Annotated in this window: 44 protein-coding genes (1 of these 44 running past the window's edge); 41 read left to right on the top strand and 3 right to left on the bottom strand. The window is 55.7% G+C overall.

The features are described from left to right. Positions 1-95 precede the first annotated feature (95 nt). Positions 96-416, top strand: a complete 321-nt coding sequence (locus MHI24_RS31145; RefSeq protein ID WP_340023426.1) for an iron-sulfur cluster biosynthesis family protein — start codon at positions 96-98, stop codon at positions 414-416. Positions 417-478: 62 nt separating this feature from the next. On the opposite strand, the gene MHI24_RS31150 is transcribed toward MHI24_RS31145, so the two are convergent. Beyond that, on the bottom strand, positions 479-1,237 hold the full coding sequence (locus MHI24_RS31150; protein ID WP_340023427.1) for an SDR family oxidoreductase: 759 nt from the start codon (positions 1,235-1,237) through the stop codon (positions 479-481). A 135-nt stretch (positions 1,238-1,372) separates the two neighbouring features. Here MHI24_RS31150 and MHI24_RS31155 point away from each other — a divergent pair, with 135 nt between their 5' ends. The 3 genes from MHI24_RS31155 (at position 1,373) to MHI24_RS31165 (ending at position 4,566) form a co-directional block, all read left to right on the top strand. Beyond that, positions 1,373-2,758, top strand: a complete 1,386-nt coding sequence (locus MHI24_RS31155; protein ID WP_340023428.1) for an FGGY family carbohydrate kinase — start codon at positions 1,373-1,375, stop codon at positions 2,756-2,758. Between the two features lie 122 nt (positions 2,759-2,880). Beyond that, entirely contained in the window at positions 2,881-3,516 is a 636-nt protein-coding gene (locus tag MHI24_RS31160; protein WP_340023429.1) for a type 1 glutamine amidotransferase family protein, read from the top strand. A gap of 132 nt (positions 3,517-3,648) precedes the next feature. After that, entirely contained in the window at positions 3,649-4,566 is a 918-nt protein-coding gene (locus MHI24_RS31165) for a class I SAM-dependent methyltransferase (protein ID WP_340023430.1), read from the top strand. On the opposite strand, the gene MHI24_RS31170 is transcribed toward MHI24_RS31165, so the two are convergent. After that, the gene (locus MHI24_RS31170) at positions 4,556-5,155 is read right to left on the bottom strand and encodes an AAA family ATPase (RefSeq protein WP_340023431.1); all 600 of its coding nucleotides are present in this window, start codon (positions 5,153-5,155) and stop codon (positions 4,556-4,558) included. The two genes, MHI24_RS31165 and MHI24_RS31170, sit on opposite strands and share 11 nt — an antisense overlap. Positions 5,156-5,297: 142 nt before the next feature. On the opposite strand from MHI24_RS31170, the gene MHI24_RS31175 reads away from it, so the two are divergent. From MHI24_RS31175 to MHI24_RS31325, 31 genes are all read left to right on the top strand, one after another. After that, a complete protein-coding gene (locus tag MHI24_RS31175; protein ID WP_340023432.1) occupies positions 5,298-5,780 on the top strand; it encodes a GNAT family N-acetyltransferase in 483 nt (160 codons plus the stop codon). 171 nt (positions 5,781-5,951) lie between these two features. Further along, positions 5,952-7,865: a hypothetical protein gene (locus MHI24_RS31180; protein WP_340023433.1), complete on the top strand. Its 1,914-nt coding sequence runs from the start codon at positions 5,952-5,954 to the stop codon at positions 7,863-7,865. Further along, on the top strand, positions 7,862-9,940 hold the full coding sequence (locus tag MHI24_RS31185; protein ID WP_340023434.1) for a hypothetical protein: 2,079 nt from the start codon (positions 7,862-7,864) through the stop codon (positions 9,938-9,940). The genes MHI24_RS31180 and MHI24_RS31185 overlap by 4 nt, the downstream gene beginning before the upstream one ends. An 8-nt stretch (positions 9,941-9,948) precedes the next feature. Further along, complete coding sequence (locus MHI24_RS31190; protein WP_340023435.1) at positions 9,949-10,467, top strand: hypothetical protein; 519 nt, start codon at positions 9,949-9,951, stop codon at positions 10,465-10,467. A gap of 360 nt (positions 10,468-10,827) precedes the next feature. Then, complete coding sequence (locus tag MHI24_RS31195; RefSeq protein ID WP_340023436.1) at positions 10,828-14,700, top strand: discoidin domain-containing protein; 3,873 nt, start codon at positions 10,828-10,830, stop codon at positions 14,698-14,700. 155 nt (positions 14,701-14,855) lie between these two features. Continuing rightward, positions 14,856-15,704, top strand: a complete 849-nt coding sequence (locus MHI24_RS31200; RefSeq protein WP_340023437.1) for a chromosome condensation regulator — start codon at positions 14,856-14,858, stop codon at positions 15,702-15,704. Between the two features lie 116 nt (positions 15,705-15,820). Next, positions 15,821-18,481: a sensor histidine kinase KdpD gene (locus MHI24_RS31205; protein ID WP_340023438.1), complete on the top strand. Its 2,661-nt coding sequence runs from the start codon at positions 15,821-15,823 to the stop codon at positions 18,479-18,481. Continuing rightward, complete coding sequence (locus tag MHI24_RS31210; RefSeq protein ID WP_340023439.1) at positions 18,474-19,190, top strand: response regulator transcription factor; 717 nt, start codon at positions 18,474-18,476, stop codon at positions 19,188-19,190. Before MHI24_RS31205 ends, MHI24_RS31210 begins: the two co-directional genes overlap by 8 nt. 201 nt (positions 19,191-19,391) lie before the next feature. Further along, entirely contained in the window at positions 19,392-19,724 is a 333-nt protein-coding gene (locus MHI24_RS31215; protein WP_340023440.1) for a hypothetical protein, read from the top strand. Positions 19,725-20,065: 341 nt separating this feature from the next. Next, positions 20,066-21,742, top strand: coding sequence for a potassium-transporting ATPase subunit KdpA (gene kdpA, locus MHI24_RS31220; protein WP_340023441.1), 1,677 nt, complete (start codon positions 20,066-20,068; stop codon positions 21,740-21,742). Positions 21,743-21,760: 18 nt separating this feature from the next. Next, positions 21,761-23,794, top strand: coding sequence for a potassium-transporting ATPase subunit KdpB (kdpB, locus tag MHI24_RS31225; RefSeq protein ID WP_340023442.1), 2,034 nt, complete (start codon positions 21,761-21,763; stop codon positions 23,792-23,794). Between the two features lie 42 nt (positions 23,795-23,836). Then, on the top strand, positions 23,837-24,457 hold the full coding sequence (gene kdpC, locus MHI24_RS31230; protein ID WP_340023443.1) for a potassium-transporting ATPase subunit KdpC: 621 nt from the start codon (positions 23,837-23,839) through the stop codon (positions 24,455-24,457). Between the two features lie 24 nt (positions 24,458-24,481). Then, positions 24,482-26,803, top strand: coding sequence for a histidine kinase (locus MHI24_RS31235; protein ID WP_340023444.1), 2,322 nt, complete (start codon positions 24,482-24,484; stop codon positions 26,801-26,803). 172 nt (positions 26,804-26,975) lie between these two features. Next, positions 26,976-27,461, top strand: a complete 486-nt coding sequence (locus tag MHI24_RS31240; protein ID WP_340023445.1) for a nitroreductase family protein — start codon at positions 26,976-26,978, stop codon at positions 27,459-27,461. Positions 27,462-27,500: 39 nt separating this feature from the next. Beyond that, entirely contained in the window at positions 27,501-29,246 is a 1,746-nt protein-coding gene (locus MHI24_RS31245) for an ABC transporter ATP-binding protein (RefSeq protein WP_340023446.1), read from the top strand. After that, the gene (locus MHI24_RS31250; protein ID WP_340023447.1) at positions 29,230-31,068 is read left to right on the top strand and encodes an ABC transporter ATP-binding protein; all 1,839 of its coding nucleotides are present in this window, start codon (positions 29,230-29,232) and stop codon (positions 31,066-31,068) included. Before MHI24_RS31245 ends, MHI24_RS31250 begins: the two co-directional genes overlap by 17 nt. 825 nt (positions 31,069-31,893) lie before the next feature. Next, positions 31,894-32,574, top strand: a complete 681-nt coding sequence (locus MHI24_RS31255) for a response regulator transcription factor (protein WP_340023448.1) — start codon at positions 31,894-31,896, stop codon at positions 32,572-32,574. Next, positions 32,571-34,325, top strand: coding sequence for a HAMP domain-containing sensor histidine kinase (locus MHI24_RS31260; protein WP_340023449.1), 1,755 nt, complete (start codon positions 32,571-32,573; stop codon positions 34,323-34,325). Before MHI24_RS31255 ends, MHI24_RS31260 begins: the two co-directional genes overlap by 4 nt. Positions 34,326-34,365: 40 nt before the next feature. Further along, positions 34,366-34,890, top strand: a complete 525-nt coding sequence (gene pssA / locus MHI24_RS31265) for a CDP-diacylglycerol--serine O-phosphatidyltransferase (RefSeq protein WP_340023450.1) — start codon at positions 34,366-34,368, stop codon at positions 34,888-34,890. Positions 34,891-34,896: 6 nt separating this feature from the next. Then, positions 34,897-35,391, top strand: coding sequence for a DedA family protein (locus tag MHI24_RS31270; RefSeq protein ID WP_340023451.1), 495 nt, complete (start codon positions 34,897-34,899; stop codon positions 35,389-35,391). A gap of 141 nt (positions 35,392-35,532) precedes the next feature. Continuing rightward, on the top strand, positions 35,533-38,646 hold the full coding sequence (locus tag MHI24_RS31275; protein WP_340023452.1) for a GNAT family N-acetyltransferase: 3,114 nt from the start codon (positions 35,533-35,535) through the stop codon (positions 38,644-38,646). 21 nt (positions 38,647-38,667) lie between these two features. Then, positions 38,668-39,540, top strand: a complete 873-nt coding sequence (locus MHI24_RS31280) for an amidohydrolase family protein (RefSeq protein WP_340023453.1) — start codon at positions 38,668-38,670, stop codon at positions 39,538-39,540. A gap of 90 nt (positions 39,541-39,630) precedes the next feature. Continuing rightward, on the top strand, positions 39,631-40,386 hold the full coding sequence (locus MHI24_RS31285; RefSeq protein ID WP_340023454.1) for an alpha/beta hydrolase: 756 nt from the start codon (positions 39,631-39,633) through the stop codon (positions 40,384-40,386). A 33-nt stretch (positions 40,387-40,419) separates the two neighbouring features. Next, complete coding sequence (locus tag MHI24_RS31290) at positions 40,420-41,547, top strand: FAD-binding oxidoreductase (RefSeq protein WP_340023455.1); 1,128 nt, start codon at positions 40,420-40,422, stop codon at positions 41,545-41,547. A gap of 141 nt (positions 41,548-41,688) precedes the next feature. Continuing rightward, the gene (locus tag MHI24_RS31295; RefSeq protein WP_340023456.1) at positions 41,689-43,308 is read left to right on the top strand and encodes an ABC transporter substrate-binding protein; all 1,620 of its coding nucleotides are present in this window, start codon (positions 41,689-41,691) and stop codon (positions 43,306-43,308) included. Next, complete coding sequence (locus MHI24_RS31300; protein WP_340023457.1) at positions 43,305-44,294, top strand: ABC transporter permease; 990 nt, start codon at positions 43,305-43,307, stop codon at positions 44,292-44,294. Before MHI24_RS31295 ends, MHI24_RS31300 begins: the two co-directional genes overlap by 4 nt. After that, entirely contained in the window at positions 44,291-45,160 is an 870-nt protein-coding gene (locus MHI24_RS31305) for an ABC transporter permease (RefSeq protein WP_340023458.1), read from the top strand. The genes MHI24_RS31300 and MHI24_RS31305 overlap by 4 nt, the downstream gene beginning before the upstream one ends. After that, positions 45,157-45,915, top strand: coding sequence for an ABC transporter ATP-binding protein (locus MHI24_RS31310; RefSeq protein ID WP_340023459.1), 759 nt, complete (start codon positions 45,157-45,159; stop codon positions 45,913-45,915). The genes MHI24_RS31305 and MHI24_RS31310 overlap by 4 nt, the downstream gene beginning before the upstream one ends. Continuing rightward, a complete protein-coding gene (locus tag MHI24_RS31315) occupies positions 45,912-46,682 on the top strand; it encodes an ATP-binding cassette domain-containing protein (RefSeq protein ID WP_340023460.1) in 771 nt (256 codons plus the stop codon). The genes MHI24_RS31310 and MHI24_RS31315 overlap by 4 nt, the downstream gene beginning before the upstream one ends. Before the next feature lie 20 nt (positions 46,683-46,702). Then, a complete protein-coding gene (locus MHI24_RS31320) occupies positions 46,703-47,767 on the top strand; it encodes an aminotransferase class V-fold PLP-dependent enzyme (RefSeq protein WP_340023461.1) in 1,065 nt (354 codons plus the stop codon). Next, complete coding sequence (locus MHI24_RS31325) at positions 47,764-48,954, top strand: amidohydrolase family protein (RefSeq protein WP_340023462.1); 1,191 nt, start codon at positions 47,764-47,766, stop codon at positions 48,952-48,954. The genes MHI24_RS31320 and MHI24_RS31325 overlap by 4 nt, the downstream gene beginning before the upstream one ends. Positions 48,955-49,525: 571 nt before the next feature. Here the strand turns inward: MHI24_RS31325 and MHI24_RS31330 are convergent. After that, positions 49,526-50,458, bottom strand: a complete 933-nt coding sequence (locus MHI24_RS31330; protein ID WP_340023463.1) for a hypothetical protein — start codon at positions 50,456-50,458, stop codon at positions 49,526-49,528. A gap of 163 nt (positions 50,459-50,621) precedes the next feature. On the opposite strand from MHI24_RS31330, the gene MHI24_RS31335 reads away from it, so the two are divergent. The 6 genes from MHI24_RS31335 to MHI24_RS31360 form a co-directional block, all read left to right on the top strand. Further along, positions 50,622-51,473, top strand: a complete 852-nt coding sequence (locus tag MHI24_RS31335; RefSeq protein ID WP_340023464.1) for an HAD family hydrolase — start codon at positions 50,622-50,624, stop codon at positions 51,471-51,473. 301 nt (positions 51,474-51,774) lie between these two features. Beyond that, positions 51,775-53,256, top strand: coding sequence for an ABC-F type ribosomal protection protein (gene abc-f, locus MHI24_RS31340; protein WP_340023465.1), 1,482 nt, complete (start codon positions 51,775-51,777; stop codon positions 53,254-53,256). Positions 53,257-53,501: 245 nt separating this feature from the next. After that, complete coding sequence (locus tag MHI24_RS31345; RefSeq protein WP_340023466.1) at positions 53,502-54,395, top strand: ABC transporter permease subunit; 894 nt, start codon at positions 53,502-53,504, stop codon at positions 54,393-54,395. Between the two features lie 6 nt (positions 54,396-54,401). Then, positions 54,402-55,298: a carbohydrate ABC transporter permease gene (locus MHI24_RS31350; protein WP_340023467.1), complete on the top strand. Its 897-nt coding sequence runs from the start codon at positions 54,402-54,404 to the stop codon at positions 55,296-55,298. Between the two features lie 64 nt (positions 55,299-55,362). After that, positions 55,363-57,060, top strand: coding sequence for a hypothetical protein (locus MHI24_RS31355; protein WP_340023468.1), 1,698 nt, complete (start codon positions 55,363-55,365; stop codon positions 57,058-57,060). Between the two features lie 166 nt (positions 57,061-57,226). Then, positions 57,227-57,671, top strand: partial view of a sensor histidine kinase gene (locus tag MHI24_RS31360; protein ID WP_340023469.1) — the 5' end (the start) only. Its footprint extends 1,343 nt past the window's final position; only the first 445 of its 1,788 coding nucleotides appear in the window; the start codon lies at positions 57,227-57,229; the stop codon falls past the right edge of the window.

Here is a 57,671-nt window from a genome sequence, read left to right on the forward strand (position 1 = left end):
ACTGCTGTCACACGGGTCTGTGCAGATTAGGGACTATACTTGTCGCCTACAGTTACAGCATACCGGACAGGTTGTCCTGATGGGAGAGATTACAGATGCAGATTGAGCTTAATGCAATGACCCGGGAGCGGCTGGAGCAGAGTCTGGCCGGCAGACCGGGGCAATTCAAAATGTTCTATGATACGGAGGACTGCGGGTGCAACGGCGTACTGGTGATCCGGATCGTCAGTGAGCCTTCCCCGACCGATATTGTGTTCCAGACGGAGCCGTTTACCTTCCTGTGTGACCGCCAGCAGGAAATGCAGTTCGATGAGGTCATGCGCCTTGAAGCGGAGGCAGGTTATCCGGCTTACAAGCTGACCAGCGACTCTACCTTGTTCGGCAGCAACATCCGGGTACAGGACGCCCGGAGCTGAATGTATAAAGGCCATCTGCCCGCTTAATGACGGGGGATGGCCTTTGTTTCTTATCAGGAAAATTAATAAGCCGTCCATCCGCCGTCTGCCGTAATGACTGCTCCATTCACAAAGCTGGCTTCCTCGGAAGCGAGTAACAGGGCAAGCTGTGCGATCTCTTCCGGCTGGCCCATCCGCGGATTAAGCGCCATGCCCGGCTGTGTGCGTTCCATGCCAAATGGATTGATATGGGTCATGGTTGAGCCGATATTGGTCTCCACGCCGCCGGGTGCAATCGCGTTGCAGCGGATGCCCTTGGCAGCATACATGAACCCTGTATTCTTGGTGAATCCGATAACCGCATGCTTGGAGGCGGTATAAGCCGCACCTGCCCGGGCGCCGAACAGACCGCCTACCGATGCCACGTTAATAATTACACCCTTTTGCTTTTCCAGGAAAATAGGCAGTACCCTGCGAGTAGCACGCATCACGGAGGTTGTATTGACGGCGAGAACCCGCTCCCAGCTCTCATCCTCAATATCGCCCGCAGGTTCAAAATTATCCATGATCCCCGCATTATTCACCAGGATATCTACAGTGCCGTAGGTGTCGACTGTACTGTCGATCATATGCCGGATGTCAGACTCTTCGGCAACATTTGCTTGCGCCACGATGGCTTCTCCGCCGCTTGATCGGATATCTCCTGCAACCTTTTCCGCCGCCTCCAGATGAATATCCGCCACGACTACTTTGGCCCCTTCCTTCGCAAAAAGCACAGCAATCGCCTTCCCCATCCCGGACGCCGCTCCGGTAACTACGGCAACTTTGTTATGCAGTCTCATATGTATCCTCCGTTTATAGTTGTAAATGCTCTGGTTAGTGTCTTAGATTTCATAGGGTTTTATGCGTCCGGTTGACGCTGTCCTAGGGGGAGGCTTAACATAGGGGCTAATATGAACACGAAGAGGATGGAGTCTATGATAACAGTTGGACTGGATATAGGAACGACCTCGGTCTCCGGGCTGCTCTACGATCTGGAGAAGCGCACGATTCTGCATAGACTGACGGAAGCACAAGCCAGCCAGCCCTATAGCTTGAATCAGGAATGGGAGCGGCTGCAGGACCCGGACCAGATACTGGAGCAGGTTGAACGAATTCTTGGACGGCTGCTGGCGCTTCAGCCGGAAGCGGCGGGTATTGGCCTAACGGGTCAGATGCACGGGATTGTATATGTGGACCGGGACGGCAGAGCCGCTAGCCCGCTCTATACCTGGCAGGATGGACGGGCGGGACAGCCGTGTGAAGAGACGGGCAGTCTCACCTATGCGCAGCGGCTCAGTGCCCTTACCGGCTATGCTATTGCTCCCGGCTACGGGCTTGCTGCTCATTATTACAACCTGTGCCGGCAGCTTGTCCCTGAGCGTGCAGTCTGTTTCTGCACCATTGCTGACTACATAGCGATGAGGCTGGCGAATACAGGCATACCGCTGATTGATGCCACACAGGCTGCAGGGATCGGGGGCTTCAGTCTGGATAGAGGTGAATTCGACCGGACGGCGATCTCTCAGGCCGGGATCGATGCCTCATTATTGCCGCAGGTTGTCCCCTCCGGGATGGCCATCGGGGTAACCTCACAAGGTATACCTGTGTATACCTCGCTCGGCGATAACCAGGCCAGCTTCCTGGGTAGTGTGCCGGTGCCTGGTGAATCCCTGCTGCTCAACATCGGCACTGGGAGCCAGCTCTCGGCCTGGATGCCTGCCTGCGCCATACCTTCTTCATCTATGGAGGTACGCCCCTACCCCGGCGGCGGGGTGCTGATGGTCGGGGCGGCCTTGAGCGGCGGGAAGTCATATGCGCTGCTGGAGCAGTTTTTCCGGCAGATCATCACTGCCTATACGGGGGAAGCACCAGCCGATGTATACGCCCTGATGTCCGGGCTGCTGGAAGAAGCAGCGTTCATTAATGATTCGGCAGGGCTGCGGGTGAACACACAGTTTCTGGGAACCAGGGCAGACCCGGATAAGCGCGGCAGCATAGAGGGAATATCCCTGGATAACTTTACTCCCGGCGGGCTGGCCCATGCTTGTCTTCAGGGGATGATTGACGAATTGTACGGCTTCCTGAAGGTGCTGGAACAGCAGGGAGCGCAGGCATTCAGCCGCCTGATCGGCTCCGGCAATGCGCTGCGGAATAATCCGGTATTGTGCGCCAAGGCTGAAGCGTCGTTTGGGTTGCCGCTTACGCTTGGCAGGCATACTGAAGAAGCAGCAGTCGGGGCGGCGCTCTGTGCCGCTGTGGGCAGCGGGGCGATTCCGGGCTTCGCTGAGGCTGGGGCGTATCTCGGGGCGGAGCATTCATGAATTAGCTGCATTGCGGCTGTAGTATTCATCTCCTAACCGTAATTATTTAATCTTCACTGACACTGATTGTCAGGGAAGTCTGGTTATAATAGCGGTATCTTAGGAGATAGGGGAGATTATAAATGAGTACGAGACAAGCTTACCTGTATGTGTTCAACACAATGTCAGACTGGGAATACGGATATTTGGTGGCTGAGCTGAACACGGGAAGGTACTTCCGGAAAGACACAGCACCAATGAAAGTAACTACAGTAGCGGTTAACAAAGAAACGGTCACAACCATGGGCGGACTGACTATACAGCCGGATATTACCCTTGAGGAGTGCAGGCTGGAGCGCGGCGATCTGTTGATTTTGCCTGGAGGAACAACCTGGAGAGAGGCGGAGAATCAGCCAGTCCTTGAAAAGATTGATGGGGCGCTTCAAGTTGGCGTTACGGTGGCTGCCATCTGCGGTGCGGTTGAGGCGCTTGCCGATAAGGGTTGTCTGGATTCAGTGCCGCACACCAGCAACAATCTGGATTATCTGAAAATGGTCTGCCCCAATTACAAAGGGGAGGCTTACCATGCAGCGGAATCTGCGATAGCTGGCGGGCATCTGGTTACGGCATCAGGTACGGCACCGCTGGAGTTTGCAAGGGAAGTGCTGAAGGCGCTGGAGGTCTGCACACCGGATACCCTGGAGGCCTGGTATGGTCTGAACAAGATGCAGGAAGCCGGCTACTTTTTCCAGCTGATGAGCTCAGTCGATAGAGGGTAAGCGGGGTCAGATGAGAAATTAATCATTGACAAAAAAATATTTTTATGCTATAATTTACATATCAATATTTTGTGTATATAATAAGGTTCTCCTGGCCAGGGGGAATCTTATTTTTTTATGGGGGAATTCGATTTGAAGCAGAATCAGTCCAGTGTAACGTCTTTAGTGTCCGCATTTGGCCGTGCCTATCACAGCCGGTATGACAGCCCTAAGATTTTTGATGATCATATTGCGCAGAAGCTGATTACACCAGAGGAGTTCGCGGATATCAGCAGGAATATGGTTCAGGGCATTGCTTTCTTCAATCCTGAAATTGCAGAACGGCACAAGGATGATCCTGACGCGATATTGCGATGGATTACCCAGGTTCAGCTCTCCCCAACCCCGCTGGCCCGCGCCGCTTACTGTGAAGACATCGTGCAGCATGAGCTGAAGCTGGGGCTGAGGCAGCTGGTCATTCTGGGGGCGGGGATGGATACTTTCGCTTACCGTCATCCTCAACTCCGGGACCAGCTTGAAATCTTTGAGGTGGACGCTCCGGCTACCCAGGCGTTCAAGCAGCAGCGGCTCCGCGATGTACAGCTTGAGATTCCGGGGAATCTCCATTTCGTTCCGATGGATTTCACCAGCGGATTAGATTATCCCGGCCTGCTTGCGCAGGGGTTCGCTCCAGATGCCAAGACGCTGTTCAGCCTGCTGGGAGTATCCTATTACCTCACCAAGGAAGAGAACTCCCGCCTGATCACAGGATTATTCGCAGATCTTCCCGCCGGAAGCTCCATTGTGCTGGATTATGCAGATGAGCGGCTATGGGAGGAGCAGGGCTTGTCCGGCCGGGTCGGCAAAATGGTCCAGCTGGCCGCCGCCGGCGGTGAGCCGATGCAATCCTGCTTCACGTATGCGGAGATGGAACAGCTCATGGCCGGGGCCGGACTGCTGATCTATGAGCACCTGTCCCCAGAAGCCATACAGGAGCGGTTTTTCGGTAACCGTTCGGATGACCTGGCTGCTTTTGAGACGATTCATTATATTCATGCAGTCAAGCGGTAGTCTCTTCACCATATATAAAAGCTTCCACCGCTGCGATCGCAACGCTCCTGTCGGGATGGGAATTGTCGATCTGCGCTACCTGTGCGGGCGGGAGCGGCCAAGCGATGGTGCGGCTGCCGAGGGAAGCGCTGAACTGCTCCCAATGGGCGAATTTCCACGCATCCAGCGGTGAATGCCTGCCCTCAATCCGCTGACGGTACACGGCGGGGTCTGCAAGACTCACCATGACGACCTTGACTTCAACCTCCTCCAGCGTGCGCCCGATACGCGCCAGCTCGCGGCCGATCCACTCCGGATCGGCCGCTTCTTTAGTGAAGGGACCCACCACGTATATATCACTGGACAGACCGATATTATCGAGTGCTGCGTCCATGGTGATCCGGTAGCCGAGATCGCGGCATAATCTTTTATACTCAGCGGAATCTCTGTCATCGGGGTCGAGTCCATGCATGGTCATGATCGCGGTCGCTGCAGGGCGCAGCAGAATATCCATATCGAACACCGCTGCCGGACGCCGGGCCGCAACAGCCTTAGCTAAAGTGGTCTTGCCCGCCCCTCCGGGTCCAAGAAAAAACACAAGTCGGTTCACCTGATTCACTCCTTACGGGTTGTGTAAGTTTCAGTATAGCAGGCGGAAGGTCCAGCGGGAAAGGGACGGCCGTTGCGGTGACAGAGTTCAGCAGTAAATGATAGAATAGGTTAATTGAAGGAGAAGGAAGGAAGATAACCTAATGATCCAGATCCGTCCCATTGAGCGCAGGGATAACGCCGCGATTGAGCGAATTGTCCGGGAGTGCCTGATTGAATTCGGCGGCAACCGGGAGGGGTTGGCCTGGGCCGACGCTAGTTTGCATGACTTATATACCTATTATAATAGCGCGGAGAACCGGGCGTACTGGATTGTGGAAGCGGACGGGCAGGTGCTGGGCGGGTGCGGGATCGCGGCTTTTGATGATGCGCAGAAGATCTGTGAATTGCAGAAAATGTACCTGTCCTCCTCCATCCGCGGCCAAGGCGCAGCGGCACAGCTGTTAGAGCGGGCGCTGGCCTTCGCGAAGCAGCATTACCGCAAGTGTTATCTGGAGACGCTGCTGACGATGGAGGCCGCAGGGCGCTTCTATACCAAGCACAGATTCAGCCGGATGGACGGCCCGTTGGCCGGTTCAGAGCATTATGCGTGTGATGCCTGGTATATTCGGGATTTACATAACTGATTTTCTGCGGATGACTAATAGGATGATGTTTTATATCGAACAGGTTGATTATGGTTGCATACCACCATGATTAACCTGTTTTTTTCGGGCTGCCAGAGGAACCCGGCTGTAAAAATCGCTATGGATTTTACTTTATCTATAGGATCGATTTTGTACAGAGGGGGACTCCATTTGCAGACCCAAGCAACTGTGAATAAGGAACAGGACAAAAACTCCGGCAGCCGTAAGCCTTACAGCAGTCCGCCGGTGTTCGTTCGTCCGGCCGCTGTGAAGCCGCCGGACCCGGTAGAGATTATCCGGCGCATCCGCCAGAATCCGGCTTCCTTAAGCCGTGAAGACCAGCTGGCGCTCCAGCGCACACTGGGCAACCGGGCTGTTGTTCAACTGTTAGCCAGTCTGAAGGAGGAGGGCAAGAAGAAAGAGCAGGCGGATGCCGGGACCCAAGCGGCCGTACCAGGCCAGGAAGGGCCGGTTGATGCTAAGACTGAAGCCAAAGCGGATTCACCGGAGCCGGTGCAGGCCGAAGACCAGCAAGCCGGCGTTCCGGCTAAGACGCAGCATAAGGAGGAGCCAGAGGTCCCGGCAGAGCCTGCCTCTGCGGCTGTTACACCGGCTAAGTCTTCGGCGGATGAAGGCACCTCTTCCGGTCCGGGAGCCGCCGTTAAGAAGACCGTGGCAATTGTCCAGCCGAAGGCGGCAGCGAAGCCTGCTGTTGCCCGGCAAGCAGCGGACGGGCCAGCAGCAGCCCAAAAAGCTGAAGAGACTACAGAGGCCGCTCCAACTGAAGAAGAAGCGAAGGACGAAGCCAGAGGAGAGCAGGCTGCTGAAGCTACACCTGCCAGGGAGGCCAGGAAGTCAGAGGCGTCCGGGAAGGGCGACGCTGCGGGGCAAGGGAAGGCGGCTGCAGAGGGCAAGGGAGCCGGTACGCCGAAGAAGGCGGCCAAGGAGCCCTCGCTGGGAGCAGCGCTTGGCGCCTTGGCCGGCGGCGGGAAGGAGAAGCCGGCGAAGGGCAAGACGGTGAAGATCAGCGGTGAAGACCCGGGGCAGATTCTGGATCAGCTGACCCGGGTGCAGCCCACGGAGCTGGGCGACGCCTATGCCCAGGCGGTGAATGTCTCGGCCGGAGCGTTCGCGAAGCAGAACCAGAAGGCTAAGCAAGGGCTGCCTGCGGTTCCCGTTCCCACCGGGCTGAAGGGAAAGGTACTGCAAGCCCGAAGGAAGCCGGCAGGTTTGAAACACACGGTGAAGGAAGGCTTCAAGAGTGAGCGCACCGGCGGGGCAGTGAATCCGGGTCACCTGGATACAATGACCATCCGCTCTTCCGGTTCGGGTGACAATCCCGAGGCAATCATGAGCGAGATCCGTTCCGCCGCCGCCCAGCCGCCGGGCATCAGCATGACCGGCGAGGCCGATCCGGCGCAGATGGATGGCATGGGCCAGGAGGCCTCCCGGGAGGTGGGCGCAGCCAAGCAGGCGGAGCTGGGCCAGATCCAGCAGCCTTGGGGCGAGAATGACATCTATCCCGAACCGGATGGCACCGTGGTGAAAGCTGCGGCGGGGTTGAAGGGCGGGCAAGCGCCCGGAGCCAAGAAGCTGCCGGCTCTGGCGCTTCCGGCGGAGATGAACGCCGGGCTGAACCGCAGCCTGGCCCCGGAGATGAAGAAGCAGCTGGGCGCCAAGCAGGCGGAATACAAGAAGGAGCAGGCGAAATTTGACAGCAGCGTGCTGAGCTCCAAAGCGGACAGCCAGGCGCAGATCCGGCAGGCGGAGACGGAGGCCAGGAATAAACAGCTCAGCCAGCAGGCGGGGGCCAAAGCAGAGGTCACCCAGCTGCGGGGCGAATGGAAGAAGGAGCTGGACGCCGCCGAAGCGGATTATTCGCAGCAGGCTGGAGCCGCCGCCCAGCAGAAGAAGAAGGAGATCAACACTGTCCGCACCGACAAAGAACGGGAAGCGCAGAAGAAGCAATCCGAAGCGGAACGGGAGGCGACCCAAGCCTACAGCAAAGCCAAGAAGGAAGCGGACAGCAAGCATGAGGAGGAAAAGGCCAAGGAAGAGAAGAAGGGGGCTTCCTCGGCTGGGTGAAGGATAAGCTCGAAGCCGTAGTGAATCTGGTCAAGAAAGCGGTCAATTTCATCTTTGAGGGGCTGCGGAAAGCGGTCAAATTCATTTTTGAGAAAGCGAAGCAGGCGGTGCTGGGCATTATTGAACTGGGCCGCCGGCTGATCACCACCCTGATCAAGGGCTTAGGCGCACTGCTGAAGAAGCTGGTGTCCGTGGTCTTTGCCAAATTCCCCGGCATTGCCGCCAAAATCTGCAGCAAAATCGACAGTGTGGTCAACAAGGCTGTCCAGGCCGTGAACCAGCTGGCGCAGAAGCTGAAGACCAAAGTCACACAGGTCATGGATTTCCTGGCCGCCAAGGTGGATCAGGCGCTGGCCGCGGTGCAGAACTTCTACTCCAAGCTGATCTCCACCCTGGGCAGTCTGTTGATTGCCACGTTCCTGGATGTGATGTCCCGGATCGGCGCGCTCGGCCAGGCGGCGAAGCGTTCCTTCAGCCATCTGGAAGGCAAGATGTGGGAGTATCTGCTGGGCGTAGATATTTCGAAGCCGATGGACGGCGAAGCTGCGGAAGGCGGGGAAGTAGAGCAGGCGGAGGGAGCTGGTGCTGGTGCAGCAGCGAACGAGAAGCTGAGCGCCGAGGACATTGAGATGGAGTCGGTGGAGCAGGGCGAAATGGACCCGGCGCTGGTGCAGGAAGCCAATCTTAAGGATGGGGAAACGAAGGAGATGCCCGGCAGCCGTGACCCGGCCACGATGGACAGCATAATGGCCGAATTCGACACTGGGGCAGCAAAGCAGAGCCTTGGCGGCAAAATAGCAGACGGCGCCAAGCTGCGCGCGAACAATGCGAAAATGCTGTTTGACCAAATTAAATCATATGTAATAAAATGGATGAAGGCCCATGGTTTACAGATTATTGCAGGCATTGCGGGAGTATTGGTTGTGGCTGGCGTTGCTTTTGTCGCCACGGGCGGGGCCGTTACGGTTCTCATTCCCCCGATCCTTAATATCATTACGGTTGTTATGCAGGCCCAGGCGATTGTGTCTGTCGCACAGAGCCTGGCGCAAGCCGCCGGCTACATCGGCACCTACCTGAGCCAGGGCTGGCAGAAGATGATTGAGCCTGCCGCGATAGCGCTCGCCGCTGCACTGGCGATGGGACTGGTTGAGCTGGCGATGGCAGTTGGCTTCAAGGCCATCGGGTCCGGCGTGAAGAAAGCCGGACAAGCCGCCAAGAAGGGCGTCGGCGCCGCAGCCAGCGGGGTCAAGAACGCTGTAGGTGCAGGAGCCAAAGGCATCAAGAGTCTGCTGAAATCCGGAGCCAAGCTGGCCTCCAAGAGCGGGAGCATGATCATACGTAACGGTAAAATCGTAATTAAGAGCCTGCAAAAGGGGCTCATGAAGGGAACCAAAAACCTCCGGGACCTGCTGGACCGGATTCTGCAGAAGTTCAAGTTCAAGAAGTTCAAGCTGGAGCGCAAGGGCAAGCATATCCGTCTGTATGGCGAGGTTAATCCTTGGGTGCTGCTGGTCGACGGAACCATGAGGGACATTGATGACCAGAACTTCGATAAGGAGTTTAAGAAATTACAGCAAGACGGAATGAAGCCGATCAAGCTTAGTGATGCAGAATATAGCAAACTCAGTAAGCTAGAGAAGGCTAAACTAGAAGAAATCTCCATGAAGGCTGATGGGGATAAAGGCAGGATTGATTTTGATAACATTAAGGGGACGGGGGATGGTGGCCCGAAACCAAATGGGGCTAAGCCGATTTTCAGCCCGAATTTCGATAAAAAATTAAAAAAGCATGCTCAAGATATCTATGAAACTTCAAGAGATTTAGGTGTCCCAGTTACAAAAGGGGACAAAGAAGGGATGAAAAGGTTTGTTTCCTCAATTGTAAATGACTCAAAAAATCGTGCTAATTCTGAACCTTTTCAATGGAATACAATTGAGGCTGTAGATGCTTTTGTTAAGGGGGATGCAGTTGTTTTAGTTAATAGACAAACAAACGAAATATTGACTTTCTTAAATAAAAAGGGAGATCGTTTATCAAGTAAGCTAAAATCAGATTTAGATTTGATTGGAGAGTGACTACGACTATGAATAACTATATATTGTCTTTTACAAAAAAGTTTGATCATTTTTTCGTGCAAAAAGAAATATCAAATATTATTTATTTACATGATAAGGATGATAATGAGAAGTTAGACCATGTCCTTTTCTTTGAGAAAGACGATGGTAATGTTATAGGTTTGTATATAAGAGGCATGAATCCGTTAATTTCAGTGAATAGAGTTTACGATTTGGATGATTTTAATTTATTCGCAAGTTATGAAGGAGTGATTGAATCTAAGGAAAATATTAAATTCAGAATAGAGTATATAAGTTTGTTTTTTAGCTCTGAATATAACGAACTATTAGGTTTTTATTTATCGAATATCGATGCGTCCAGTTCTCTACTTGTATTACTTTTACAAGATGAGATTAATGTGAAAAAGAATTGTAGTAAGTCAGATGCTAGTAAGCTACTTAAAAAGTATTCGAATGAAGGTTATATAACTTACGAAAAAAAGAGTGGGAATGATTGGAAAGGAATAAAAAAGGAATGTCAACATTAAACTAAATAATTTTTTTGATCTATTAGTCTTCATATTATGAACCAATAAGTTTCCTTCGTTTCAGGTGAATCACAAAATCACCTTATGGCTGAAGGACAGAATAAAAAACCTTGATCGGCTCCGGCCGTTCAAGGTTTTTTGCATTGATCCGTCTAGCGTCTGAACCATTAGAACAGAATCATTGAATCGCCTATATTTTCCGTAGAATCAGCTATTAAAGATTACTCTGCATTAAAACTATAATGAGTGTGTATTGCAGCGAAGCCGAAAGGAGGCTAAAGATAATTTGAAACCGCTATCATATTGTGTTTCGGTAAAATACTTTGTTTCCGCTTAACCCTAACTCTGAGGAGGAATAGAATGCGTAACAAGTATACTGTATGGTCGCTAGTAGTCACGCTGATCATCTCAACGCTGTTTATGGCCGCAGGACCGCTGACCCGCTCGTCGGCTGCGGGTGGGCCGAATCTGACGCTGAACAAAACCATCACATCCAGCGGGCAATCGCAGAATTATACGCCGGATAACGTGAAGGACAGTAACCAGAGCACCTATTGGGAGAGTGCTAACAGTGCTTTTCCCCAGTGGATTCAGGTGGATCTGGGATCGCTTACCAGCATTGACCAGCTTGTGCTGAAGCTGCCGGCCAGCTGGGAGACACGGACGCAGACGCTGGCGGTGCAGGGCAGCACGAACGGCTCCAATTATACCGATATCGTCGGCTCTGCTGCGTATGAATTTAATCCTGGAGTGGCGGGCAACAGTGTTACCATTGACTTCGCCGCTGCCAATACGCGTTATGTCCGTCTCCTGTTCAGCGCGAACACGGGATGGCCGGCAGGGCAGTTGTCCGAGCTTGAGATTTACGGCTCCAGCAGTCCAACCGCTACACCTGCTGCTAGCCCTCTTCCAGCCGGAACCTATGAAGCAGAGGCCGCTGCCCTCTCCGGCGGAGCCAGAGTGAACACCGATCATACGGGATTCTCGGGCACAGGCTTTGTCGACAACTACCTGGCCCAAGGTCCGGCAACAACCTTCACGGTCAATGTTACGGCAGCCGGATCGCGCAATGTGACGCTGCGGTATGCCAATGCGACTGGCAGCAGCATGACGGTCAGCATCTATGTGAACGGGGTCAAGCTGCGGCAGACGAGCTTACCTAATCTGGCGAACTGGGATACCTGGGGCACGAAGGCTGAAGTACTCCCGCTGAATGCCGGCAGCAATACGATTGCCTATAAATATGATGCAGGAGATACGGGGAACGTCAATCTGGATCTGATCACGGTAGCCGACACTGTGACTGCTACGCCAACCCCTGTACCTACAGCATCTCCTACAGCTGCACCTACCGCCACACCTGTGCAGACAGCCACACCGGCACCTACGGCTACACCTGTTCCAACAGCAACTGCATCCCCAGGGACGAACATTGCTATCGGCAAAGCGATCAGCGCTTCCTCCACCACCCAGAATTACGCCGCAAGCAATGCTAACGACAATAACACGGGAACCTATTGGGAAGGAAACGGCAATCCCAGTACCTTAACGCTTGATCTTGGTGCCAATCATAATATTACGTCCATTGTGCTGAAGCTCAACCCGGCTGCAGAATGGGCTACCCGCACCCAGAATATTCAGGTTCTGGGCCAGAATCAGAACAGTTCGGCCTTCAGCAATCTGGTATCCGCCCAGACCTACACCTTCAATCCGGCTTCCGGCAATACAGTCACGATTCCGGTTACGGCTACGGTTCAGCGGCTCCAGCTGAATATTGCCTCCAACTCCGGCGCACCTGCCGGACAAATTGCCGAATTCCAGGTCTATGGCACACCGGCGCCGAACCCGGACCTGACGATTACAGGCCTAAGCTGGACGCCAGCGTCTCCGTTGGAGAGCAGTGCGGTAACCCTGAACGCAGTGGTGAAAAATATCGGGAATGCCGCAGCCCCAGCCACCACCGTTAACTTCTATCTGAACGGCGAGCTGGCCGGCTCTGCACCGGTAACAGCATTGGCGGCCGGTGCTTCGGCTACCGTATCCTTGAATGCCGGAATGAAGCCTGCCGGAACTTATACGCTCAATGCCAAGGTGGATGAGGCGGGCCAGGTCATTGAGCAGAATGACAGCAACAACAGCTACACGAATGCATCACCGCTGGTGATTGCACCTGTATCCAGCTCGGATCTGGTGGGGACCACATCGTGGTCACCATCCACACCGTCGGCAGGCAGCAGTGTAGCATTCACAGTGAATCTTAAGAATCAGGGCAATCTCGCATCCGCAAGCGGTTCGCATGGCGTTACCGTTGTGCTGAAGAACTCGTCCGGCGCGACCGTACAGACTTTTACCGGCTCATACAGCGGTGTGATTGCAGCCGGAGCTTCTGTGAATGTCACCCTTCCGGGCACCTGGAGCGCAGTGAACGGAAACTACACGGTTACTATGACCATTGCCGCAGATGCCAATGAGGTGACCGCCAAGCAGGGCAATAATGTACAAAATGCCAATCTCGTCGTCTATGCCATGCGCGGAGCCAGTGTCCCGTACAGCCGTTATGATACGGAGGATGCAACGCGCGGCGGTTCTGCGGTGGTGAAATCCGCACCGAATTTCGATCAGTCGCTAACAGCTTCGGAGGCTTCAGGCCAGAGCTACATCGCCCTGCCGTCAAACGGCTCTTATGCCCAGTGGACGGTCAGACCCGGCCAGGGCGGTGCCGGTGTTACTATGAGATTCACAATGCCGGACTCGGCAGACGGCATGGGCCTTACCGGTGCGCTTGATGTATACGTCAATGGAACCAAGGCCAAAACCATTTCGCTCACCTCTTACTATGCATGGCAATACTTCTCCGGAGACCAGCCGGGCGATGCGCCAAGCGCCGGACGTCCGCTGTTCCGGTTCGATGAAGTCCACTGGAAGCTGGATACACCGCTGCAGCCAGGTGACACGATACGGATTCAGAAGAATAACGGGGACAATCTGGAGTATGGGGTCGATTTCCTGGAGATCGAGCCTGTTCCGGCAGCCATTGCCCGCCCGGCGAACGCTGTATCGGTCACCGATTTCGGAGCCGTCGCCGGGGATGGGCAGGATGATCTTGCCGCATTCAACAGTGCAGTAGCTGCGGCTGTAGCTGGAGGGAAAACACTCTACATTCCGGCGGGAACCTTCAACCTCAGCAGCATGTGGGTCATTGGCTCAGTGAACAACATGATTAACAACATCACGATAACAGGGGCCGGCTACTGGCATACGAATCTGCAATTTACGAATCCGAACGCAGCGGGCGGAGGCATCTCCTTCCGCGTCCAGGGCAAGCTGGATTTCAGCAACTTGTATATGAACTCGAATCTGCGGTCCCGCTACAACCAGAATGCCATCTACAAAGGACTGATGGATAACTTCGGCAACAACTCGGTAATCCATGAGGTGTGGATTGAGCATTTTGAATGCGGCATGTGGGTGGGGGATTATGCGCGGACGCCGGCGATTTTTGCGAACAATCTGCTTGTCGAGAACAGCCGCATCCGCAACAATCTGGCGGACGGCATCAACTTCTCCCAAGGGACCAGCAACTCCACCGTCCGCAATACGAATGTGCGCAATAACGGGGATGACGGTCTGGCGGTTTGGCCGAGCAACACGTTTGGGGCACCGGATGCGGTGAACAATACGTTTTCGTACAATACGATTGAGAATAACTGGCGTGCCGGCGGCATCGGCATCTTCGGAGGCAGCGGCCACAAGGCGGATCACAACTACATTATCGACACGGTCGGCGGCTCCGGCATCCGTCTGAATACGACCTTCCCGGGTGCGCATTTCAACAACAATACAGGAATGGTATTCTCGGATACGACCATTATCAACAGCGGCACCAGCCAAGACCTGTATAACGGGGAACGCGGCGCGATTGATCTCGAAGCATCCAGTGACCCGATCAAGAATATTACCTTCACCAACATCGACATCATCAACACCCAGCGCGATGCAATCCAGTTCGGCTATGGGGGCGGCTTCTCCAATATTGTGTTCAACAACATCAACATCAACGGCACCGGACTCGATGGAGTAACTACCTCGCGGTTCTCCGGCGCTCATAAAGGAGCAGCTATCTACACGTATACCGGCAACGGCTCGGCTACTTTTAACAACTTGACGACCAGCAATATTGCCTATCCGAGCCTGTACTACATTCAGAGCGGGTTCGGGCTGTTGATTCAGTGAAGTAACTGGGATTGAGCATAGAGAGAGGGGCCTTGGGCTCCTCTTTCTGCTATTGTGCGGAGGTTATCTTTCTGCAATACTAGCTATACTATCGCATGAGCAAGCTAAATATAAGCAACCTATATAATAGTAGAAAACAAAGGAGCACAATCATTATGAATACGGATTCATCATCCGCTATTGCGGCGGGTTACCGGCACTCTGTACTGCTCTTGCCCGATGGGACAGTCAGTGCGTGCGGCGAGAATACATACGGACAATGTGAAGTGAGCGGCTGGCGCAATATTGTTGCAGTGGCTGCGGGCAATGCCCATACAGGCAACTCACATACGGTAGGCCTTCAATCTGACGGTACGGTGATAGCGGCAGGCTGGAACAAGCATGACCAATGCAATGTCAGCGGCTGGCGCGATATTGTGGCTATTGCCGCAGGCTGGCGGCGCACGGTTGGTTTGAAGACCGACGGCACAGTAGTTGCGGCTGGGCGGAACAATGAGGGCCAATGCGAAGTCAGCGGCTGGCAGGACATCGTTGCAGTGACAGCGGGGGACTGGCATACGGTAGGACTCCGGGCGGACGGAACAGTGGCTGCTGCGGGGAACAACCGCTATGGACAATTGAAGGCCGGCGGCTGGCAAAAGATTACGATGGCCGCAGCGGGCTACCTGCATACGGTTGGACTCCGGGCGGATGGCACTGTCGCTGCGGCAGGCCTGAATAAGCGCGGCCAATGCGAGGTTGGCGGCTGGTGCAGCATTACGGCGGTTGCCGCAGGCAGCCATCATACAGTGGGCCTGCAATCTGACGGAACAGTGATAGCGTCTGGATGGAATGAATACGGGCAATGCGAGGTAAGCGGCTGGTCAGATATTGTTGCTATTGCGGCAGGCTGCACCCACACGCTCGGTCTCCGGTCGGATGGCATAGTGGTTGCGGCGGGGAGTAATGCTTATGGGCAATGTGATACATCAGCTCTGCTGAGCAGCCAGTCCTCCTCATCTTAATACAATCTTAATGCAATCTTAATGCCATAGCGGAATCCATAATCCTATGCTGATGAAGCACATGCTATACTTACGCTAGCACAGAACAATGTTCATTAAGGAAAGGATGCCTGCGGATGACAGGGCAGATAACAGCGGCAAAACGGCGGGGCCGGCTGACTATATTCTTCGGTTATGTACCCGGCTCTGGGATAACCGGCGCCATGCTGGATGCCGCCCGTATAGAGCAGCAACATGGGGTAAAGGTAGCTGTTGGCTGTATAGCTGCCCTTGGCCGGGCGGAAGCCGCAGAGCGGCTTGCCGGGCTGGAGCAGCTGGCGCCCCTGGAAGTGGCTGTGAACGGAATAACCCTGCAGGAATTCGACCTCGACCGGGCGATCCGCAGGCGGCCGGAGCTGATCCTGCTGGATGAGCTGGCCCACACCAACGCTCCGGGACTACGCCACAAAAGGCGGTATCAGGACGTTGAGGAGCTGCTGCGTGCAGGCATCAACGTCTATACTACGATAACGATTGAGCATATGGAGACGCTGGCGGACGCGGTTGCTTCCATAACAGGCATCCTTGTGGCCGAGCGGATTCCTGACAGTGTATTCGGCAGTGCCGAACGGGTGGAGTTCATCGACATCGCGCCGGCCGACTGGCTGGACCGCCTGAAGAAGGGCCGTATCTATCCAGCCGAAGAACAGCAGCAACAGGCTGCGGAGCTGTACACCCTCCCGAAGCTGATGGCCCTGCGGGACATCGCCTTGCGCTATACAGCAGACCAGCAGAAGCGGATTGCCCAGCGGGTTGGGGAGGGGGCAGCTGCGGAAGATATGAACGCCAAGGAGCATATCCTGGTCTGTCTATCCTCCGCCGTGTCCAGCAGGAAGGTCATCCGGACGGCAGCCAGAATGGCGGACAGCCTGCACGCGGAGTTCACCGCGCTGTTCGTGGAGACATCCAGAACGAAGGAATTAACCGTGAAAAGCAAGGCGGAGCTGCGGGAGAATCTGAGGCTGGCCGAGCAGCTTGGCGCTCAGGTGGCGACCGTCTACGGAGAGGATGTGCCGGGACAAATTGCGGAATACGCCAGAACGAGCCGCGTCACCAAAATCCTCCTCGGACATTCGCAGCACCGGAGCCGCTGGCCGTCTGCGGCCCCTTTTATCGATAAGCTGACTGCCGCCGCTCCGGGGATGGATATTTATATTATCCCGGATCATGGGTCTGCCGTCTGTCAAGGGGTACGGCCCTACACGAAGCCTCCGCTGCTGTCGCTGACGGATACAGCTACCACCCTGGGTATTCTGCTGGTCTGTACACTAATTGGTTTATGGTTCAAGAGCCTCGGCTTCAGTGAAGCGAATATTATCACCGTCTATATTCTCGGTGTCCTGCTGGACGCGATGGTGACCAAGGGGCGGCTGTACAGCGCGGTGACTTCGATTTTGAGCGTGCTGGTGTTTAATTATTTTTTCACCGAGCCTTATTTCTCGTTGCGGGCCTATGATTCCGGCTATCCGGTGACGTTCCTCGTCATGCTATCGGCTTCTTTCATCACCAGTACGCTGACGCTGCGGGTCAAAGAGCAGGCGCGGGAATCGGCGCAGAAGGCTTACCGGACTGAGGTGCTGCTGGAGACCAGCCGCAAGCTGCAGCAGGCGAAGGATACCCCGGCGATTATCAACGAGACGGCGCTGCAAATGCTGAAGCTGCTGGACCGGAGCGTAATTATCTATGAGGTGGACGAAGGCGGGCTCACTGAGCCGCAGGTCTATACGAAGGCCGGAAGCGCTGCGGATGCCAGCGAGTATACAACAGAAGCGGAACGCAAGGTTGCCGGGTGGGTGCTGCGGAACAATAAACGGGCAGGCGCGTCCACTGATACGTTCTCATCGGCCCATGGCCTGTATCATGCGGTGCGCAGCGGTGACACGGTGTTCGCGGTGGCGGGGATTGTGATGGAGCAGGAGGAGCCGCTGGAGGTTTTTGAGAAAAGCCTGATGATCGCTATGCTGGGAGAATGCGCCCTCGCCCTGGAGAAAGACAAGCTGAATGAGAAGCAGAAGGAAATCTCCCTGCAAATCCGCCAGGAGCAGCTCCGCACCAATCTGCTGCGCGGCATCTCGCATGATCTGCGCACGCCGCTGACCAGTATTTCCGGTAATGCAGGCATCCTCATCGGCAACTCGGCAGTGCTCAGTGAGGAGCAGAAGCAGGAGTTGTACAGTGACATCTATGACGATTCCATGTGGCTGATCAATCTGGTGGAGAATCTGCTTTCCATTACCCGGCTCGACAATGGAGCGATTCATCTGCAAATGCAGGCAGAGCTGCTGGAGGAAGTGATCGCAGAAGCGCTGCTGCATGTGAACCGCCATAAGGTTGACCATGTGATCCGGGTGCTGCTCACGGATGAGCTGCTGATGGCGCGGATGGATTCACGGCTGATTATTCAGGTGATCATCAATCTGGTGGATAATGCAATTAAGTACAGCGGGGCCGGGTCACATATTACGATTTCAGCCAAAAGAGAGAAGGGGCTGGTAGTAGTAGAGGTCGCCGATGACGGTCCGGGAATCTCTGCTGAAGCAAAGGCCAAGGTGTTCGAGATGTTCTACACGGCCGATAATGTGCGGGGAGACGGCAGGCGCGGGCTGGGCCTCGGGCTGGCGTTATGCAAATCGATCATTCATGCCCACGGCGGCCAAATTGAGATACTAGATCATGCACCGCAGGGGACGGTCTTCCGCTTCACCCTGCTGGCAGAGGAGGTGAATGTCCATGAATAAACCGATGATTCTGGTCGTGGAGGACGACAAGCCAATCCGCAAGCTGATTACGACAACCCTGGAGACGCAAGGATATAAATATCATACGGCCGAGACGGGCGAAGCCTCAATTCTGGAGGCGGTGTCCAGCCAGCCGGATCTCATGATTCTGGATCTGGGCCTGCCGGATATGGACGGCGTTGAGATTATCCGCAAGGTCCGGGCCTGGTCGAACCTGCCGATTATTGTGGTCAGCGCCCGCAGTGAGGACCGCGATAAAATCGAAGCGCTGGACGCCGGGGCCGATGACTATCTGACCAAGCCCTTCAGCGTGGATGAGCTGCTGGCCAGACTGCGGGTCAGCCTGCGGCGCATCCGGGGAGACAGCGAGAAGCTGATGAGGGATGCGTCTGTTTTTACGAACGGTAATCTGAGAATTGACTATGCGGCGGGCTGTGTCTGGCTGGAGGAGGAGGAAATCCACCTGACCCCCATCGAGTATAAACTGCTGTGTCTGCTGGCCAAGAATGTGGGCAAGGTACTGACCCATAATTATATCCTGCATGAAATCTGGGGCAGTCCCACCTATGACATTCCGGCCCTGCGGGTATTCATGGCTACGCTCCGCAAGAAGATCGAGCGCAGCCCTTCCCAGCCGAAGGTGATCCAGACCCATATCGGCGTGGGCTACCGGATGCTGCAGGCGGGGGACGACAACAGGGGGATCTGAGGCATAGGAACGGAGGGACACAGTTGTTGTAAAGGAGAACCATGTCTGTAGAGGCATGGTTTTTTGCTGTTGCTGCAAGAGTGGAGCCAGCAGGATTTATACGCAATCTTAATTCCCGGCGCCAAACCCTAATCCTGAACTAATGCGCCGGGTGGTACGCTGTATCCTGAAGTGACACACATGTGAAAGAAGGCCTTGGGAATGGAGCTGTGGTTAAGAAATATCGGCTTGGTAAGTGTAGTGACGGTGCTGCTGGTCCTGATTCAAAAAGCATACCGGCGGCTGGAGCTGCTAAGGGTGCAGGAGTGCTCTTACGAGAACAGCGGAGTGTATGCGGCAGCGGCTAAGTTTGCCGGAGGTGCGGCGGCCGGGGAGGTGCAGGAGCTGCTGGCCGCCAGCTTCGAATTCAACCGGCAGGAGATTGAGCGCATTGTGAACTGGGCGCTGCCGCACAGAATGGAGCCGGATGGCGGGTATGACGCTTTTCTCCAAGGGGTCAACCGGGTGCTCGGGAAGGAGGTCTACCGCTCGTAGCGGAGGCTGGCTGTGATCTTAATGTGATCTTAATGCCCCCGGTCAAACCCTAACCCTGAACTAATGGGAGAAATGTTACGCTAGACCGGAAGTTACAAGAGAGAGATTCCATAAGGGTAAGGAGTGGCAAAAGCAGATGATGGATGTGTACATGACGTTGACGCTGGCACTGGTATTCGCTTTATTCTACGCGTTCGCAGTGTGGTGTGGTCAGGTGACAGAGGAACAGGGAGGGAATGAGTGATGGCGGTTGTTCTGGCAGCGACGGCGCTGTTGTTTCTCTATCTGGTCTATGCATTGATTCATCCGGAGAAATTCTAACTAAATAAGGAGGGGCATCTGTGAGTATTGTGCAGATTATAGCGGTCATCTTCATACTCGTACTGCTGGTGAAGCCGGCGGGCACTTATCTATATCATGTATTCTCGGGTGAACCGAACCGGACAGACCGGATCTTCGGCGGAGCCGAGCGGGGAATCTACCGTCTGATCGGGCTGAAGCAGCGGGACGGGATGTCCTGGAAGAAGTACGCGATTAGCTTCATAGGGACGAACCTGGTGCTGGTGGCGTTCAGTTATATAATACTCAGGCTGCAAAAGGGGCTTCCGCTCAACCCGGGCGGGATCGGCAATATGGAGCAGACCTTGACGTTCAACACAGTGATCAGCTTCATAACGAATACGAATCTCCAGCATTACAGCGGGGAGACAGGCGTATCCTACTTCTCGCAGATGGCGGTTATGACGATGCTGATGTTCACCTCGGCGGCGAGCGGCTTGGCGGTGGCGGTGGCTTTTGTCAGAGGGATTACGGGACGGAGCTCGGTCGGGAACTTCTTCGAGGACTTCGTGAAGGCACACATCCGGATCTTCATTCCGTTCGCGCTGCTTGTAACACTGGCGCTTGTAGCACTTCATGTGCCGCAGACGCTGAAACCTACACTTGAAGTCACCACACTCGAAGGGCAGACCCAGCAGATTGCCATCGGTCCGGTGGCCTCGCTGGAGTCGATCAAGCATATCGGTACGAACGGCGGAGGCTTCTTCGGTGCCAATTCTGCCCATCCCTTTGAGAATCCGAATCCGCTGAGCAATGTACTGGAGATTCTCTCCATGTGGCTGATGCCGGCCTCCCTGCCGTATATGTACGGGAAGTTTGCCCGGAACAAGCGTCAGGGGTGGATGATTTTCGGGGCGATGATGACCTTGTTCGTGCTGCTGCTGGGACTGAATTATGCTGCGGAGCGGGCGGGCAATCCGGCGATTAACGCCATGGGCATAGATGCTTCGCAAGGCAGTATGGAGGGCAAAGAGGTCCGGTTCGGCATCGCACAGTCCGCGTTGTTCACCACTGTAACGACCGCAGCCACCACCGGCAGTGTGAACAATATGCATGACACGCTGACGCCGCTCGGCAGCATTACGCCGCTGACCCTGATGATGCTGAACACGGTATTCGGGGGCAAAGGCGTCGGGCTGGTCAATATGCTGATGTATGCGATACTCGGTGTCTTCCTGTGCGGGCTGATGGTCGGGCGGACCCCGGAGTTCCTTGGGCGTAAGATCGAAGCGAGGGAGATGAAGCTGATTGCGATAGCGATTCTGATTCATCCGCTGATTATTCTGGTGCCTACGGCGGGCGCTTTTCTGACCGAACTGGGCAAGGGGAGCATCAGTAACCCCGGCTTCCACGGGATGACCCAGGTGCTGTATGAATACGTATCGTCTGCGGCGAATAACGGCTCGGGCTTCGAGGGGCTGGCGGATAACACCTCCTTCTGGAATATCACCACAGGCATTGTCATGCTGCTGGGCCGGTATGTGTCCATCATTGCCATGCTGGCGGTCGCCGGTTCCCTGCTGCGCAAGAAGCCGGTGCCGGAGACGATTGGGACCTTCCGTACCGACAACGGCCTGTTCACGGGCATTCTGATCGGGACGGTGCTGATTATCGGGGCGCTGACGTTCCTGCCGGTGATTGTGCTGGGTCCGGTTGCTGAGTATTTGACTTTACGGTAAGGAGAGGGAGCGAAGAGAATGAGTACTGTACCTAGGAAAAAAATGCTGACAGGTCCCATCCTGCGAAGTGCGGCCAAAGACAGTCTGGTCAAGCTGAATCCGGTGACCCTGATGAAGAATCCGGTCATGTTCGTTGTTGAAGCAGGTACGGTGATCGTGCTGCTGATGGTGCTGGCCCCGGGGTATTTCCATGCGGAGCAATCCACGGGCTTCAACCTTGCGGTCTTCTTCATCCTGCTGTTCACCGTGCTGTTCGCCAACTTCGCCGAAGCGCTGGCAGAGGGCCGGGGCAAGGCGCAAGCCGATTCGCTCAAAAAAACAAAGCAGGACATCACTGCTAACAAGCTGAGCGGATCAGCCGTCAAGCAGGTCCCTGCCCCGGAGCTGCGCAAAGGGGATATCGTGGTGGTCAGCCAGGGCGAATTCATCCCCGGTGACGGGGAAGTGATCGAGGGGCTGGCTTCGGTGGATGAATCGGCGATTACCGGGGAATCCGCGCCGGTCATCAAGGAAGCGGGGGGCGACTTCGGCTCTGTAACCGGCGGCACCCGGGTTGTGAGTGACCAGATCAAGGTGCGTATTACCAGCGATCCGGGCGAATCCTTCCTGGACCGGATGATCTCGCTGGTAGAAGGGGCCAAACGCCAGAAGACGCCGAATGAAATTGCCCTCAGCACGTTGCTGATCAGCCTGACGCTGATCTTCCTGATTGTGGTTGTCACCCTGCGTCCGATTGCGGATTATATCGGCGTGAAGCTGGAGATTCCGGTCCTGATCGCGCTGCTGGTCTGCCTGATTCCTACCACCATCGGCGGTCTGCTGTCGGCGATCGGGATTGCCGGAATGGACCGGGTCACCCAGTTCAATGTCCTGGCGATGTCAGGGAAAGCCGTAGAGGCTGCCGGGGATATCAATACGATGATTCTCGATAAAACAGGCACGATTACCTTCGGGAACCGGATGGCCAGTGAATTCGTGGCGGTCAGCGGGGCAACGTCAGCAGAGCTTGCCGCTTGGGCGGCCGTCAGCTCGCTGAAGGATGAGACCCCGGAAGGACGTTCTGTCCTGGAACTGGCGCGGAAGCTGGAGCTAAGCTATGACAGCAGCCTGGCCCAAGGCGGGGAGTTCATTGAGTTCAAGGCCGAGACACGGATGAGCGGGATCGATCTCCAGGACGGGCGCTCCGTGCGCAAAGGGGCTGTAGATTCGGTCAAAAAATGGGTGCTGGCCCAAGGCGGCACCGTCCCGCCTGATCTGGACAGCAGCTCGGAGGGCATCGCCCGGTTGGGCGGTACACCGCTTGCGGTTGCTGTAGACAACCGGATCTACGGGCTGATCTATCTGAAGGATACCGTCAAGCCCGGGATGAAGGAGCGGTTCGACGAGCTGCGCAGCATGGGGATCAAGACGATTATGTGTACCGGGGATAACCCGCTGACCGCAGCGACGATTGCCCGTGAAGCGGGGGTCGATGACTTCATCGCCGAGAGTACGCCGGAGGACAAGATCGCGGTCATCCGCCGGGAGCAGGGGGAAGGCAAGCTGGTCGCCATGACCGGTGACGGCACCAATGACGCTCCGGCGCTGGCCCAGGCGGATGTGGGGCTGGCGATGAACAGCGGGACGACCGCTGCCAAGGAGGCGGCCAACATGGTCGATCTCGATTCCGATCCGTCCAAGATCATTGAGGTGGTCGCCATCGGGAAGCAATTGCTGATGACACGCGGAGCGCTGACAACCTTCAGTATCGCTAACGACATCGCCAAGTATTTCGCGATAATTCCGGCGATGTTCACGCTGGCGATTCCCGAGATGAACGCGCTCAATGTGATGGGGCTGGGGTCGCCCAGCTCAGCGATTCTCTCGGCGCTGATCTTCAACGCGGTGATTATTCCGCTTTTGATTCCGCTGGCCATGCGCGGGGTCTCCTATAAGCCGATGAGCTCAACCCGGCTCCTGACGCGCAACATCGTCATCTATGGGCTTGGCGGTGTGGTCGTTCCGTTCGCCGGCATCAAGCTGATTGATCTGCTCGTCAGTATATGGATCTAGCGTCCGGCAGACGATTGACTATACGAGGAGGTTGTAATCATCATGGCACAATCCGTTAGCGGCACAGCCGGAGCGAAGGGGTCTCCTTCGCGGGCTGCCTATCTATTCACAATTATAAGATTAAGCATTGTATTCATTCTGCTCTGCGGTATCATTTATCCGCTCGCGTCAACAGCACTGGCCCAGGTGCTGATGCCCTCCCAGGCGAACGGCAGCCTGCTGAAGAATTCAGACGGGAAGGTCGTGGGCTCTGCGCTGATCGGGCAGAGCTTCAAGGACCAGGCCCTGTTCCAGAGCCGTGTCTCCAGCATTGAATACAACGCCGGGGCTTCGGGCTCGAACAACTATGGCCCGTCCAATCCCGATATGCTGCAGCGCACCAAAGACTCTATTGCCCAGTGGCAGCTGGATAATCCCGGCGTTCCTGTAAGCAAGCTGCCCGTGGATTTGATCACGAACTCCGGTTCCGGTCTTGACCCGCATATCTCTCCGGCGGCTGCCCTTGTGCAGATTCCGAGAATCAGCAAGCTGACCGGAATATCCGCTGACCGGCTAGAGGCACTGGTTGCGGAGCATACGGAAGGCCGTGATCTGGGACTGTTCGGGGAGAAGCGCGTCAACGTGCTGAAGCTGAACGTGGCGCTGAAGGAGCTGGCGAAGTAAGACCACAGGAAGAAGGTGAGCCGGGTGCCACCCTATAAACGCAAGTCCCCGGAGGACATTTTATACTCCATCTACCAGCTCCAGAAGGGGCGGCTGAAGATTATGATCGGCTCGGTCAGCGGTTCGGGCAAAACCTATCACATGCTGGAGGAAGGCAAGCTGCTGAAGCACCAGGGGATCGATGTGGTGATCTGCGCCGTTTCCACCATGGGCCGGGCGGAGACTGTCCAGCAGCTTGGCGATCTGGAGCGGGTGCCGAGCATCCACTGGTTGAAGAATGGCATCGAAAAGAAGGACCTGCCGGTTGAGGCGCTTGTGGAGCGCAATCCCGAGGTGCTGCTGGTGGACGGTCTGGCGCACCGTAACCGTGAGGGAGCCATGTTCCCGACACGGCTGGAGGACATCCGTTATCTGCTGGATCAGGGCATCAGCGTGATCACTACGATTAATGTCTACGAGCTGGCCGGTGTGGGCGAGCAAATCTATGAGATGACCGGCATCCGTGCAGAGGAGACGGTTCCGCTGAACACATTGGAATTGGCTGATGAGGTGCGCCTGATCGATGTCTCGCCGGAGACGATCCTGAAGCGGCTGGAGGAGGGCGTGCTGGGAGCGGCTGCCCATCCGGCGCTGTCCCGCCGGGGCAACCTGGGCGTGCTGCGCGAGGTGTCGCTGCGGCTGATGGCGGAAGGGGTCAATGATTCGCTGGAGAAGCACCGCGAAGCAGAAGGGCTTATCGGCCCTTCCGGCGCAACCGAGCGGATTCTGGTATCGGCGCAATATCACTGGAACGGCTCGCTCTACATCCGCAGAGGCCAGCAGATCGCCAAGCGGCTGAACGGCGATCTGCTGATTGTTACCTTCCTTCTGCGCGGCCGCGCGCTGACCAAGGACCAGCAGGTGTTCAAGCGTTCGATCCAGAAGCTGACCGAGCGTATCCAGGCCCGGTTCGAAGAGCTGGAGGTGATCCGCCTGCGGCTGATTCCTGCGATGCTCGTGCGCTATGCCATCCGTAATAATGTGACAAGAATTGTTATGGGCCATTCCCAGAAAAGCCGCTGGCAGGAGAAATGGCAGGGCTCCATTGCCAGCCGGGTCCTGCGGCGGACGCGCAATATTGATGTGTTCCTGATGGCCGACCGTGCCGAGCTGGACGGTGAACGGATTCTGCCGGTCCGTCCGGCCCCGGAAGCGGTACAGGAGCCGTTCCACCGGCTGACCGGGCAGGAGCTGGAGCAGCAGATCGAGCATATCCGCCGGGGCACCTTCAAGGTGTACATCGGCGCTGCTCCCGGAGTCGGCAAGACGTACAAGATGCTCCAGGAAGGCAATCTGCTGCTGGGCCGGGGGATCGATGTGGTCATCGGCCTGCTGGAGACCCATGGCAGGGAGGAAACCCGGCAGCAGACGGGCAGTCTGCCGGTGATCCCAAGGTCGCAGGTGGCTTATCAGTCTGCGGTGCTGACGGAGATGGATACGGACGCCATTATCGCCAGACATCCCGAGGTGGTGCTGGTGGATGAGCTGGCTCATACTAACATACCCGGAAGCCGCAACCGCAAGCGTTATGAGGATGTCCTCCGGCTGCTGGAGCACGGGATCTCCGTCATTACAACAGTGAATGTACAGCACCTGGAGAGCTTGAACGATGCCGTGGAGCAGTTAACCGGGGTGCGGGTGCGCGAGACGGTCCCGGATGCGATTCTGCGTATGGCCAGCGAGGTGGAGCTGATCGACGTCACCCCGCAGATGCTGCAGCAGCGGATGCGGGAGGGGAAAATCTACGCGCAGGAGAAGGTGAACCAGGCGCTGGAATCCTTTTTCCGCATCGGTAATCTGATCGCGCTGCGCGAGCTGGCACTGCGCGAGATTGCCGATGATGTGGATGAGCGGCTGGAGGCCTGGGAGCGGGAGCCTGCCCTGCGCGGACCGTGGAGCAGACGCGAGGTCATCTTCGTCTGCGTAGACACAGGACCGCAGGCCGAGCAGCTGATCCGCCGCGGCTTCCGCATTGCGCACCGCCTGAAGGCGGAATGGCATGTGCATTATGTGCAGTGCAGCCGCCACAGGTCGGGCGGGGACCAGAAGCGACTGGATACGCTGCGGCAGCTGACGGAACGGCTGGGCGGCGTGATGGACATTACGGAGGCGGGCAGCCGCAGGCATCTGTATAAGCATCTGCTGCAGCGGATGAATGAGATGCAGACGACCCAGGTGATTATCGGCCAGTCGCGCAAGCCCCTGCTGCGCAGCCTGTATGCTCCAACCCTTGTACACTATCTGCTAAGATATGCCCGGCATATGGATATGCTGATTGTGGCTGTCCGTACTCAGATGGTGGAGTGATTTAGACCGGCAATAAACCGGCAATCAGCCTGTGAAGCCTCTGCCCATGCAGAGCTTTGCAGGCTTTTTGCCTATAACATTGGAAATCATAAGATAAGCGTATACAATTGAATAAGGAATTCCGGTCCATCCGGGGGACAAGACATTATATCTGAAGGAGTGGATATGAATCATGACAATTCTGAACACCATCCGGACACGGAGAACCATTAAGGCCTTCAAGCCTGATCCGATCCCTGAGTATGAGCTGAATACTTGGCTGGAGGCGGCAAGCTATGCGCCGAACCACCGGATGAATGAGCCCTGGGATCTGCTGTTCATTGGACCCGAAACCCGGGCGGCCCTGAATCATAAGACGGATTTCGGCGGCGCTCCCCTCTTGATTGGCGTGCTGTCCAAGCCCGCGGCCACCCCTATGGCACGTGATGAGAACATTATGGCGGTGTCCTGTTATATCCAGAACTTCATGCTGGCAGCCCATGAGGCGGGGGCGGGGGTGTTCTGGTCGTCGCTGGGCGCAAGCGCGCTGGGCCATAAGGCGCTGGGTGTACCGGAAGAGCAGGATGTGGTAGCTATCCTCGCGGTCGGCTATCCCGAGGAGGTTCCTGCGGTTAAGCCGAGAACGCCAATCACAGACAGCATTACTCATTTACCCTGACTGAACGGAAGTTACGACTGATGAGATGAAGGTGGACGAATGTGGAAGCTTAGGGGATTCATGAAGCCGTATGCACTCTGGTGCGTGCTTGCCCCGCTTTTAATGGTTGTTGAAGTGGTAATGGACCTGCTGCAGCCGGCGCTGATGGCCAGCATTGTGGACAAAGGTCTGATGACGAATGACCTGCCGCATATCCTGAAGACGGGCGGAATCATGATTGGTATTGCTATAATAGGCATGTTTGGGGGCGCGGGCTGTGCTTATTTTACAAGTCTGGCTTCACAGCATTTCGGCAATGATCTGCGGATCAAGCTGTTTGAACATATCCAGACCTTCTCGAACCGCAATCTGGACCGGCTGAAAACAGGCTCGCTGATTACCCGGCTGACGAATGATGTGGTGCAGTTGCAGACGTTCGTGCAGATGATCCTGCGGAACTTCATCCGCTCTCCGCTGCTGCTGATCGGCAGTCTGGTGATGGCGATTTCGATCAGCCCCTCACTGGCGACGGTTCTCCTGGCTGCGGTGCCACTCCTGTTCATCCTGCTGTATGTGCTGATTAAGCTGTCTTTTCCGCTGTTTGCCCGGATGCAGGAGAAGCTGGACGGTGTGAGCAATGTGCTGCAGGAGAATCTCTCCGGCATCCGCGTGATCAAGGCCTTCGTGCGTGCAGATCATGAGCAGAAGCGCTTCGATGACGCCAATACGGGCTATACGGATACAGGTATCCGGGCTATCCGTCTGATGGCGCTGAATATGCCGCTGATGATGCTGATTCTGAACGCAAGTATTATAGCCGTCCTCTGGTTCGGCGGGCTGCAGAACTGGAGCGGTAAGCTTCCGGTCGGTGAACTGATTGCATTCATTAACTACGTCACCCAATTGCTGATGTCCATGATGATGATGAGCAATATGCTGGCCTTCGTGTCGCGTGCCAAGGTATCGGGGGACCGGGTGAATGAAGTATTCGCTACGGTAAGTGAGATTACAGAGCCTCTGCAGGCGGATAACGCGGCAATTACGCAAGGACGAATTGAATTCGATAAGGTATCCTTCGCCTATAACCGGGACGATAAGAATCTGGTGCTGGAGGAGATCAGCTTCACTGCCCGTCCCGGGGAGACAGTTGCCATTCTGGGAGCCACCGGTGCGGGAAAATCTACCCTGGTCAGCCTGATTCCAAGGTTCTATGAGGTGCTGTCGGGTGCGGTCAAGATTGACGGCACGGACATCCGGCAGATCAGCATCGGGCATCTGCGCAGCCGGATCGGCTTCGTGATGCAGCAGTCGCTGCTCTTCAGCGGCAGCATCAGGGACAACATCCGTTACGGCCGCCCGGAGGCTACGGATGAAGAAGTGCAGCAGGCGGCAGTATCCGCCGAAGCTCACGGGTTCATCTCCGCCCTGCCGCAAGGATACGATACCGTACTGGGGCAGCGGGGAGTCAACCTGTCGGGCGGACAGAAGCAGCGCCTGTCGATTGCCCGCGCGCTATTGATTCGGCCAGCGGTTCTGATCCTGGATGACAGCACCAGTGCCCTTGATGCGGTGACTGAAGCCCGTATCCGTCTGCTGCTGAAGACCGAGCTTACGGATTGCACGGTCGTTATGATTGCCCAGCGGTTATCCTCGATCATCGATGCGGACCGCATCCTGATCCTGGAGAACGGCCGGATCGCCGCCCAGGGGACGCACGCTGAGCTTATGGCCGGCAGCGAGATCTACCGGGATATCCGCCAGTCGCAGCAGAAGGAAGAGGAGGAGCCTTATGTCCAGTCATCCTAATGGGGCCCCGTCTCCCGGCCGTCCCGGAGGCTTGGGCGGCCCTCCCGTACGGGGAAGTGCTGCACCCAAGGTAAGGGCGAAGAACAGCAAAGCGACGGTTAGACGGATCTGGTCTTATCTGAGCCGCCAGCGGGCAGGGCTGCTGATGGTCTACATATTTACTGTATTGAATGCCGTTCTGGCACTGGTCGGACCCTATCTGCTCGGCAAGGCCATCGATTCGGCAATTATCCCCCGGGATTACGGGCTGCTCATCCGGTTCTGCATCATGCTGGGCGGAATTTATCTGCTGGGGAGCGCAGTCTCCTGGGTGCAGGCTTACGTGATGACGTCCGTATCACAGCGCACGGTATATGAGCTAAGGCGGGATCTGTTCGCGAAGTATCAGGAGCTGCCGGTCGGATTTTTTGACACTCATGCCAGTGGTGAGCTGATGAGCCGGGCTACCAATGATATTGATAACGTATCGAATTCACTGAATCAGAGTGTGACCCAACTGCTCAACAGCCTGATCATGCTCAGCGGCTCTCTCGTTATTATGCTGCTGCTGAATGTTCCGCTGACGCTGATTGCGCTGATTACCGTTCCGCTGGTCGTGCTGGCCAGCCGCCGGATTACCGGCTTAAGCCGGCGTTATTTCAAGAATCAGCAGCGGCATCTGGGGGAGCTTAACGGCTTCATTGAAGAGGCGGTCAGCGGGCAGAAGGTCATCAAGCAATACCGCAGGGAGCAATCAGAGGTGGCCAGATTCCGCACCATCAGCGATGAGCTGAACAATGCCAGCATCAAGGCGCAGATCGTATCCGGTCTGGTCGGACCGGTGATGAATATGCTCAGCAACCTAAATTTTGCGCTGATTGCGGGTATCGGCGGCTGGATGGCCTACAAGGGAATGGTCACCGTAGGCATCATTGTCAGCATTCTGAACTACGCCAAGCAATTCAGCCGGCCGGTCTCGGAGCTGGCGAACCAGTACAATCTGATCCAGTCGGCCATCGCCGGGGCGGAGCGTGTGTTCGAAGTGATGGATATGCCTTCGGAATACAGCGGGGAGCAGCCGCAGCCGCTTGACAGAATACGCGGGGAAGTGATTTTTCGTCAGGTGGTCTTCGGCTATCAGCCGGATGCGCCCATTCTGAACGGAGTCAGCTTCACGGCACAGCCAGGCGAGATGATTGCTCTCGTCGGTCCGACCGGGGCAGGAAAGACAACCATTGTCAATCTGCTGACCCGCTTCTATGAGGTGGACGGCGGGGAGGTCTTGGTCGATGGCAAGGACATCCGGGCATTGAACAAAAATGAGCTGAGACGACAGCTCGGCATGGTGCTGCAGGACGCGCATGTCTTCTCGGGAACGATCCGCGAGAATATCCGCTTCGGGCGTCTGGATGCGACCGACCGCGAGGTGGAGGAGGCGGCGACCCTGGCCAATGTCAGCGGGTTCATCGCACGGCTGCCGCAGGGCTACGACACGCTGCTGGGCACAGACGGAACGACCTTAAGCCACGGTCAGCGCCAGCTCCTGACGATTGCCCGTGCCATCCTGGCTGATCCGGCCATCCTTATCCTCGATGAGGCCACCAGCAGCGTGGATACGCGGACAGAGATGCATATCCAGCAGGCCATGCGCACGCTGATGAAGGGCAGGACCAGCTTCGTGATCGCCCACAGACTCAGCACCATCCGGGATGCCGACCGCATTCTTGTCATTCAGGGCGGCCACATCGCCGAGCAGGGCAGCCACGCCGAGCTGCTGGCGCTGGAAGGCATCTATCATGAGCTGTACAACAGCCAGTTCAAGCAGGCGATTCAAGCGGGGTAACAGCAGAGCGGAAGACATCTTCCGCTCCAGTGAATTTCTTAAGAGCAGCGCGGTGTGCTGCTCTTTTTTTGATGATGGCGGGGAGGTGCGAGGCCGGATTTAAGCGAAAAACCGATCACAATCCGCTCGCGGGCAGGCACGTGACCAAATCTAATCGAAAAACTGATCACATTGGGCTCAAGCGCAGGCGACGGCTCGAATGCATGTGGAAAACAGCATACATTGGGCTCAAACGCAGGCGACGGCTCGAATGTATGCGGAAAACAGACATTGGGCTCAAACGCAGGCGACGGCTCGAATGTATGTGGAAAACAGCATACATTGGGCTCAAACGCAGGCGACGGCTCGAATGTATGTGGAAAACAGCATACATTGGGCTCAAACGCAGGCGACGGCTCGAATGTATGTGGAAAACAGCATACATTGGGCTCAAGCGCAGGCGACGGTGCGAATGTATGCGGAAAACAGCACACATTCGCATTCGCTCGCGGAATGGTCCATGGCCAAATATAGTCGAAAACCGGTCACAATCCGCCCGGGCGGGGGTGTTACACTGGTGCGAGGGTGCGCGGCCCCAATGTAATCGGAAAACCCATTACAAATTCAGTTCCCCCTGTCGGCGCTATTTCGTCCAAACGGATAAGTCTTAATTTTCTTCGCGGATACGGTTCTGTTTCTACTAGAAGAAGCCGATAATGCTAATATTATCAGACCATTGTCAGTCAGACCTATTACTATTTCCCCGCATGATGGATCAGGACACATAAAGGACATACCGCTAGACTATGATGTGAGATATAAACGCTTGGAAAGCAGGGAGTTCTATTGAAGAAAAAATTGCTGCTTGTCGAAGATGAGCTGCGGATTCGCGAGCTGGTCTCGGATTATTTCATCCGCGACGGCTGGGAGGTACGCGAGGCTGACAACGGCCAGGATGCGCTGCTCTGGTTCGATTCGCTGCTGCCGGATCTGCTGATTCTCGATATTATGATGCCCAAGCTGGACGGCTTCGAGGTGTGCCGGGAGATCCGCCGCAAATCAGCTACCCCGATTATTCTCCTGACCGCCAAGTCCGCCGATGATGACAAAATCCACGGCTTTGAGCTCGGAGCGGATGATTATGTCACCAAGCCCTTCAGTCCCAAGGTGCTGGTCGCCCGGGCCAACGCGCTGATGAAGCGGGTGGAGGGTGCCCATGAGCCGGAGTCCGGGGTGGTGAGGTTCGGCACGGCAATCTTCAATACGCTGGCGCACCGCCTGGAGGTGGAAGGCGCAGATGTGGAGCTGACCCCGAAGGAATATGATCTCCTGTGGCTCCTGGTCCGCAACAAAGGCACGGTGATAGCTAGAGATACGATCCTCAGCCGGGTGTGGGGCATTGAATTTGAGGGGGATTCCCGCGTGGTGGACAGCCATATCAAGAAATTGCGCAGCAAGCTGGGTTATGAATCCCGCTTCATCCGTACCGTTGTAGGCACAGGCTACAGATTCGAGGACGAGGAATGAAAAGATGGAGCATTACCTTTAAGCTTTTTGTAATGACCGTGATCTTCTTTGTGTGCTTTTACGGCATGGTGATTCTGGGACAGTTCCTGTTCTTCGACAGCTTCTATCAGCATCAGAAGGAGGCCCGCGTCGAGAAGCAGCTCAAGAGCTTCGCGGCCAGCTATACGCACGAGGCCTGGAGCCGGAACCGGACGTCCCGCGAGCTGGTGCGGTTCATGCTGCGTAACAAGACGCAGATGATTATTCTGAGGCCGGACGGCCGGATGAAATCCGAAGATCCGTTCCGCATGAGGGTGATGGATGAATCGGGTAAGGTGCAGATAGTTCCCATGTCGCTGTTCATGAACCAGTATGGGGACATGCTGCGGAATGCCGATCTGAAGGAGAATGATCAGGTTACGGTTGTGGGAGAGCATTTCACAGACGAGAGCGCACTCGGGGATACCTTCTATCCGTTCACCATTACCAAGCAGGGACAACCGCCGGTCGGCGAGGAGGATGAAGGCGGGGCCAGCACTATTTCCGGGACGATTACCGAGCTGGTACTGCCGGACCTGAAGCTCTGGAATCCTCGGCAGGGCATCCTCTACGAAGCCATGGAGGAGTGGTTCCCGCTGACCCCGGAGCAGCTCACGAAGCTGCGTAATCTGGATACGGTACAAGAGGATTGGACCGCGCCCTGGAGCGGTATCCGCAATTCGGTCCTGATTGTGCCTGTAGAGCGGGCGGGCGGGGAGATCGAGCTTCTGTTCACGGTAACCTCCATGCAGGATATCAGGGATTCCAATGCTGCGCTGCGCTGGTTCTTTCTATACCTGGGCCTCGGCGGATTTGCGCTGATCCTGGTTCTGTCACTTTTTTATTCCAAAATGGTGACCCGCCCGCTAATCAAGCTCAATAATACCGCGAAACGGATGGTGGCGCTTGATTTCAGCGGTCCTCCTTCGATCCGCCAGAAGGATGAGCTGGGCAACCTGTCCAGAAGCATGTTCATCTTGTCACAGAGCCTCGACTCTGCGCTCACCGAGCTTCGCGAGACGAATCAGCAGCTGGTGGAAGAGATGGAACAGAAGAAGAAGCTGGAGCAGATGCAGCAGGAGTTTTTTGCCAGCGCCTCCCATGAATTGAAGACCCCGCTCAGCATTATCAAGGGCTTCGCCGAAGGGCTGGAGGACGGAGTAAGCGCCGGCAAGCAGGATCATTATATTAAAGTCATTATCGAGGAAGCCGACAAAATGGAGTTCCTGGTCAAGGATATGCTGGACCTGGCCCGTCTGGAATCGGGGACAATCAAGCTGCGCCGCACCTCCTTCATGCTCAGTGAGCTGACCGAGAAGGTCACGGATAAGCTGGTCCATTCCCTGCAGGCCAAACAGCTCGATGTAGTCGTCATTCCTGCGAATGAACAGCCTGTCTATGCAGATGAGACCTGGATTGAGCAGGTGATCAGCAATCTGCTGACCAATGCGATCAGGCACGCCGAAGAAGGCAGCACAATAACCGTTATGCTGGTGAGTCAGGCTAAGGATCTTTTATTCTCTGTTTATAACACCGGGGAGCAGATCCCCGAGGATCAGCTTAAGCATATCTGGGAGCGGTTCTACCGGATTGAGCCGTCCCGCAGCCGCCTGACCGGAGGGACCGGACTCGGCCTCTCGATCGCGAAGCAGATTCTGGATATGCACGGCTGCCGCTATACAGTGAGCAACACTAAGGACGGCGTTTGCTTCAATATTACGTTTGTCGGCTAAGGCATCCGTTATCATTTTGTCAGAAAAGGAGTGAACCAGCATGAAATGGAACTGGCTGCCCTCAATGTGCACGCTGGGTAACCTGGGCCTCGGCTCATTCTCGCTGCTATTCACCATTCAAGAACGTTATCATCTCGCTTTATCTATGATTCTGCTGGCGGCCCTGTGCGATGTGATGGACGGGCTGCTGGCCCGGATGCTGCACTGCACCAGCGATTTCGGCAAACAGCTGGATTCGCTGGCGGATATTATCTCCTTCGGCATCGCCCCGGCCTTCCTGATTCTGTTCCATCGTCTGGAGAATGTGCATGCGCTCGGGACTGCGGCAGCTGTCGTGTTCCTGTTCTGCGGTGCGCTGCGCCTGGCCAGATTCAATATCTCAGCTCCCGCCAAAGGATTCACCGGTATTCCGATTACAGCCGCAGGAGTCATTCTCTCAGTAGTTGCGCTGACCAGTGACCGGCTGAAGCCGGAGCTGATCGTTCTGATTATGGGCCTCTTGTCCATGCTGATGATTAGCAGAGTCCCGTTCCCCTCCATCAAAAATATCGTTAACAGGAAGTGAACTATCATGCCATGGGTCATTGAGATGATCTCACAATACGGATATATAGCAATTTTTGCTCTGCTGGCACTGGGGCTGCTCGGGCTTCCGGTTCCGGATGAGCTGCTGACGCTCTTCGTCGGCTATTTATCCTCCACAATGGTGCTGGATTACTCTCTCTCGGTCCTGGTGTGCTTCATAGGCTCTATCACCGGTATGATGATCAGTTATACCATTGGTCTTCGGGTAGGCCAGCCGGTGGTGGACCGGTACGGGAAATGGGTGGGGCTGACGCCGAGAAGATTCGCCAGTGTCAAACGCTGGTTCTTCCGGTTCGGCAACTGGACAATCTTCATCGCCTATTTCGTCCCCGGCATCCGCCATGTAACCAGCTATGTCTCCGGCATCAGCGCCATGTCGTTCAGGAAGTATCTGGCGGTTACGGTGGCCGGTGCCTTCCTCTGGTCGCTGCTGTTCGTATCGATCGGCTATCTGGTCGGCTCCAGGCTGAGCTTCGTCTAAGTTTGGAAGCCAGGTAATAATCTTCTATAATTGAATTAGATCTTACAGCGGTTAATTCATCTGTTATATACTACAAATAGTTAAAGTGGTTATTTATTCTATTCTGCGAGAATACCAGTGATCCGAGGAGGTCTGTCTGCAATGCCAGAATCAAATGACATCATTATTGAAGAATACGTACCCGAACGACATGCTGCTTCCATCGCCGAGATGTGGAACGCCAGCTCGCAGAGCTGGGGCGGCGACAGCTCATACCAGACCGAGGAGAGCGTGCTGCGCGAGCATGAGATCAATCCGATGCTCAAGCTGTTCCTGGCCGTCACCGGCGGAGAAGTGATCGGCTATTGCAGCTTCTCCCACTACAAGGAGGATACCGGGGCGCTCTATATTGCGCTGCTGAATGTGAGGCCGGATTACCATGGACGCAAGGTGGGCAAGCGGCTGGTCCGCCGTGCTATAGAAGAGACGATTACGCTTGGCTGGCCCCGGCTTGACTTGTATACATGGCCCGGCAATGTGAAGGCGGTTCCCACCTATAAGAAGAGCGGGTTCTTCTGGGAGAAGCGGGATGATACGACCCACCTGATGAACTTCATTCCTTCGGTGCTTCAGACTGGCGCCGTAAGCGCTTTTTTTGAGAAAATAGACTGGTACAACGACAGCATCCGCAAAATTGAGGTGGAGCCTGACGGCCATGGCGCGGACGGGTTTGACTATTTTACATATGAATGGCTGAAGGACGGGGTGTCTCTGCGCATGGAATATGAGCGGACCGGCCGCGGCCTGCGCCTGATTGAGACGGATGATTACCGGATACAGGCTACGATTCCTGCCTCGCATGAGCTGCCCTTCGGTGCGGAGTATCCGGTGGTCTATGAGGCCGTGAACAAAAGCGGCAAGCCCTTGTCGCTGCAGGTGACCGGTGTAAGCAATCCGCAGATCCGTTTTGAGCTGAAGGAGGCGCGGGAGATTGGGGCCGAGGCACGGATTGAGGGCAGCTTCTTCATTCATCCGGTGGAGGAGGAGCAGAATCCCTTCCAGACCCATCCGGTCGTAGAGGCTGAGCTGCTCATTAACGGCCTGCCTGCCGTATTCAAGCTCGGCGTGAAGCCCAAATATCCGGTCAAAGTGAAGCTCCAGCTGCCGGAGCGGGCCGTCTTCACGGGCGAAGAGGTTGAGCTGGATGTGACGGTTGAGAATAAGTACAGTGACGACTCGGCGTTTGTCTTTGCGCTGCCGGAGGACGGCATTCTGGCTTTCGCGCAGAACCGGGTTGCCGTGGAGGTTCCGGCCAACAGCCGGAGAACGGTTAAAGTTAAGGCCCGGCTGCTGGATTACGGCATCTGGCATCATAAGGTTGGCATCCTCCGGCTGGAGGAGGGCATGGAAGCGCCTGTGCTGGAGCAGGAGCTGAGCATGGTCTTTCCGGGGGCGGATGCTGCCTTTGGCGGCAAGACCGATGAAGCCTGGATCATCTGCAGCGGGAAGTATGCGGCAGTGCTGGACCTATCCAGCAACAAGCTGTATTTGCGGGAGGGCCGCAAGACGCTCGTTACGCTGCCTTATCCCAAGTTCGGCCGCCCGTATACGGATGAATTCAAGAAGTTCGCTCCGCTGGACGTGAAGATTCACCGCGAGCAGGAAGCTATCGTCCTTGAAGCCGACTATAACATCAGCAACCGGGAAGGACTTAGGCTGACCATGGTGGTGAAGCTGCAGAACAACGGCCTGATCTCCCGGCATTACAGCATTCACAACCCGCTGGATACCGGTCAGGTGGAGGACCTGATCTTGAAGGACAGCTTTCAGTTTGGCCTTCGTGACAGTGTTCTCCCTTATAACGGCAAATATCTGGATCTTAGCTTAGGCGAGGAAGCCTCTGATCTGGACTATTGGGAAGGCAATAAATTTACGGAGAACTGGATCTTTACGAAGGGTGAGACGCCAATGGGAATCAGTTGGCCCGCAGAATTAGAGCTGATCCAGGAATCGTGGCTGCACGCCGTTGAGCATTCGCTGGGCCGGATTCCGGCGGGAAGCCATGCGGTGACCCGTCCGCTGCGGATTGCGCTGGGGACCTGGGACCGCTGGCAGGATTTCCGTGCGTATGCGCTGCTTCAAGGCAATGGTAATGAGGAGCTGAAGGCCGGGCTGCCGCTGGAGGCGGCCCTGAATAACGGCAATCCGTTCATCAGCGGCCAGTTTGCGCTAACGCTTCAGGAGCAGAAGATGAGTTATCTGGATGGGGAGATCCATGTATCCTCCAGTAAGGGCAGTATTGAAGAAGCCCGGCTTGAGCTGCCCGGGGAGGAGAAGCTTACGGAGGCCACGCTTCCGCTGACCTTCTCCGGCAGTCCGGAACCGGATGTGCTTACCCTGCATCTGGATATGGAGGGGTATGAGCTGGACCGCACCTTCCTGGCCTTGCCGGTCCAGGACGGGGCAGTACGGCAGGAGAGGCTGGAAGTAAGCGGGTCCAGGGTTCTGGCCGCGGACAATGGAGTTCTGCGCATACAGGCCAGTCCTGATTTTGCACCGGGATTGTTCTCGGTGGTGTATGAGGGCCAGGAATGGCTGGATTCCTCCTTCCCGCAGCCGGTAGCCAAGTCCTGGTGGAACCCGTGGGTCGGCGGGATTCTGACCTTGATGGGGGATGTTACACCGCGGACTATGCTGGAGGAAGAGGCTGCCGCTGAATTCGCCGACTTAACGGATAATAAGGGCAACCGCTGGTCAGGCATCCGCGTAAGTGTTACGATTCAGAAGAACGAGCAATACCGGGGACTTACCCTGCATCAATACTTCATGCTGCTTCCGGGTGTTCCTGTACTTGCCCGTACCGTATATGTGGAGCAGAATACCGGCAGACCGCTGTATCCGCTGAGCCTGGAGACCCCGACCTTCTATAAAGCCGCCTCTGAGATCACACAAGGCAGATTCTATGTCAAGAACAGCAGCGGGCAGCTGGTGGTATACAAGGGTGGCGGAGTGCAGACAGGTGCCAAAAGTGACAACGGGCTGATCCAGCTCGGCTCTGAAGAACGGAAGGAACGCCTGACACAGGCTATAACGCCGGAGCATTCTTCCTCCTCACTGATGGTCAATGCCGAGGCGATGATGACCTACACGGAGCAGTACCTGCATCTGCAGGATGGAGAGGAACGGTTCACCCAGCCCCAATTTTACCTGATCTCGGATCTGCAGGCACCGGAGCAGGCTTATGCCGATCTGCTGTCGATCCGGTTCAAGAAGTAATGAACAGAAAGGAAGCTATGGATGAGAATCATTGACGCACATGTGCATTACTCCAACATTGCCGCCTTCCATGATACGGCCGAGAACCTGGCGTATATTGACTACACCGGCAAGGGACTCCAGGAGGAGTTCCGGCAGAGCGGGGTTGTAGCCGGTGTGGGAATGGGCGTGACCGAGACGGTTGCCGGTGCTTTCCCGGATGCAGAGGCGCTTAATCCCATGCTGCTTGATCTGAGCGCTGCACTCCCGGAGAACCTGTTCACCTGTGTCGGCATCAACCCGCTTACCCTCCATCTGGAGGGGCAGCTGGAAGCGCTGGAAGCCTCTCTGCAGCGGGAGGATGTCGTTGGGATCAAGCTGTATGCCGGATACTACCATTTCAATGTGGGCGATGCCATCTATGATCCGGTCTATAAGCTGGCTGCGGCCTATCGCCTGCCGGTGGTGATTCACGGCGGACTGACCTATGCGGACCAGGGACTGCTCAAGTATTCTCATCCGCTGTCCATGGAGGAGACCTTCCTGAAGCACCGGGACATCACCTTCATGCTCTGCCACCTCGGCGACCCTTGGGTAATGGACACCGCAGCCCTGTTGGAAAAGAACCCTAATCTGTGCACCGACTTGTCCGGTTGGATTGTGGGCGATCAGGCCAAGGTGGACCGGCTGATGACCGAGCAGACCTATACCGATCATTTCCGCCGGGCCATTGTATTCGCCGAGAAATACGACCGGCTGGTCTTCGGTACTGACTGGCCGCTGGTTCCGCTTGCAGCCTATATCCCCTTCGTGAAGCATCTGATCCCGGAAGCCCATTGGGAGGATGTCTTCTACAACAACGCGCTCCGGGTGTTCCCTAAGCTGGAACAGCGGATGAGAGAACTGAATCTATAGTGACCTGACTGTTTCCCCTGGAATGGATGTTCCGGGGGTTTTTACCTGTTGCGGGCCTGATGTGAAATCATAGGAGAGAGGGAATGAATAATGCCTTATCTGCAGTTGAACGATCTGGAGCTATTCTATGAACAGCTGGGAACCGGGGAGCCGGTTATTTTCTTGCACAGTCACTATTCGCGCAGTATACTGGCATTCAGCAGCCAATTGCTGGAGTTCCAGAACCGGTACGCTTGCTATTTCCCTGATCTCAGGGGGCATGGCAGAACCAGAAGCAGCAGTCTGGATTGGTCTATGCCGCAAATCGCTGAGGATGTGGCAGCATTCATGGAGCAGATGAAGATGAAGCAGGCACATCTCATTGGATATAGCATGGGAGCTGGCGTAGGGTTGTATCTGGCTGCGAATCACCCCGGACGGGTGGCTACGCTTACGACGATCGGAACCAGCGGCTGCTGTGAACCGCAGGGAGCGGAGGAGTATGAACCGGAGCGGCTGCTGGCCAGCGGGCAACAGGCATTCATCGGTCAGATGATGGAGAGACATCAGGAGGCCCACCGGGGGAACTGGCAGGAGTATTTGCGCCAAACGGTGCAGGACTGGATCAAATACCCCGACCTCACAGAAGCTCAGCTAAGTAAAATTGCTTGTCCGGCGCTGCTGATTTCAGGTGAGCTTGATCCGTTCGCAGGCCCGGAGAAGACGGCGAAGCTGGCATCGCTGATGAAGAATTCCAGTACGCTGATCGTGCAGGGAGCAAGCCACCGCCCGCATATGCTGAGGGAACAGCCGGTTCTGGTGAATGACACCATCCTTGAATTTTTGGCGAGGAACCCTATTCACTAAATCAGGGGCGTACAGAAAGGGCGTACATTGTTTATGACCAAAGTAATCGTGATCGGCGCAGGCATCCTTGGCGCATCCACCGCTTATCAATTGGCAAAACGGGGGGCAGAGGTGGTAGTGGTGGACCGCCAAGAACCCGGACAGGCTACGGATGCTGCCGCAGGCATCATCTGTCCCTGGCTCTCCCAGCGGCGCAATCAGGCCTGGTACCGGCTGGCGAAGGCGGGGGCGCGCTTCTACCCCGGACTGATCGGAGAGCTGATGCAGGGAGGCGAAACGGATACCGGTTATGCCCGGGTGGGCGCGCTTAGTATACATACAGATGAAGGCAAGCTCGACAAAATAGAAGAACGTGCCCGGATGCGTCTGGCAGACGCCCCGGAGATCGGCGAGATTATGCGGCTGACCGCTGAGGAGACCCGCGAACGCTTCCCGCTGCTGGCCGAAGGGGCTACCTCGGTGCATATCAGCGGCGCTGCCCGGGTAGACGGACGCGCCCTGCGGGACGCTCTGCTTCGTTCTGCGCAGCGGCATGGTGCCGTGCTGCTTACCGGGGATGCGGTACTCCAGGTGGAACCCGGGCAGGTGACCGGGGTTATGGTGGATGAGGACTTCATTCCGGCGGATAAAGTTATTATATGTGCAGGGGCATGGGCGAATCCGCTGCTCCGTCCGCTTGGTATAGACTTCAAGGTCAGCTACCAGAAGGGGCAGATTATGCATCTGGAGATGGCGGATCATAAGGATACGGAGGAGTGGCCGGTAGTGATTCCGCCGAGTGATCAATACCTGCTGGCCTTTGCCGGGGGACAGATTATCATTGGAGCGACTCATGAGAATAATATTGAAGGATATAATACTAGAGTGACCGCCGGGGGGATGCAGGAGATTCTGAATAAGGGTCTGGAGACCGCACCCGGACTCTCTGAGGGCATCTATCGTGAGGTGAGGGTCGGATTCCGTCCGTTCACCCCAGGGTATCTGCCGGTTATCGGAGCCGTCCCCGGATGGAAGGGCCTGCTTGCCGCTAACGGGCTGGGGGCCTCGGGACTAACGATGGGTCCCTTCATCGGCTGTCAATTGGCGAAGCTGGCGCTTGGCATGGAGCCTGATATGGAGCTGGAAGATTATAGCATTCAGTCAGCGGTAGACAGTCAATGATTACGAATACATTTCCTGCATTGGAACATTCAGAGTCAATTCTGCGGCCCGGCTGATTTTTTGTTTGACAGAAGGGAAGCTCTGTCCCATAATACAATCCATACTAAACATATATGATTTATAGGAAGGGTGGATCACACTGTGATTAACTTAAAATCTTCACTCCGCAAAACAGCCGGGCTGGGTTCGCTGGCCATATTGTTCGTTTCGCTTCTATCCGGCTGCTCGGGGGCTGCGAATCCTGCCGAATCCGGCAGTAACGCCCAGGCCAGCGCAAGCCCGGCCGCAGCGCAAACCGCAGCACCGGCAGAGCCTGCCGCAGGCGGCACCTTCGTCTATGGCCGTCCGGCTTCTGTTACTTCCTTCGATCTGCATAACCAGATTACGTCGAATAACGCATTTGCGATTGATAAAGTGTTTGAATCGCTGGTGGCTTTTGACAGCAAGGGTGAAATTACGGATCAGCTCGCAGAGTCGCATACGATCAGTGAAGACGGCTTGACGTATACCTTCGTCCTGCGTGACGGCCTGAAGTTCTCGAACGCAACGCCGGTCACGGCAGCGGATGCAGTGTTCTCTCTGGAACGGCATCTGAAGGTGGGCGGCCCGCTGGCGATCTCGGCCAAGGTGGATACCGTCAAGGCTCAGGATGACAAAACGCTCGTAATCACGCTGAAAGAGCCGTATACTCCCTTCATTTCGGAGCTGTCGAACTTCTCGAACGGCATCATCCCTAAGGACTTCGGCGGTGTAAGCGAAGAGGAATTCTTCAAGAAGCCGGTAGGCACAGGCCCGTTCGTGGTCGAGAGCTGGGACCCGGCAGGGGATGTAACCTTCACTAAGAACACCAACTATTGGAAGGAAGGCAAGCCCTACATCGACAAGCTGGTCTATAAGCTGATTCAGGATGACAGCCAGGCCATCAACCAGCTTAAAGCCGGATCGGTTAATGCGGTTGAAGCCTTGTCTCTCCAGAATGCAGGAGAAATTAAGAATGGCGCAGACACAACTGTTGCAACGAACGGAAGCTGGGTTACAGAGCAGCTGTTCTTCAATACACTGGATAAGCACTTCTCCGATGTGCATGTCCGCCGCGCGCTGGCGCTGGCCATCGACCGTGAAGGTCTGACCAAGGCACTGACCTTCGGCTATGCCCAGACAGCGAAGTCATTGCTGCCGCCAACGATTCCTTACAACGCCAATGACACGCTCAAAACGCTCGATTTCGATACAGCCGCAGCGAAGGCGGAGCTGGCCAAGTCGGCCTTCCCGGACGGCTTCACCACCAAGCTGCTGGTCGCCTCCGGCAACAGCACCCGGGCCCAGGAAGCGCAGATTATCCAGGCTGCCGGCCAGGCTATCGGCATCAAGATCGAGATTGAATCGGTTGAGCTGGCCACCTTCCGCGAACGCTTCTTCGCTTACGATTTCGCGGCGATGCTGAACAGCGGCCAGGCCGACTCCCCTGAAGCGAACTCCATTCTGGCGTTCCAGACTGACCCTGAGGGCTTCAGCAAATCGTATTGGACCCATTACACCAATAGCGATGTGACCAAGCTGTTATATGAAGGACAGAAGACAGCTGACGGTGAAGGCCGGGCCGCCATCTACAGCAAGCTGCTGCAGATCCTTGCCGATGAAGTGCCGTACATTCCGTTATACTATCCTGACATCCTGATCGGTGCCCGTTCTTCTGTCGAAGGACTGGTGGTTCTGCCTAACGGCAGCCTTCGTCTGGAAGATGTCCGCATAGGCCAATGATGAAGCCCAGACTGACCCTGACGGGTGCAGCTGGAAACAATGGTTCTTACAAGTGGCTGGGAACAGCCCTAGTAAGGGCCTTAATTGTTATCCTCTGCGTAATGACGGCGGTCTTCTTCCTCATCCGGATCGTGCCCGGCGATCCTGCCAAAATGATTCTCGGCGAATACAGCACGCCAGAAGCGCTGCAATCGATGCATCACACGCTTGGGCTGGATCTTCCCTTGTGGGAGCAATTCATCCGGTTCGTCAAGACGCTGTTTACCCAAGGAGATACCGGGAACTCGATTGTCAGCGGAACCTCCACCCGGGAGCTGATTGCACAGCGCGCACCTGTCACACTACTGCTGATTGTTCTAGCTTCAATAATAGCCATCTTAGCTTCGCTTATCCTTGCAGTGCTTGCAGCCACACAGAAGGACAAGCTGCTGGATCATCTTATCCGCATTATCCCTGCGGTTACACTCGGGATGCCCGTCTTCTGGGTAGGTCTGCTGTTCATTCTGCTCTTCAGCGTCCGGCTCGGCTGGTTCCCTGTAGGGGGAAGCGGCGAAGGGGGGCTGTCCACGCTGCACAGCCTGGTGCTTCCGGCGGTGACGGTGGCTTTTTCACAGATTCCTACGCTTGTCCGTTCGCTGCGTGCGCAGATGCTGGAGGTGCTGGAGTCTGAATTCGTCGTTACGCTGCGGGCGGCCGGCATCCCTTCCCGGGTAATTCTGTTCAAGCATGTGCTGCGCAATTCGGCGCTGCCGACCCTGATGCTGCTGGGCGTCAATATCTCCTATCTGATCGGGGGGACTCTGGTGGTGGAGCAGGTCTTTGGGATTAAGGGCATCGGCAGTCTGCTGTTCACCTCGATCTCAAGCCGTGACTTCCCTGTGATTCAGGGGATTGCCCTGTATTGCGCGCTGGCAGTTGTCATGATCAGTCTGCTGACTGAGATTATCTCCGGGTGGCTTGATCCCAGAACGAAGGCGCAACCATGAATAACATACATTCAGAACCGATTCTCACGGACAAAAGCACAAGACCAAGCGCGCTGCGGCGGATTGTGAAAACTCCATCGCTGCTGACAGGAATCCTGATGTTCGCCATCCTGATTCTGCTCGCTGTGCTTGTCCCATACTTAAGCCCCTATGATCCGTCGGAGCAGAATCTGAGCGCCTTCCTGCAGCCGCCCTCCGCTGCCCATTGGCTCGGAACCGACCAGCTCGGCCGGGATTTGCTGACAAGACTGCTCTATGCCGCCCGCACGGATCTGGCGATTATGATCCTGGCTGAGATTATTCCATTCTGCACCGGAGTGCTGCTGGGGATGATCTCGGGGTATTACGGCAAATGGATTGACCGGGTGATTTCGCTAATTACTGATGCTTTTATCGCCTTCCCGTTCTATCTGATCGTCATTATTGTGGCCTTCGCCAGCGGCGCCGGGGAGCGGGGGATCTATATTACCTTCATTCTGGTCGGCTGGATTGTATTCGCCCGTGTGGTCAGAGGCCTCAGTGCATCCTTCCGCAAGCAGGAGTGGATTGCTTCCGCCCAGACGCTGGGCCTGCCCGGCCACCGGATTCTTCTACGCCATCTGCTGCCGAATGTGCTGCCGCAAGCTGTGGTTGTGCTGATGACCGATATGATCGGGCTGCTGGTAGCGATCGTTACGCTGGGGTATCTGGGCATCGGTATTGCTCCGCCGACACCGGACTGGGGAACAATGATCGCCGACGGCCAGCCGTTCATTACTACCGCATGGTGGCTGTCGGCCGTTCCAGGCTTCGCTGTGGTGTATACGGGAATTGCGCTGTCGCTGCTGGGCGACGGCCTGGCCGATATCTGGAGGAGAAAATCATGACCACACCATCTGTACTGGAAGTTGAATCGTTGACACTCACGGCTGCGTCGGGGGAGGTGCTGGTGGATGAGGTCAGCTTCTCGCTGGCTGCCGGGGAGAGCCTCGGGCTGGTCGGGGAATCCGGCTCCGGCAAATCGCTGACGCTGCGGGCCATTCTCGGCCTGCTGCCGCGAGGGGTGGAACAGACCGGGGGAGTGATCCGCAGCAAGGCGGTCAGCGCCATGGTGTTCCAGGACCCGCGCGGTTCATTGGACCCGCTCTGTCCAGTTGTGAAGCAGGTGACAGAGGTCGTCTATTACAGGCAGAAGACCAGCCTCAAGGCTGCGCGGAGCATCGCCCTCGAGCTGCTTGCCCGGCTGGGGCTTCCCGATTCTCTGGCTATGAAAGACCGTTACCCCAGCCAGCTCTCCGGCGGGCAATGCCAGCGCGTAGTTATTGCGCTCGCGCTGGCCTGCAAGCCGGGCATTCTGCTCTGTGATGAGCCGACCACGGCGCTGGATGTAACGGTGCAGCGCCAGATTATTGACACGATAACGGACCTCCAGCAGGAGCTGGGCTTCGCCATGGTCTTCGTTACCCACAATCTGGCGATTGCAGCGAATCTGTGCGCAAGACTCGCGGTGATGAAGCAAGGCCGGATTGTCGAATATGGAGCAACTCCGGCACTGTTGCAGCATCCTGCTGAGGCCTATACGCAGATGCTCATCGATTCTGTGCTTCCCTTGCCGGAGCTGGAAGGAGGAGGCGCTATATGATAGAAGCAGCAGAAGCAGCACTGCAAGTCAAGGATATCACTGTCCGTTACGGGGATTACACCGCGCTGGATCAGATCACGCTGGAGCTTCCCCGGCATACCACGCTGGGACTGGTCGGAGAATCCGGCTCCGGGAAATCTACACTGGCGCGGGTGATTGCCGGTCTGATTGCCCCGGATGAGGGTCAGCTGCTGCTCGGCTCCCGGGAGCTGCGCAGGAAGCGGAGCCGGGAGCAGCATAAGCAGATACAGATGATCTTCCAGAACCCGGATGCCTCGCTGAATCCCCGGCATACGGTCCGGCAGATTCTGGCCGAGGCGCTGCTGTTCCACCGGATTGTAGAACGCTCCAAAGTGGAGCACAGAAGCCGTGAGCTGCTGGAGCAGGTGCAGCTTCCGGCCAGGGCGCTGGACCGGTATCCGTCTGAATTCTCCGGCGGCCAGCGCCAGCGGATCGCGATTGCCCGCGCAATCAGTGTCCAGCCCAGCCTGCTGATCGCCGACGAGCCGACCAGTGCGCTGGATGTCTCTGTGCAGCGCAGTGTGCTGGAGCTGTTCCATGCCCTGCGGACCGAGCTGAATCTGACAATGCTGTTCATTTCCCACGATCTTGGGGTTATTCATGCTGTCAGCGATACTGTTGCGGTAATGCGCCAGGGGAAGCTGGTGGAACTGAATTCGCGAGACGAATTCTTCCTCCGCCCGGCACATGAATACAGCCGTGAGCTGTTGTCAGCGGTTCCGAAGATGCCCGAATATCATTCATAACATAACATCAGGAGGTCTATATGAACGTGGAATATACAGGGTTTGTACCGCTCACTCTCACGGAGCTGAATACCTTGACGGAGGAGCTGTCCAGACTTCTGGGTACACAGTATCCTCCGGTCATCATCCCCGGCGAGGCTATACTGGGCATTGAAGCGGTCGCTGCGGGAATTGCCGCACCCGGCCGTACAATTCTGAACATAGTAACAGGCCCATACGGCAGCTTGTTTGGACAATGGCTGGAGCGCGGAGGCGCGAATGTAGTGGAGGTGAAGGTGCCCTTTGACCAGGTGGTTACCGTGGAGGCAGTCGCAGCTGCGATTGAGCAGTACCAGCCGGTAGCCTTGTCCTTCGTCCAGGCTGAGGTTGTGACTGGCGGCTCGAATCCGGCGGAGGACATCTTCAGGCTGGCGCGCAAACATGACCTGATTACCGTAACGGATTCCGTATCGGCCGTCGGGGGAGAAGCCCTGCCTGTGGATGAGTGGGAGGTGGACTTCGCCATCATTGGTGCGCAAAAAGCGCTCGCCGGACCCAACGGAGTCAGTGCGGTCAGTGTTTCACCGCGCGGCTGGGCCTTCCTGGAGGCCAATGAACGGGCGCCGCGCAATTCCATTCTGTCTCTGCTGGATCTGCGGCCCGCTGAGGACGGCTCAGCGCCGCTTCGTGTACCGCCGTTTATTCCGGTGCTTGAAGCCAGGGCGCTGATTCAAGCCCTGCATGCAGTGGCTGAAGAGGGCTTGCCACAGGTGATCAGACGGCATGAACAGGCAGCGGCTTCGGCCATTGCCGGGATCACGGCGCTGGGGCTTGCGCCGTGGCAGAAGGACAGCCGCCATTATTCTACGTTGACAACCACCGTGAGAATTAACGGGGAACAGCGGCTCCAGATCCGGCAGCCGCTCGGCATCGTGGCCCCTGGGGACGGGGAGCTGTTCGGCCAGCTGCTGCGGATCAATCACTTCGGCCGTCAGGCCAGCCGTGAAGGCGTGGAGGCAGCGGTCCGGACCCTAGCCGGACTGCTGGAGCAGGATGCAGGGCAAGCTGTGCAGGCTGTCCGTCAGGTATGGGGGGCAACGGTATGATTCTCAAGCAACCGGCCTTCCAGGATTACAAAGGTATTCAGATCGCAGGTGTAGCAGGGAAACGGTTCGATATTGAGATCAGGGATGGCCGTTTCACCTCGGTGGTGGAGGCCGGGCCGGGATATGAGGGATCGGAAGGGCCGGATGATTTGGGACAGGAGCCTGCTCACCGGGAGTTATCGCCCCAGGAGCTATGGATCAGCCCGGGGATCATCGACCTGCATACGCATCTGGCCTGGACCGACTTTGATCATGACGATCAGCTGGCCCGGGATAGCGAGGAGATTGAGCGGATGCAGGCCGAGGCCTTGGCCGCCACCCTGCGGACCGGGGTAACCACTGCCCGCGATGCCGGGGGACTGCCGCCGGATACGATCCGGCATCTGGTGCAGCACTATCAGCAGCCGCTGCGGGTAGAGACCAGCAGCGCGATGCTGGGTGCAGCCGATGCCAAGGGAATCGGGCATCTGGAGAAGCGGCTGGCTGAGGTCTATGCCACCGGCGCCGGCTGGGTCAAGATCATGGCCACCGGCGGTCTCGGCGCACCGGCTGAGAAGGTCACGGACCCGAATTTCTCGGAGGAGGAATTCGCCTTCATTGTCCGTCATGCCCATGAGCATGGGAAGAAGGTGCTGGTCCATACCTGGGGCGGAGTGACAATTGACTGGTCTGCACAGGCTGGGGTGACGTCTATCGAGCATGGCATGTTCCTCACCCGGGACCAGGCCGGAAGACTCGCCGAAGCCGGCGTTGCCTATGTGCCGACCGCTTCCATCTACCGGATTGCGGCCGATCCCACTGGTGTGCTGGCGCTGCCTCCGGTTATCTGTGAACGCGCCGCCCGGGCGGCCGATGCTCATGCTGCGGCCATCGGGTATGCCCGAGAGGCCGGGGTACGGCTTGGCTTCGGCACGGATTATGCCACTCCGGCGCTGCACGGCAATAATCTGCAGGAGCTGGATACGCTGATCGGCTACGGCCTGAGCCGGACGGAAGCCTGGCGCTCGGCCACGGAGGATGCCGCTGTAATTCTTGGCAAGGGCCATGAGCTGGGCCGGATTGCCGCAGGGTATCTGGCCGATGCGGTCATCTATACGGCCGATCCGTATCAGGCCCGGAACGCCGATGAGCTGCGGGAGAGTATCGCTGCAGTCATTACCGCTGCTAAGGAGACGGATCTGATTTAACAGCTACGCAAAGAGGCTGTCCTTTCTGAGGAAGGACAGCCTCTTTGCGGTCTGATGGCCCGCAGGCCGAATGTAATCGAAAAACCGATTACAATGGAGCGCTACGTAGGCGTGTGGCCGAATGTAATCGAAAAACCGCCCACATTGGAGCGCTGCGTAGGCGTGTGTGCCCAATGTAATCGAAAAACCGACCACATTGGTGCGCTACGTAGGCATGTGGCCGAATGTAATCGAAAAACCGACCACATTGGTGCGCTACGTAGGCATGTGGCCGAATATAATCGAAAAACCGATTACAATGGAGCGCTACGTAGACAGATGTGCTAATGTATGCCAAAAACCGAACACAATTTGCGGTGACGAGGCACAGAAGCCGAATGTACACCAAAAACCGAACACATTGGGGCACTGCATAGGCATGTGTATCAATTGTATGCGAAAAACCGAACATATTTGGCTGTTACGTAGGCGGATGTGCTAATGTATGCCAAAAACCGAACACATTGCCTCCGCACTGAGTCCCCTCCCAGCTTTTCACCCGTCAGCGTCATTCAGTTTTAATCGTAACTATTCACAGCTCCGTATATTGCTTTACCACCTGATTCAGATAAGCTTCAACCTCCGGTGTCTTCTTGTTCCCGGCAGCATCCAGCAGCGGCAGCAGTTTGGCCAGAATGTTCAGTACTTTGTTGTCACCCGGACCCTCCATTAGAACCTGGTCGTAGGCTCTGCGCAGCTCGGGATCCAGTTCCTTCGTGTCATACTCGTAGGCAGATGTATTATCTGAGCCGAGCAGGACTAGAGGAACGGTATAGGACATTTCATTGCGGATGGCGGCTGTCCGGTTCGACTTCGGATAATCCTCGACGAAATCACTCATGACAGCCGCTCTGCCGATCAATTCATCCCAAGTGATCACGATACCTGCATCGAAGGTGGAAGGCTTGTTGCTCTCCGTTGCCATGATATCAATATACGCGGCGATATCCTTGCTGACATAGGGCTTGAATACCTTGAAGCCTTCATAATGCATCACCGGATAATACATACCTTCGCTGCTCTCCAGCTTGTAGCCTTTATCCCAAATCTCTTCAATCAGCTTACGGACCGCAGGTTGCTTCACCCGCTTCAGGATCTCCGTATAGGTCAGGTCGTTGTAAATTTCGGCATCCATTAGTGCCTTTTGTACAGACTCTGTATATAGCTTCTCGGAGAACCGCTCCAGCTCTGCTTTCTGGGCATTCTCCAGTTGAAGGGTCATTACCGTGCCGTACCAGGAGCCTGCTTGGGAGATATGGTTAATCAGATACTTGCGTGCTTGGGCCAGGCTTGCGGGATTGCTGACGTATTTGCGGAACTGGTTGTAGACGGCCTGGGCATCGGATGCGGAGGCAGCAGCTACCGGCTGTACACCTGTAAAGACTGTGCCGCCTGCCAGAGCCAGGGCAGTACCGAGCAGCACTGCTCTTGCTGTTTTTGCTAAAGAATCTGGTAATGTTCTCATTATGTACCTCCCACGGGATAAGATGCTTGCTAAGTTACGCTATCTAATTATTTGGACAGATCCGGGATCCGTGAATCGGGCGGCTCTTCTGAAATAACGCTTGACTTGGAACGCATTTCATAACCTATAGTTCAGTGGAAGACTAGACAAAGGGGAAGAGGACATGAATCAGACCAGCAGAAAGATTATTTTCATCGATATTGACGGAACGCTGCTCATGGAGAATGGAGTTGTCCCGGAATCGGCGGTGCAGGCGTGCAGGCAGGCGCGGAAGAACGGGCATTTGCTGTACCTGTGTACTGGACGCTCCAAGCCTGAAATCTATGATTATATCTGGGAGATCGGGTTCGACGGGTTGATTGGAGCAGCAGGCGGATATGTGGAGAGCGGTGGCGAACTGCTTTATCATAAAAAAGTGGCCCCGGAGGATGCGAAGCATTTGATCGATTATTTTAACGCGAACGGAGTCGATTTCATTCTGGAATCCAATACGGCACTTCATGGCAGCCGCCATTTACAGCCGCATCTGGAACGAAGAATATACGGCGACTTGCTGAATGATCCCGAGGCGCAGGAGAGAAAAAGGCTGTCGCCCCACCCCTATATCGCAACACTCACTTATGGGGACGAGGAATTATATCTGGATGATGTCAACAAGGTGTGCTTCTTGGAGAGCAGCCTGCCCTTTCAGCAGATCCAGGAGGAATTACAGGACCGGTTCACGGCGATTCAGTGCTCCATCCCGATCTTTGGGGAGAACAGCGGGGAGCTGATGATGCCTGGCGTTCATAAGGCTGCGGCTATTGCCGATGTCCTGCAGCATTTGAATATCCCGCGTGAGGACAGTATGGCGATTGGTGACGGGCTTAACGATCTGGAGATGCTGGAATATGTCCAGGTGGGGGTTGCCATGGGGAATGCCCGCGGGCAGCTCAAAGCCATTGCTGATGATATTACTGATTCTATTGAGAATGATGGACTGTATAACTGCTTCCTGAAGCACGGACTGATCTGACTAACGGGTTGATCTCTGCGAAGAGCCGTGTTAAAATGCACTTAATTAAAGCGAATGGAGTTGAAGAGTATCGTGCGGACATTTCTTGCGTAATGTGACCAATAAACAAGCGTTATTTGTGGCGCGCAATTTATGGTTGATATGCAGGAAGGGTCTGCCTCTTTTCACTCCGGTCCAAATATCCTTATTCAAATCTGCCTGGAGATAAGTATCCGGGGAACGGATTTGCTGTGTTTATTTGAGCTGCAGGAGGAGAACCTTCTTGCAGCTTTTATTTTTGTGAATACAGGAGGATATGCGTATGTCTTTAATCAATGTGAGCAATTTAACCTTTGCCTATGAGGGCACTTACGATAATATTTTTGAAAATGTGAGCTTTCAGCTGGATACGGATTGGAGGCTGGGCTTCACCGGACGCAACGGCCGCGGCAAGACAACCTTCCTGAACCTGCTGCTCGGCAAATACGAATACAGCGGAACGATCTCCGCACAGGTGGGCTTCGAGTACTTCCCGTATGAGATTGCTGACCGGACGGTTCAGACCCTGGAGATCCTGGATGAGATCGACCCGGAGCTGGAGAACTGGAAGTTCATGCGCGAGCTGTCCCTGCTGAAGGTGTCTGAAGATGCATTGTACCGGCCTTTTGAATCGTTGTCGAACGGAGAACAGACGAAGGTGCTGCTCGCCGCGCTGTTCGCCAGGGAGAACCGGTTCCTGCTGATCGACGAGCCGACCAACCACCTGGATGCCAAAGGCCGCAAGCTGGTCAGCGACTATCTCCGCACGAAGAACGGGTATATTCTGGTGTCGCATGACCGGGCTTTTCTGGATAACTGTGTGGACCATATTTTGTCGATCAACAAGACCAATATTGAGATTCAGAAGGGCAATTTCAGCAGCTGGTGGGAGAACAAGTCCAGACAGGACCAGTTCGAGCTGGCGGAGGACGAGAAGCTGCGGAAGGACATTAAACGCTTGTCGGATTCAGCAAAACGGACGGGCGGCTGGGCGCATGAAGTGGAGAAATCCAAGATTGGCTCCAGAAATTCCGGATCAAAAATAGATAAAGGCTATGTCGGCCATAAGGCTGCCAAGATGATGAAGCGCTCCAAGTCGATTCAGCGGCGGCAGGAATCCGCCATCGCCGAGAAGTCGAAGCTGCTGCGCAATCTGGAAAGTGCGGATAGCCTGAAGATTGCACAGCTTCCTTATCATAAAGAGCAGCTGGTGGAGCTGGAGGAGGTTGCTATCCGGTATGGCGATACAACCGTATGTTCAGGTGTAACCTTCACCATCGAACAGGGGGACCGGATTGCCCTCTCCGGCAGCAACGGTTCCGGGAAATCGAGCATTCTGAAGCTGATCTGCGGCGGAGACATTAGCTATACAGGCCGCTTCGTCAAGGATGGCCAGCTGGCTATCTCCTATGTATCGCAGGATACTTCGCACCTCCAGGGCAGCCTGAACGATTATGCCAGAGAACGGGGGATCGACGAGAGTCTGTTCAAGGCCATCCTGCGGAAGCTGGATTTCTCACGGCTGCAATTCGAGAAGGAGTTGTCCACCTACAGCGGCGGGCAGAAGAAGAAGGTGCTGATCGCAGCCAGCCTCAGCGAGCAGGTGCATCTGCATATCTGGGATGAGCCGCTTAATTTCATCGACGTCATCTCACGGATGCAGATTGAGGAGCTGCTGCTGGAGTACGCGCCGACGATCCTGTTTGTAGAGCACGACCAGGAATTCTGCACCAACATTGCAACGAAGCAGGTTATGCTCGACTAAGCAGGTCAGCATACAACGGAATCAGCTTCACTCATTGAGCGCGTGCCGGTATGATCCGGCATGCGCTTTTTGCTGTACCGACACATCTGCCTGTTACGCCTGCCATACCCGCCCGTATCCCTTAATCCCGCCTCTGCTGGTAAGCGCTTCACAAGATCAAATCAGAACGATAGATATCCAACCGCTGTTATATAGGCGCAGGTGGGCGGTTCCTTTTATGATAGAAGTATCAAGGGGGGAGACCATTGTACAACAAAATCTACAAATACCGCTGGCAATATCTGATGATCCTGCCCGGAGTCGTCCTGCTGTTTCTGTTCAGCTATATCCCCATGGCCGGGATTCAGGTCGCCTTCAAGGATTTTCAGATCGGTACCTCGATCTGGGACAGCACATGGGCGGGCTGGGATAACTTCTCATTCCTGGAAGACCTGCAGTTCCTGACGGTGGTACAGAATACGCTGTACATTTCGGTGCTGAAGTTCATCTGCGGCTTCCCCGCCCCGATTCTGCTGGCGCTCCTGATCAATGAAGTGACCCGGCCGGCGTTCAAGCGTTTCGTCCAGTCGGTCAGCTATCTGCCGCATTTTTTCTCCTGGATCGTTGTTGCTTATATTCTGCAATCCTTCCTTACGCTGGACGGCGGACTGGTCAATCAGTTCATCGGGCAGGCGGGGGGAGAACCGGTATTCTTCCTCGGTTCGACGGAGTGGTTCCGTCCAATTGTTGTCTTCAGCGGCTTATGGAAAGAGACCGGCTGGAACACCATCCTCTATCTGGCTGCTATTACAACCATTGATCCCCAGCTGTATGAATCGGCGAAGGTGGAAGGTGCAGGCAAGCTGGCACAGATCCGCCACATCACCCTTCCCGGAATCATGCCGACCATCTCCATTGTGCTGATTCTTAGTATTCCAAGCTTAATTACAGTGGGAATGGATCAGATTTATCCGCTCATGAACTCTGCCAATCATAGCGTTGCCGATGTGCTGGATACGTATATTCTCCGCAACGGCTTGCAGCAGGGGTACTTCGGGATGGCGACGGCAGTAGGATTATTGTCTTCGCTAATCAGCCTGATCCTGGTCGTCTCAACCAATCAGCTGTCCAGAAAACTAAACGGGGAAGGACTGTGGTGAAGGCCCATGAAAGCAAGCCGAGGTGAAAAGACAGCAGAATACATCATTATTGTCCTGCTATCCCTGTTATGCGTATCGGTGCTGTATCCGTTCCTGTACATGCTGGCGATTTCGCTGAATGACGGGGCGGATGCCGCCAAAGGCGGGGTCTATCTCTGGCCGCGCAGCTTCACACTGATCAATTACGAGATCGTGCTCGGCAATGAGACCATCCGGCATTCCTACCTGATTACAGTGGGCAGAACGGTAATTGGCACGGCTGGCGGACTGCTGGTCACCCTGCTGGTGGCCTTCGGCCTCTCCTACCGGGGACTGCCGCTGCGCAGCATGATTCTCAGCTACATTCTGCTGACGATGCTGTTCAGCGGCGGACTCGTGCCCTTTTACATCCAGCTGAATAATCTCGGTCTGATTAATACGTTCTGGGTGTATATTCTGCCGGGGCTGTTCTCCGTCTGGAACATGTTCGTTATGCTGAAATTCATTCAGGGCATCCCGGAAGCGCTCGTCGAGTCGGCGGAGCTGGATGGGGCCGGACCGGTCCGTATTCTATGGCAAATTATCGTCCCGTTATCGAAGCCTATGCTCGCTGCACTGGGACTGTTCACCGCAGTGGGCCACTGGAATGACTGGTTCGCCGGAGCCTTCTTCGTCACCAAGCAGAATTTGATTCCGGTGCAGACCTTCCTGCAGCAGCTGCTGTCGGCACAGGATCTGTCGGCCGTGCTTGGCTCCAATAACAATCAGGAGGCGCTGGCCCGCAGCTCGCAATTAAAGAATATTACGCTGATGTCGATCAAAATGTCTGTGGTGATGGTCAGTGCACTGCCGATTCTCTGTGTGTATCCTTTCCTGCAGAAGTATTTCGTCAAAGGCGTTCTCCTGGGATCAGTGAAAGGCTGAGCTCTAAGCTTAATGGCTATAGAAGCATTATGCAGTACAATAACCATATAGGGGGAGTAATCTAGTGAAAATCAAAGCATCCCGGCTAACAGCTCTGGCCATGACGGCTCTGCTGACTATTGTCAGCGGGTGTTCCGGTTCCAATTCCGGCGGCGGAAATACGGCGGCAAACAACAGCAGTACAGGAAATAAGCCTGCAGCTACTGAAGGGGCGAGCGGTTCTACAGCCTTCAACCTCTGGCTCGGCTGGAAGGCAACCATCAATAATGACAGCCTGGTGCAGAAGTATTGGCGGGAACAGGAGCCGGGAGTGGATGTGAAGCTGGAGGCTACACAGGGCGATGCGATGACAGCGCTTAACCTGAAGATCAACACCGGCGGATTCGAGGATGCGGCGATCTTCAGCCGGAACGAGACCGTGAAAAGCGCCATGCGGCGCTCCAAGCAGGTGATGCCGGTGGAGCAGTATTTCGACATGCCGGATAAATATCCGGGACTTGCGGCGATTCCGAAGCAATATCTGGAGTTAATGAAGGATGAGGACGGCCATATCTGGTCGATTCCGACCTGGTTTGACCAGAACCCGGAAGAGCCTTGGCCGGGCTGGGCCTCGCAGGGCTGGTTTGTCAGAACGGATGTGCTGGAGAAGGCAGGCATGACTACAGCCGATCTGACCACACTGGAGGGGATTGAGACCTTCCTGAAAAAAGCCGCAGAACAGAAAGACGCCTCCGGTAAAACGCTGCTTCCCATGTCCTTCCTTATGGACACTAATGATTCGCTCGGCTGGAGTGACGAGAATGCGGTGCTGACTGCGTTTGGCGTCAGTACGGGCGGCAATGGCATTCAGAAGCAGGGGGATCAATTTGTTTTCGCTTATGATAATCCCAATTATAAGGCCGCTTATCAATGGTTGAATAAGCTGTACCGGGAGAAGCTGATTGATCCGGAAGTAGTGACCAATAAGGGAGAGCAATATATCGAGAAGAACAAATCCGGCAGGGTCGCGCTGAATGTAGGCAGCTTCTGGAACATTAACGCTACAGCCTGGGAGACGCTGGACGGCCCTACGGAGCCGGGCTGGTTCTATGAAGTCATTCCTTTTCCGAAGGTTGCGGGGGTAGAGAAGCTGGGCATTAACCAGGTCACGAACCCGAATCCGGGTTATGATGTCTATATCAGCCAGAAGACCAAGAATCTTGAGGCGATTCTGAAATTCCTGGATTACAGCCTGCAGCCGAAGCCAGAGCAGCAGCAGGTGATGAGCGAGGGGCCGGCAGGAAAGTATTGGGACTGGACGGACCAGCCGCTGGGCAAGTGGAAATTTACAGATGAAGCGTACAAGACCGCGCGCAACTCCGGCGATACCGCCCAGAAATCCAAAGTTACACCGGAGCTCTATATGACCTCTTCCTACAGCAATGAGTGGTACCCATGGTGGAACACTGAAGATGGCGGTAAGGCTGGTGCAGCCAAGACCATTCAGTTCACCGAAGCCATCGGCAAGATGGGGACTATCCGTGTAGCAGAGCCTTATGATCTGATCGAGGTTAAGCAGGGCGGGGTATGGGAGAAATATTCACTGGAGCTGGAAAATATCCGCAAGGAATACCGGGCTAAGCTGCTGATGGCGGGGGACGATGCCAAATTCGAAGCGGAGTGGAGCGGGTTCCAGGAAGCGCTGGAGAAACGCGGACATTGGAGTGAAGTCAAGGCTGAGTGGCTAAGCAGATATGAGGAAGAAATGAACGCAGGCAGCTAGAAACAAGTGGAAACGGCTTTGCCGTCCATTTAAAGGACGGTACCGTTTCAGCGAGAAATAGAAGGATAATGTATAGCGTGAAACATATAAATTCTTAAATTTTAAAATATGCCGGAGCGCCCTTCACCTGTGAGGGGGCTCCCTTTATAGTTCGTAGGAGGGCCATATGATCAAGCAGAGCATAGAGAAGTGGATTATTCGTATGACCCGGTCCATGAACCTGAGAGGCAAAATTGTCCTGTTCTACGGCCTGATTGTATTCCTTCCTACGGTGCTGCTTGCCGCGGGAGCAGGCTACCTGATGCTGCAGACCGTCCGGGCCAATTATATTCTGACCATCAGGGAAGCTGTACGCCAGAGTGCGCAGAGCATCGAGTTCCGCAAGCAGAGCTATGACCTTCTGGCTACACGGACAGCGACAGATGGTGAATTGATCTCCAGAATAACGCGGGATTATACGGATATCACAGAACAGCTTGGCACTGTCAATTATGTGGACAGATCCTTCCTGTTTACGAGCAAATACCTTCCAGGCATTGAGAACTTCCGCATCTACCATACCAATGCTACGCTGGTACAGGATGGCGGCCTGCTCTGGAAGCCTGAGGGGC

The sequence above is a fragment of the Paenibacillus sp. FSL K6-1096 genome (assembly GCF_037977055.1).
Lineage (GTDB): Bacteria > Bacillota > Bacilli > Paenibacillales > Paenibacillaceae > Paenibacillus_AQ.

Excerpts from the sequence above, each read along its gene's own strand:
- MHI24_RS31310 (WP_340023459.1), top strand. The coding sequence starts at position 45,157 with ATGACCACACCATCTGTACTGGAAGTTGAATCGTTGACACTCACGGCT.
- MHI24_RS31200 (WP_340023437.1), top strand. The coding sequence starts at position 14,856 with ATGAATACGGATTCATCATCCGCTATTGCGGCGGGTTACCGGCACTCT.
- kdpB (WP_340023442.1), top strand. The coding sequence starts at position 21,761 with ATGAGTACTGTACCTAGGAAAAAAATGCTGACAGGTCCCATCCTGCGA.
- MHI24_RS31350 (WP_340023467.1), top strand. The coding sequence starts at position 54,402 with ATGAAAGCAAGCCGAGGTGAAAAGACAGCAGAATACATCATTATTGTC.
- MHI24_RS31175 (WP_340023432.1), top strand. The coding sequence starts at position 5,298 with ATGATCCAGATCCGTCCCATTGAGCGCAGGGATAACGCCGCGATTGAG.
- MHI24_RS31330 (WP_340023463.1), bottom strand. The coding sequence starts at position 50,458 with ATGAGAACATTACCAGATTCTTTAGCAAAAACAGCAAGAGCAGTGCTG.
- MHI24_RS31160 (WP_340023429.1), top strand. The coding sequence starts at position 2,881 with ATGAGTACGAGACAAGCTTACCTGTATGTGTTCAACACAATGTCAGAC.
- MHI24_RS31290 (WP_340023455.1), top strand. The coding sequence starts at position 40,420 with ATGACCAAAGTAATCGTGATCGGCGCAGGCATCCTTGGCGCATCCACC.
- pssA (WP_340023450.1), top strand. The coding sequence starts at position 34,366 with ATGAAATGGAACTGGCTGCCCTCAATGTGCACGCTGGGTAACCTGGGC.
- MHI24_RS31275 (WP_340023452.1), top strand. The coding sequence starts at position 35,533 with ATGCCAGAATCAAATGACATCATTATTGAAGAATACGTACCCGAACGA.
- MHI24_RS31270 (WP_340023451.1), top strand. The coding sequence starts at position 34,897 with ATGCCATGGGTCATTGAGATGATCTCACAATACGGATATATAGCAATT.
- MHI24_RS31325 (WP_340023462.1), top strand. The coding sequence starts at position 47,764 with ATGATTCTCAAGCAACCGGCCTTCCAGGATTACAAAGGTATTCAGATC.
- MHI24_RS31315 (WP_340023460.1), top strand. The coding sequence starts at position 45,912 with ATGATAGAAGCAGCAGAAGCAGCACTGCAAGTCAAGGATATCACTGTC.
- abc-f (WP_340023465.1), top strand. The coding sequence starts at position 51,775 with ATGTCTTTAATCAATGTGAGCAATTTAACCTTTGCCTATGAGGGCACT.
- MHI24_RS31300 (WP_340023457.1), top strand. The coding sequence starts at position 43,305 with ATGATGAAGCCCAGACTGACCCTGACGGGTGCAGCTGGAAACAATGGT.
- MHI24_RS31250 (WP_340023447.1), top strand. The coding sequence starts at position 29,230 with ATGTCCAGTCATCCTAATGGGGCCCCGTCTCCCGGCCGTCCCGGAGGC.
- MHI24_RS31280 (WP_340023453.1), top strand. The coding sequence starts at position 38,668 with ATGAGAATCATTGACGCACATGTGCATTACTCCAACATTGCCGCCTTC.
- MHI24_RS31155 (WP_340023428.1), top strand. The coding sequence starts at position 1,373 with ATGATAACAGTTGGACTGGATATAGGAACGACCTCGGTCTCCGGGCTG.
- MHI24_RS31150 (WP_340023427.1), bottom strand. The coding sequence starts at position 1,237 with ATGAGACTGCATAACAAAGTTGCCGTAGTTACCGGAGCGGCGTCCGGG.
- MHI24_RS31305 (WP_340023458.1), top strand. The coding sequence starts at position 44,291 with ATGAATAACATACATTCAGAACCGATTCTCACGGACAAAAGCACAAGA.
- MHI24_RS31145 (WP_340023426.1), top strand. The coding sequence starts at position 96 with ATGCAGATTGAGCTTAATGCAATGACCCGGGAGCGGCTGGAGCAGAGT.
- MHI24_RS31245 (WP_340023446.1), top strand. The coding sequence starts at position 27,501 with ATGTGGAAGCTTAGGGGATTCATGAAGCCGTATGCACTCTGGTGCGTG.
- MHI24_RS31335 (WP_340023464.1), top strand. The coding sequence starts at position 50,622 with ATGAATCAGACCAGCAGAAAGATTATTTTCATCGATATTGACGGAACG.
- MHI24_RS31215 (WP_340023440.1), top strand. The coding sequence starts at position 19,392 with ATGGAGCTGTGGTTAAGAAATATCGGCTTGGTAAGTGTAGTGACGGTG.
- kdpC (WP_340023443.1), top strand. The coding sequence starts at position 23,837 with ATGGCACAATCCGTTAGCGGCACAGCCGGAGCGAAGGGGTCTCCTTCG.
- MHI24_RS31240 (WP_340023445.1), top strand. The coding sequence starts at position 26,976 with ATGACAATTCTGAACACCATCCGGACACGGAGAACCATTAAGGCCTTC.
- MHI24_RS31195 (WP_340023436.1), top strand. The coding sequence starts at position 10,828 with ATGCGTAACAAGTATACTGTATGGTCGCTAGTAGTCACGCTGATCATC.
- MHI24_RS31210 (WP_340023439.1), top strand. The coding sequence starts at position 18,474 with ATGAATAAACCGATGATTCTGGTCGTGGAGGACGACAAGCCAATCCGC.
- MHI24_RS31320 (WP_340023461.1), top strand. The coding sequence starts at position 46,703 with ATGAACGTGGAATATACAGGGTTTGTACCGCTCACTCTCACGGAGCTG.
- MHI24_RS31285 (WP_340023454.1), top strand. The coding sequence starts at position 39,631 with ATGCCTTATCTGCAGTTGAACGATCTGGAGCTATTCTATGAACAGCTG.
- MHI24_RS31205 (WP_340023438.1), top strand. The coding sequence starts at position 15,821 with ATGACAGGGCAGATAACAGCGGCAAAACGGCGGGGCCGGCTGACTATA.
- MHI24_RS31190 (WP_340023435.1), top strand. The coding sequence starts at position 9,949 with ATGAATAACTATATATTGTCTTTTACAAAAAAGTTTGATCATTTTTTC.
- MHI24_RS31260 (WP_340023449.1), top strand. The coding sequence starts at position 32,571 with ATGAAAAGATGGAGCATTACCTTTAAGCTTTTTGTAATGACCGTGATC.